Origin of the sequence: Pseudomonas cremoricolorata DSM 17059 = NBRC 16634 (assembly GCF_000425745.1) — a bacterium.
Classification (GTDB): Bacteria; Pseudomonadota; Gammaproteobacteria; order Pseudomonadales; family Pseudomonadaceae; genus Aquipseudomonas; species Aquipseudomonas cremoricolorata.
Genome location: NZ_AUEA01000001.1, coordinates 226,104 through 283,774, shown reverse-complemented (window position 1 = coordinate 283,774; position 57,671 = coordinate 226,104). Strand labels below are relative to the sequence as shown.

44 protein-coding genes (2 of these 44 cut by a window edge) are annotated in these 57,671 nt (G+C 66.2%); 19 read left to right on the top strand and 25 right to left on the bottom strand.

Features of this window, described 5'->3' with window-relative positions; all coding sequences use genetic code 11:
- The 11 genes in view from H618_RS0101270 to tagH are tightly spaced (at most 46 nt apart) and all read right to left on the bottom strand, a layout consistent with a single transcriptional unit that may run on beyond the window.
- Positions 1-1,126: the 5' portion of a formylglycine-generating enzyme family protein gene (locus tag H618_RS0101270; RefSeq protein WP_028693334.1), read on the bottom strand. Its footprint begins 656 nt before the window's first position; the window shows 1,126 of its 1,782 coding nt (coding positions 1-1,126); its start codon is at positions 1,124-1,126; the stop codon falls past the left edge of the window.
- Positions 1,119-2,321 carry an FtsX-like permease family protein gene (locus H618_RS0101265; RefSeq protein ID WP_028693333.1) on the bottom strand — a complete coding sequence of 401 codons (1,203 nt, stop codon included), beginning with the start codon at positions 2,319-2,321 and terminating at the stop codon, positions 1,119-1,121. Before H618_RS0101265 ends, H618_RS0101270 begins: the two co-directional genes overlap by 8 nt.
- A complete protein-coding gene (locus tag H618_RS0101260) occupies positions 2,321-3,037 on the bottom strand; it encodes an ABC transporter ATP-binding protein (protein WP_028693332.1) in 717 nt (238 codons plus the stop codon). Before H618_RS0101260 ends, H618_RS0101265 begins: the two co-directional genes overlap by 1 nt.
- The gene (locus tag H618_RS0101255) at positions 3,034-6,030 is read right to left on the bottom strand and encodes a serine/threonine-protein kinase (RefSeq protein ID WP_028693331.1); all 2,997 of its coding nucleotides are present in this window, start codon (positions 6,028-6,030) and stop codon (positions 3,034-3,036) included. Before H618_RS0101255 ends, H618_RS0101260 begins: the two co-directional genes overlap by 4 nt.
- The gene (locus H618_RS0101250; RefSeq protein ID WP_028693330.1) at positions 6,027-6,755 is read right to left on the bottom strand and encodes a PP2C family protein-serine/threonine phosphatase; all 729 of its coding nucleotides are present in this window, start codon (positions 6,753-6,755) and stop codon (positions 6,027-6,029) included. The genes H618_RS0101255 and H618_RS0101250 overlap by 4 nt, the downstream gene beginning before the upstream one ends.
- Positions 6,752-7,411: a type VI secretion system-associated protein TagF gene (gene tagF, locus H618_RS0101245; RefSeq protein ID WP_028693329.1), complete on the bottom strand. Its 660-nt coding sequence runs from the start codon at positions 7,409-7,411 to the stop codon at positions 6,752-6,754. Before tagF ends, H618_RS0101250 begins: the two co-directional genes overlap by 4 nt.
- Positions 7,408-10,914 (bottom strand): type VI secretion system membrane subunit TssM, encoded by a 3,507-nt coding sequence (tssM, locus tag H618_RS0101240; RefSeq protein WP_028693328.1) that lies wholly within the window; start codon positions 10,912-10,914, stop codon positions 7,408-7,410. The genes tagF and tssM overlap by 4 nt, the downstream gene beginning before the upstream one ends.
- Positions 10,911-12,212 carry a DotU family type VI secretion system protein gene (locus tag H618_RS0101235; RefSeq protein WP_028693327.1) on the bottom strand — a complete coding sequence of 434 codons (1,302 nt, stop codon included), beginning with the start codon at positions 12,210-12,212 and terminating at the stop codon, positions 10,911-10,913. The genes tssM and H618_RS0101235 overlap by 4 nt, the downstream gene beginning before the upstream one ends.
- A gap of 6 nt (positions 12,213-12,218) precedes the next feature.
- On the bottom strand, positions 12,219-13,553 hold the full coding sequence (gene tssK, locus H618_RS0101230) for a type VI secretion system baseplate subunit TssK (RefSeq protein ID WP_028693326.1): 1,335 nt from the start codon (positions 13,551-13,553) through the stop codon (positions 12,219-12,221).
- Positions 13,554-13,568: 15 nt separating this feature from the next.
- Entirely contained in the window at positions 13,569-14,051 is a 483-nt protein-coding gene (gene tssJ / locus H618_RS0101225) for a type VI secretion system lipoprotein TssJ (RefSeq protein WP_028693325.1), read from the bottom strand.
- Between the two features lie 46 nt (positions 14,052-14,097).
- Positions 14,098-15,495 (bottom strand): type VI secretion system-associated FHA domain protein TagH, encoded by a 1,398-nt coding sequence (gene tagH, locus H618_RS0101220; RefSeq protein WP_028693324.1) that lies wholly within the window; start codon positions 15,493-15,495, stop codon positions 14,098-14,100.
- Between the two features lie 383 nt (positions 15,496-15,878).
- Here tagH and tssA point away from each other — a divergent pair, with 383 nt between their 5' ends.
- The 12 genes from tssA (at position 15,879) to H618_RS0101160 (ending at position 33,071) form a co-directional block, all read left to right on the top strand.
- Positions 15,879-16,904 (top strand): type VI secretion system protein TssA, encoded by a 1,026-nt coding sequence (gene tssA, locus H618_RS0101215; protein WP_028693323.1) that lies wholly within the window; start codon positions 15,879-15,881, stop codon positions 16,902-16,904.
- A gap of 69 nt (positions 16,905-16,973) precedes the next feature.
- Positions 16,974-17,489 carry a type VI secretion system contractile sheath small subunit gene (gene tssB / locus H618_RS0101210; RefSeq protein WP_028693322.1) on the top strand — a complete coding sequence of 172 codons (516 nt, stop codon included), beginning with the start codon at positions 16,974-16,976 and terminating at the stop codon, positions 17,487-17,489.
- A gap of 11 nt (positions 17,490-17,500) precedes the next feature.
- Positions 17,501-18,997 carry a type VI secretion system contractile sheath large subunit gene (tssC, locus tag H618_RS0101205; protein WP_028693321.1) on the top strand — a complete coding sequence of 499 codons (1,497 nt, stop codon included), beginning with the start codon at positions 17,501-17,503 and terminating at the stop codon, positions 18,995-18,997.
- A gap of 30 nt (positions 18,998-19,027) precedes the next feature.
- Positions 19,028-19,516, top strand: coding sequence for an Hcp family type VI secretion system effector (locus H618_RS0101200; RefSeq protein ID WP_028693320.1), 489 nt, complete (start codon positions 19,028-19,030; stop codon positions 19,514-19,516).
- Between the two features lie 69 nt (positions 19,517-19,585).
- Positions 19,586-20,101, top strand: coding sequence for a type VI secretion system baseplate subunit TssE (gene tssE / locus H618_RS0101195; protein WP_028693319.1), 516 nt, complete (start codon positions 19,586-19,588; stop codon positions 20,099-20,101).
- Positions 20,098-21,960, top strand: a complete 1,863-nt coding sequence (gene tssF / locus H618_RS0101190; RefSeq protein WP_028693318.1) for a type VI secretion system baseplate subunit TssF — start codon at positions 20,098-20,100, stop codon at positions 21,958-21,960. Before tssE ends, tssF begins: the two co-directional genes overlap by 4 nt.
- Positions 21,924-22,970: a type VI secretion system baseplate subunit TssG gene (gene tssG, locus H618_RS0101185; RefSeq protein ID WP_028693317.1), complete on the top strand. Its 1,047-nt coding sequence runs from the start codon at positions 21,924-21,926 to the stop codon at positions 22,968-22,970. Before tssF ends, tssG begins: the two co-directional genes overlap by 37 nt.
- On the top strand, positions 22,963-25,623 hold the full coding sequence (gene tssH, locus H618_RS0101180; RefSeq protein WP_028693316.1) for a type VI secretion system ATPase TssH: 2,661 nt from the start codon (positions 22,963-22,965) through the stop codon (positions 25,621-25,623). The genes tssG and tssH overlap by 8 nt, the downstream gene beginning before the upstream one ends.
- An 11-nt stretch (positions 25,624-25,634) precedes the next feature.
- The gene (locus H618_RS0101175) at positions 25,635-27,572 is read left to right on the top strand and encodes a type VI secretion system Vgr family protein (RefSeq protein ID WP_028693315.1); all 1,938 of its coding nucleotides are present in this window, start codon (positions 25,635-25,637) and stop codon (positions 27,570-27,572) included.
- Between the two features lie 10 nt (positions 27,573-27,582).
- Positions 27,583-28,017, top strand: a complete 435-nt coding sequence (locus H618_RS0101170) for a DcrB-related protein (protein WP_028693314.1) — start codon at positions 27,583-27,585, stop codon at positions 28,015-28,017.
- Positions 28,018-28,029: 12 nt separating this feature from the next.
- Complete coding sequence (locus H618_RS21075) at positions 28,030-32,403, top strand: RHS repeat-associated core domain-containing protein (RefSeq protein WP_050577176.1); 4,374 nt, start codon at positions 28,030-28,032, stop codon at positions 32,401-32,403.
- Entirely contained in the window at positions 32,394-33,071 is a 678-nt protein-coding gene (locus H618_RS0101160; RefSeq protein WP_245586738.1) for a hypothetical protein, read from the top strand. The genes H618_RS21075 and H618_RS0101160 overlap by 10 nt, the downstream gene beginning before the upstream one ends.
- Positions 33,072-33,143: 72 nt before the next feature.
- On the opposite strand, the gene H618_RS0101155 is transcribed toward H618_RS0101160, so the two are convergent.
- The 3 genes from H618_RS0101155 to H618_RS0101145 form a co-directional block, all read right to left on the bottom strand.
- On the bottom strand, positions 33,144-34,433 hold the full coding sequence (locus H618_RS0101155) for an OprD family porin (protein ID WP_028693312.1): 1,290 nt from the start codon (positions 34,431-34,433) through the stop codon (positions 33,144-33,146).
- Between the two features lie 280 nt (positions 34,434-34,713).
- A complete protein-coding gene (aguA, locus tag H618_RS0101150; protein ID WP_028693311.1) occupies positions 34,714-35,820 on the bottom strand; it encodes an agmatine deiminase in 1,107 nt (368 codons plus the stop codon).
- A gap of 248 nt (positions 35,821-36,068) precedes the next feature.
- The gene (locus H618_RS0101145) at positions 36,069-38,969 is read right to left on the bottom strand and encodes an aminotransferase (RefSeq protein WP_028693310.1); all 2,901 of its coding nucleotides are present in this window, start codon (positions 38,967-38,969) and stop codon (positions 36,069-36,071) included.
- A gap of 109 nt (positions 38,970-39,078) precedes the next feature.
- Between H618_RS0101145 and H618_RS0101140 the strand changes: the two genes are divergently transcribed.
- Both H618_RS0101140 and H618_RS0101135 read left to right on the top strand, forming a co-directional pair.
- Entirely contained in the window at positions 39,079-40,893 is a 1,815-nt protein-coding gene (locus H618_RS0101140; RefSeq protein ID WP_028693309.1) for a sensor histidine kinase, read from the top strand.
- Positions 40,890-42,290, top strand: a complete 1,401-nt coding sequence (locus H618_RS0101135) for a sigma-54-dependent transcriptional regulator (protein WP_028693308.1) — start codon at positions 40,890-40,892, stop codon at positions 42,288-42,290. The genes H618_RS0101140 and H618_RS0101135 overlap by 4 nt, the downstream gene beginning before the upstream one ends.
- 92 nt (positions 42,291-42,382) lie before the next feature.
- Here H618_RS0101135 and cysQ read toward each other — a convergent pair whose 3' ends face one another.
- Together cysQ and nudE are read right to left on the bottom strand one after the other, a co-directional pair.
- Positions 42,383-43,210, bottom strand: a complete 828-nt coding sequence (gene cysQ, locus H618_RS0101130) for a 3'(2'),5'-bisphosphate nucleotidase CysQ (protein WP_028693307.1) — start codon at positions 43,208-43,210, stop codon at positions 42,383-42,385.
- Positions 43,207-43,773 carry an ADP compounds hydrolase NudE gene (nudE, locus tag H618_RS0101125; protein ID WP_028693306.1) on the bottom strand — a complete coding sequence of 189 codons (567 nt, stop codon included), beginning with the start codon at positions 43,771-43,773 and terminating at the stop codon, positions 43,207-43,209. The genes cysQ and nudE overlap by 4 nt, the downstream gene beginning before the upstream one ends.
- A gap of 63 nt (positions 43,774-43,836) precedes the next feature.
- Here nudE and yrfG point away from each other — a divergent pair, with 63 nt between their 5' ends.
- On the top strand, positions 43,837-44,499 hold the full coding sequence (gene yrfG / locus H618_RS0101120) for a GMP/IMP nucleotidase (RefSeq protein ID WP_028693305.1): 663 nt from the start codon (positions 43,837-43,839) through the stop codon (positions 44,497-44,499).
- Between the two features lie 6 nt (positions 44,500-44,505).
- Here the strand turns inward: yrfG and H618_RS0101115 are convergent, their stop codons facing one another.
- Positions 44,506-46,800: a heavy metal translocating P-type ATPase gene (locus H618_RS0101115; RefSeq protein ID WP_028693304.1), complete on the bottom strand. Its 2,295-nt coding sequence runs from the start codon at positions 46,798-46,800 to the stop codon at positions 44,506-44,508.
- 82 nt (positions 46,801-46,882) lie between these two features.
- Here H618_RS0101115 and cadR point away from each other — a divergent pair, with 82 nt between their 5' ends.
- Positions 46,883-47,326 carry a Cd(II)/Pb(II)-responsive transcriptional regulator gene (gene cadR, locus H618_RS0101110; RefSeq protein WP_028693303.1) on the top strand — a complete coding sequence of 148 codons (444 nt, stop codon included), beginning with the start codon at positions 46,883-46,885 and terminating at the stop codon, positions 47,324-47,326.
- Positions 47,327-47,365: 39 nt separating this feature from the next.
- Positions 47,366-47,785, top strand: coding sequence for a VOC family protein (locus H618_RS0101105; protein ID WP_028693302.1), 420 nt, complete (start codon positions 47,366-47,368; stop codon positions 47,783-47,785).
- Between the two features lie 25 nt (positions 47,786-47,810).
- Here H618_RS0101105 and H618_RS0101100 read toward each other — a convergent pair whose 3' ends face one another.
- Positions 47,811-48,782, bottom strand: coding sequence for a thymidylate synthase (locus tag H618_RS0101100; protein WP_028693301.1), 972 nt, complete (start codon positions 48,780-48,782; stop codon positions 47,811-47,813).
- A gap of 47 nt (positions 48,783-48,829) precedes the next feature.
- On the bottom strand, positions 48,830-49,639 hold the full coding sequence (lgt, locus tag H618_RS0101095) for a prolipoprotein diacylglyceryl transferase (protein ID WP_028693300.1): 810 nt from the start codon (positions 49,637-49,639) through the stop codon (positions 48,830-48,832).
- 187 nt (positions 49,640-49,826) lie between these two features.
- On the opposite strand from lgt, the gene H618_RS0101090 reads away from it, so the two are divergent.
- A complete protein-coding gene (locus H618_RS0101090; RefSeq protein ID WP_028693299.1) occupies positions 49,827-50,585 on the top strand; it encodes an NRDE family protein in 759 nt (252 codons plus the stop codon).
- Here the strand turns inward: H618_RS0101090 and ptsP are convergent.
- The 4 genes from ptsP to ilvA form a co-directional block, all read right to left on the bottom strand.
- Positions 50,582-52,861, bottom strand: a complete 2,280-nt coding sequence (gene ptsP, locus H618_RS0101085) for a phosphoenolpyruvate--protein phosphotransferase (protein ID WP_028693298.1) — start codon at positions 52,859-52,861, stop codon at positions 50,582-50,584. The genes H618_RS0101090 and ptsP overlap by 4 nt on opposite strands.
- A gap of 22 nt (positions 52,862-52,883) precedes the next feature.
- A complete protein-coding gene (locus H618_RS0101080; RefSeq protein ID WP_028693297.1) occupies positions 52,884-53,363 on the bottom strand; it encodes an RNA pyrophosphohydrolase in 480 nt (159 codons plus the stop codon).
- Positions 53,364-53,580: 217 nt separating this feature from the next.
- Positions 53,581-54,006: a DUF2269 family protein gene (locus H618_RS0101075; protein WP_028693296.1), complete on the bottom strand. Its 426-nt coding sequence runs from the start codon at positions 54,004-54,006 to the stop codon at positions 53,581-53,583.
- 27 nt (positions 54,007-54,033) lie between these two features.
- Complete coding sequence (gene ilvA / locus H618_RS0101070; RefSeq protein ID WP_028693295.1) at positions 54,034-55,548, bottom strand: threonine ammonia-lyase, biosynthetic; 1,515 nt, start codon at positions 55,546-55,548, stop codon at positions 54,034-54,036.
- 131 nt (positions 55,549-55,679) lie between these two features.
- Here ilvA and rpiA point away from each other — a divergent pair, with 131 nt between their 5' ends.
- The gene (gene rpiA / locus H618_RS0101065) at positions 55,680-56,354 is read left to right on the top strand and encodes a ribose-5-phosphate isomerase RpiA (protein ID WP_028693294.1); all 675 of its coding nucleotides are present in this window, start codon (positions 55,680-55,682) and stop codon (positions 56,352-56,354) included.
- A gap of 6 nt (positions 56,355-56,360) precedes the next feature.
- On the opposite strand, the gene H618_RS0101060 is transcribed toward rpiA, so the two are convergent.
- Positions 56,361-57,269 carry an SdiA-regulated domain-containing protein gene (locus H618_RS0101060; RefSeq protein WP_028693293.1) on the bottom strand — a complete coding sequence of 303 codons (909 nt, stop codon included), beginning with the start codon at positions 57,267-57,269 and terminating at the stop codon, positions 56,361-56,363.
- Between the two features lie 59 nt (positions 57,270-57,328).
- Positions 57,329-57,671, bottom strand: the 3' end of a protein-coding gene (locus tag H618_RS0101055) for an SdiA-regulated domain-containing protein (protein WP_028693292.1). 605 nt of this gene lie beyond the right edge of the window; only the last 343 of its 948 coding nucleotides appear in the window; its start codon lies beyond the right edge, outside the window; it ends in the stop codon at positions 57,329-57,331.

Genomic DNA, 57,671 nt, shown 5'->3' with positions numbered 1-57,671 from the left:
TCTCGTTGTGCTGCTCGCGGCCGTCGGCGGCGAACAACGGATACTCGCGGCGCATGCCGGTGAACAGCGTGCCCTCGCCTTCCAGGTAGTTGCCGCCCTTGACCACGAAGCCGCCGTAGGCGCCTTGGCGGCGTCCGGCATGCACCAGCTGGAACGACTCCTGGACCATTTCCGCAGCGTTGCCGATGACGTCGAACAGCCCCAGCGGATTGGGCTGCTTGGTGCCGATCGGCATCAGCCGCGGTGCCTGCCCGGTGCCACCGGCGACCTGGTTGAACACCGCCCAGTCGGCCAGCGGCCCGTCGCTGTCACTGCCTTCGCGCAGGCGCGGGAACAGTCGGCCTTCGAGGTCCTGACGACTGACCGCCGAGCCGCCACGGGCGGCGAATTCCCACTCCACTTCAGTAGGCAGGCGCACGAAGCCGATACCGCCGTCTTCATCCTGCTTGCCGCGCCCGCTGACCGGCAGCAGCTCGCGGTGATGTTTCATCAGCCAGGCGCTGTACACCGCCGAGAAACGCTCGGCCTCGAAGCGCGACAGGTCGACCTTCGGCAGACGCCCGCTCATGCCGGCGTCGCCTGCGCAGGCCGGCGGCGCCTCGCCAGTGCTCAGCGACTGCGCCTGGGCCATGACCTGGGCGTACTGCCGCGCGGTCACCTCGTACTTGCCGATGAAATACATCATCGGCTTGAGCGGGCTGTCTTTCTCCAGCGTCGGCAAGCTGCCGGCGATGCGCTTTTGCCACTGCGGGGCGAGGTCGGCGAGGCTGAACTGGCCGTTGATGAAGTCGCGCCGGTAGCCAGAGATGAACGACTGTTTGTAGCCCGGTTCGCCTTCACTGAACGGGTAGCCGAGGCTGACTTCGCGGTCGTCGAGGCTGCCCTGGGCCAGCACGTAGACGTGGCGAAACACCATCTGCCCGCCACAGGGCAACGGCAGGGCGATGTCGTCGGGCAGCGGTTTGGGGTTGTCCAGTTGTTCATCAGGCACGCTGGCGGACGCATGCGCGCCCCCTTCTTGAGCGGCCTTGCCGGCAGGCGCCGCCGGCTCATCGCCCGGCGAACAGGCAGCCAGGCTCAACAGGGTCAGCAGCAGGGCCGAAGCCCGCAGGCGGCAGTCAGACATCTCGGATTCCTTGGGAGGGGTCGATACGCACCACGCGCCAGCCGCCGACGGCCGCCGCGCTGGCAGCGGCCAGCAGCGTTGTGCCGAGGGCCACGAGGTAGTGCACGGGCAGCAGACGGCTGGCGTGTTCGCCGGGCGTGTGCACGAACAAACGGTTCAGGGCATATTCGGCGCCCTGGTACAGCAACGCCGCCAGCGACGCTGCGAACAGCGCGCTGTACAGCGCCTGCAAAACGCCGAACAGCAACAGCGCAGCGCTGCCAAACCCCAGCAGGCGCAGCACCGAAAGCTCGCGCTGCTTGCGCTCGACCGCCGCCAGCGTGCCCGCCGCCACCGCCGCAAGCGCCCCGACCACCGCCAACGCCGCCACCAGCCAGAACACCAGATCGAGATTGCGCCGAAGCGACTGCACCTGGGCGATCTGCGCGGCCTGGGTCGACACCAGCAACTGCCGCTCGGCGAACCACTGGCGCAGCGGCTCGACGTCATCCAGCGCCTGGGCATACAAGCGAAATGCCGGGTAGACACGTTTGGCATCGGCCTTGCGCTGCGCGCCGGGCCAGCCCAGCGCCGGTACGGCGAAACCGTCGCGGTAGTCCTCGACCGCTTCGAGCAAGGCCAACGGGGCGAACAGTGCGTCGCGCTCGAACGCGCTGAGCGGCAGCACCGCCTGCACCTGCAAGGCGCTGTGCTGCCAGTGCAACTCGCCGTCGCGCTGGCGGGAGAAGCTGGCCTGCACCTGGTCGCCAGCCTGCACGCCGAGTTTTTCCGCTGCGGTGTGGCTGAGCACCACCTGCCCCGCCGCGGTGGGCGCCGGGATGTCTTGCAGCAGTGGATCGCCAACTGCGGTCGGCAGCATTTCGACGCTGACCCGGCGCTCGCCAGCGGGACGCAGCAGTTCTGCGGTGGCGGCGATCTGCCGAGTACGCGGGAGGGCGAAGGCCACGTCGCTGCGCTGCGCCAGCGCGGCGATGAACGCGGCATCGAAGCGCCCGCCGCCCAACGGAATGATTTCGCGCACCGATGGCTCGCGTTGCAGGCGCTCGGTGAGGCTGCCGATCAGGCCGAACTTGAGCCCGAACAGCACCAGCAACGGCGTGATGACCGCCACAAGGGCCAGTACGCTGCACGCGGACAAACGCCCATCACGGCAGTAATCCTGCCAGGCCAGCCTGGCGATCAGAGGTGCGCGCATCAGTGCCCGGCCTCCAGTACAGAGGTCACCCCGCCGTCGCCATCGCGCCGGCAGCCCATGCGCAGCACTGGCACACCGACCGCGCGCAACAAAGGCTCGTCGTGACTGGCGATGACGCAGGCCGCACCGGCCTGGCGCACCTGGGCCAGCAGCAGACTCATGACCCGCTCGGCGTTGAGCGGATCGAGGGCCGCGGTCGGCTCGTCGGCCAGCAGCAGTTGCGGGGCGTGCACCAGCGCGCGAGCGCAGCCGACCCGCTGGCGCTGGCCCACCGACAGCTCGGCCGGGTAGCGGCGCAGGTGTTCATCCAGTTCCAGTGCCGTGGCCAGGCGCTCGACGCTGCCATCATCCGGCAGATCGAGCAGTTGCCGGGGCAAGGCGATGTTGTCGTGCACATCGAGAAAGCCCAGCAACCCGCCGGTTTGCAGCACGTAGCCAATCTGCCGGCTGCGCAGCGCGGCCAACTGGTCGCGGCGCGCGTTGCGCCACAACTGCGCCAGGTCGTGCTCACCGCCTTCGGCGTGCAGGCTGAAGCGCTCGGCCTGATCCGGGGCCAGGGTGAGCGCCAGCAGGTCGAGCACGGTGCTCTTGCCGCAGCCGCTCGGCCCGACCAACCCCAGCACTTGCCCGGCGCGCAGATGCAGCCGCTCGATCTCCAGGCTGAACCGCTGGCTGGCACTGCCGCGGCGTTTGCTCACTGCCTGCAAGCGCATCATGGCAAGGTCGACAGCGGTACGCGGTACAAGGCATCGCCCGGTTCGGCATTGCCGAAGCGCACCCAGTTACCGAGGTCGTTGTGGAAGGTTTCGTAGAGGCTGATCTTCGACTCCAACTCGTCGATGAAGTCTTCCTGCTCGGCCACCGACAGCGACAGCCACAGGTCCTGGGTCATGCTCAGCGACTTGCTGCGGTACGGCAGCCCGTCGAGGTATTCACCCAGCACACCACTGGCCGCCAGGTTGGCGCCGTCGCGCAGGGCGCCAGGGTCGCGGCTCATGTAGGCGCTGGCGCTGGCGATCTCGTTGAAAAAGTCGGCCGGTGAGCTGCGCGTCTTGCGCGCGGCATCGACGATCAGCTTGAGCGACTGCTGCAGGTCGTTGAGTTGCAACTTGGTGAGCATCACGCACACCTGCAACGCCGGCAGCGCGGGGTTGCTCAGGTCGCGGTCGGCGGTCCAGGCACTGACCAGTTGCGGCGCCTGGCTGGCCTGCTGGCGCCCGAGAAAATCCATGTGCATGGCATAGCCGATGGCCGCCGACTTGGCCGCCAGGCTCGGCGCTGCATCGAGCACCGGGGTCGCTTGCGGCTGGCGCTCGCGCACCTGTTGCGCCAGCTCGGCGAAGGTCGTGCCGATCTCGCGCACGCGCTCACCGAACAGCTTCACGTCACCACCAGGCACCGACACGTAGAGGTCGCCGATCTGCGGGTTGCTGTCGGCAGTCAGCACGCGGTACTGCGCCTCGGCGCTGGCATGGTTGTGCTGCCCGGCCGGGGTGCGCAGGTGCAGGGCGTAGATCTTGATCTGCTTGCTCAGCGCCGCCTGGCGCACTTCGGCTTCGTTCATCTGCGTGCTGCTGGCCGGGTCGCTCTTGCGCAGCGCGCCGGCATCGCTGACCAGCAGCACGATGCGCCCGCCATAGCCCGACCAGTCCATGCCTTCGACCGCCTGCATCACGCCGGCGAAAGCATCTTCGTTGAAGGCATGACTGGACACCGTGGTGGCCTTGACCTCGCGGGCTGCACGCAGGAAGCGCGCCGGGTCGCGGCCCTGCTGCAGATCGACCAAAGTCTTGCTCAGGTACTGCAACCCCGGCGTGCGCTTGACGCTGTTGCGAAAGCCCACCAGGCCAAAGCTGACGTTGTCCAGCTCGCCGCGGGCCTGCAACTGTGCCTGCAACTCGCTGACCACCTGCTGCACTCGGTCTATGTAAGGCTGCATCGACACCGAGGTGTCGACCACCAGCACGATGCCGGTGCGGAAGGCGTTGTCTGCCGCAGGCGTCTGCGGTTTTTTTGCCGCAGGCGGTTCGGCGCGGGTGCCAGGGTCGATGGAGGCGATGTTGAGCAACTGCACCGGCTGGCCGCTGGCATCGAAGCTTTCGCGGTAATCGAAGATCGGCATCAGGTAGAACTGACTGGCGGCCACGGCCTGCCCGGCCGGCTCCAGCGCCATCACCTGGGGCACTTGCTCGGGCGCGGTTTGCGCGCTGTGCAGCACCTTCTGCGCCTGGGCCGGGTCATCCAGCAGCTGCTGCACGTCATCAGGCTGGCGCAGAAACATCAGCGGCGCTCGCCCGGAGCGCTCGGTGAAGGTCAGCACCAGGCTCTGCTTCCAGTCGCTGAGCTGCGCGCCGGCGATCCAGCCTTCGCGCTGACCGTCACTGGCGGCGCCGACTTGCAGCCAGGGTTGCCCGTCGACGTTCTTGCGCTGGTACACGTACAGCACCGAGAACGCCGGCACGGCCTTGCCGTCACCCGCCTCGGGGCTGCTCAGCAGCTGTGCGCCGGGCTTGCTCAGCACGCGCTGGAACAGGGTCTGCTTGCCAGCCATCAGCAGCGGCCGATCACCTTCGGCATTGGCCTCGGCAATCACCGGCGACGTTACATGGTCACTGTCAGGACTCACCTGCCCCGCCAGCGGCGACCCAGGCTGCAGCCACCAGTAGGTACCGCCGGCCAGGCCCAGCACCGTCGCCACGGCCAGTGCCAGCAAGGCCTTGCGCGGGGTGCGGGTGGTGGCTGCGGGGGTTGCCGCCAGCGCAGGCGCGGGCTTGATCGGAGTCGGCGCTGAGGCCGGGCTGACGCTGGCTGGCGTCGGCTCAGCGAGTTCTGCGGCCACCCCGGCCGGGGTCAGTGGCGTCAGCGCTTCACCGCCGAGCAATGGACGAAAAACCGTGGCGTCGTCGTCCTGCAACGGCAGGCGGTCGAGCGCCGCCAGCAAGGCGGCGGCATCGCTGAAGCGTTCATCGGCGGATTTGGCCAGCAGGCCGCTGAGAATGGCCTGGTAGCGACCATGCTCGAGCGGCAGCGCAGGCAGTGGCTCGGTCAGGTGCGCCAGCGCGGTCGACAGGGCGTCGGTGCCGTTGTAGGGCAGCTCGCCGACGAGGATTTCGTACAGCACCACGCCCAGTGCGTAGAGGTCGGCGCGGCCGTCGATCTCCTGCCCGCGCGCCTGCTCGGGGCTCATATAGCTGGGGGTGCCGACGGCAAAACCGGCCTGGGTGAATTGCGTGCGGTCGTCCAGCGACTTGGCGATGCCAAAGTCGGACAGCACCGCCGTACCGTCGGCGCGGAAGAGAATGTTGGCCGGTTTGACGTCGCGGTGCACCAGCCCCTGAGCATGGGCATAGCCCAGCGCCTGGGCGATCTGGCGCACGTACAGCAGGCCCTGTTCGGGGTCGAGTCCGGCGGCGATGCGCTCCTTGAGCGTGCCGTTGGGCAGGTACTCCATGGCCATGTAGTACAGCGCGTCGACGTTGCCGATGTCGTGGATGGTGGCAATGTGGGGGTGCGCCAGCCGAGCCAGGGTGCGGCCCTCACGCAGGAAGCGCTCGCAGAAGGTCGGGTCCTGGGCCAGGCTTGCGGCCATCACCTTCAGCGCCACCTTGCGCTGCAACGAGCGCTGGGTCGCCAGGTAGACGCTGGCCATGGCGCCTTGGCCGATCTCGCCGTCGATGTCGAAGCCTGGAATGTGCATGTCGGCGCTCATCGTGGTTCACCGGCCTTGATCACGATGGCGGTGATGTTGTCCGGTGCACCGCGGGTCAGCCCAAGGTGCACCAGGCTGCGCACTACCTGGTACGGGTCGGGGTGCACCAGCACGTCGGCGATCTCGTGGTCTTCGGCGGTCTTGGTCAGGCCGTCGCTGCACAGCAGATAGGTGTCACCGGGCTGCACGGCGATCTCGACCGCCTGCAAGTCCAACTGCGCCTGCACGCCAATCGCTCGGGTGATGATGTTGCCGCGCGGGTGCTCGCGGGCTTCGGCCTCGTTGAGCAGGCCGCTGTCCTGCAGCTCCTGCACGTAGCTATGATCGTGGGTCAGACGGGTCAGGCGCGCGCCGCGCAAGCGGTACAGGCGGCTGTCGCCAGCCCACAGCGCCAGGGCCTGATCGTCACAGGCGGTCATCACCACCACGGTGCTGCCCATCAGGCTCACGCCGCGACGCAGGGTTTCCTCGCGCACCGCCTGGTTGACCTGAGCGAGCCGACTGCGCAGCGCGGCGCTGCGCTCGGCAAGGCTCTGGCACGCCGGCAGACGGCGCAGGCTGTCGACGGTCAGGCTGCTGACGTAATCACCCGCCGCATGCCCGCCCATGCCGTCGGCCACCGCCCACAGGCCCTCGGCGGTCAGCTCCAGGCAAGCGTCCTCGTTGATCCGGCGCACCATGCCGGTGTGGCTGTAACTGGCCGCGGTGTACTGCATGGCGGTCATCTGCACGGGGCCTCTTTACCCAGAATGAAGGCGGCGAATGCGTCACTGCGCGGCAGTCCCTGGCAGCGCAGCAAGCCCGGAGCGATCTGCGCCGAGCCTTTGCCCCACCACAGGCTCATGCCTGCACAAGCACTGTCGGCCAGAGCCCGAAGACGGTCGTCGGCGTAGTCTTCGGTCAGCCGCTGCAAGCCGCCGAGGCTGGCATGGGCAGGCAGCGCGGCAGGTATTTCGAGCGGCGCCAGGGCGCTGACCGCAGCGTCGAAGTCCTCGAAGCTCGCCTGGGCTTCGAGGCTTGCCAGCAGCAGGCTTTCTGCGGCTTCGAACCAGTCATCTGGCGCGCCGAGCACGGCTGCCAGCGAGGTACCGGCCGGCAATGGCTGAGCCAGGGTCAGGGGGAAATAACGCCCGACCCGGTCGATGCTCGGCATCAGCACGCCGACCATCGCCTGCGGCCCGCACAGGCCCGGCGCCAGGGCGAAACGCCACAGCGGGCTGACCAGATACGCCGGCAACCAGGCCTCGCCCAACTGGCGCTGGCTGGCTTGCACGCCGGCTGCCAGCCACTGGTCCCACGGTTGTACGAAACTGCCCGGCAGACCGCGGCTGACGAAATCCCCGCGGCAGGCCAGCTTGCCGTAGAAGCCCACGCTGTTCATAACCGCTCCGGCAGGCTGAAGCCGTTGAGCACACGGCTGCGGAACGGGTTGAAGGCACTGCTGGCGCGCAGTTCGTACGACACGCTGAGGCCCTCGACACGCAGGCGCAGGTTGAAGCGCTCCGGCGAGTTGCCGGCGACCAGGTCGGCCTGGTCGAGCAGGCGGAACCACGCCCACGGCCCTTCCACGGTCATCCCCGAACGGCCACTGGCCGCCGGCGGGGTGATCGCCAGGCGCACCACGCCAATGCTGTTGTTGTTCGGCCACTGCACCGCCACCGGGCGGCTGGGGCCGTGGTCATAGCTGACCTGCTGGCCATCGAGGTCGAGCAGGAACTGTGTGATCGAGGCGTCCATCGCCACCGGCTTGAGCTCGAAGCGCACCAGCGGCTGAGTGCTGCCAGTGTTGCGGAAGAACGCATCGCGGATGCTCGCGGCGCGCTGGAACGTGCTCAGCACCGAGGCGTTGATACCCAGTTTCTGCGCCGCGCCCGGCTGCCAGCTCCAGGGGTTGGAGCTGGTATTGACGTAGGGTTGCAGGTACTTGCGGAAGTAGTTGTCCATCACCCCGCCGACCCCGAAGAACTGCCCGAAGTCTTCCAGGGTGGCGTCTTGCGCGCTGCCACGGGCCAGCGGGTAACGCCCGCCCAGCGACTGCCGATAGACCGTCACCACCTCGCTTTTCCACGCTGCATTGAGCTGGTTGCGCACCCCGCCCATGACCACCGCGTTGGTCGAGCCGACCAGCGAGCCGAGCATGTCCTGCACCAACTGCGGCTGGCGCGCGGCGCCGAGGGTGACCCGCTGCGCCGCCGCCTGGGCCTGGTTCTTCGCCTCACCGAGCAGGGCATCGCCACTGGCCCCGACCATCGCGCTGACTTGCACGTAGAGGCTGTTGAGGTCACTGAGCAGACCGTCGATGGGCAGCGCTTCGCCCTCACCGCCCTGTACCAGCGCGGCCAGTGGAGCGAAATGTTCGGTGACCGGGTCGCGGGACGCCGCGCGCTCGGCACCAGCCGACACCGGCGTATCGCCGAGCAGGCCGCCGAGGCGCTGGCGCAGTTGATCGACGCCGCTGTCCTCGACCTTGGCCTTGACCGCATCGAGCTCGCTGGGCTGTTGCAGGTCGGTTTCCCGCGCCACGCTCTGCAACAGTTTCTTCAACGGTGACGCGGGGCCTGAGAGCACTCGCAGCACGTCGGCGGCCTGGCCGACACTGGTCACCGGCGCCACATCGAGGTCGGCCAGCAGCGCATCCCAGTGACGAATGTAATCCTGGAAGTACAGGTCGCGTACGTCATCGGCCAGGCGCTTGGCATCGCCTGCATCGCCCATCTCACGGCCCAGTACCCAGCGTTCTTCGGCAAGGGTGGTGGCCTGGGCCAGGCTCGCGGCGAGAAACGCCTTGCGGTAACCCTGCACGGTGAACAGGCCCGGCAATGGCTCGCTCAACGCTTTGCCGCTCTTGCGCCGCAGCACCAGAGCGGCATCGCGCCCGGCCGCTTCGCTGAGGCTGAGGTCACTGACCCCGGCCGGCAGCGGCTGGCGCTTGACCCGGTCGTAGACACGCTGGGCCACCGGCAATTGCTGCAACTGCTGACGCATGTCGTCGATCAGGCGTTGGTCGAGACGGGCATTGGGCGGGCGGCGTTCGAACAACGCGTCCAAGTGCTGTTCCAAGGCCGCGCGCTGTTCCGGGGCGAGGTCGCGGGGCAGCGCGCGCTCCCAGTCAAGCAGTACCCAGGCCTTGATGAAGGCCGGATCGTAATGATCGGTGTCAGCCAGCATCAGGTAGGCCTTGAGGCCTTCGTAGAGGTAATCGGAAGAACCGCCGGCATACAGCTGTTCTTCGATGCGGGTGACCAGGCGCGGGGCGAACACCGCGATCAACAGCTTGCGGTAGACGCTGGACGATTCGCTTTCCAGCATGTCGCCTTGGTACAGCCCCCAGCCCTCTGCCCAGGACGGCGGGTCGTCAGCCAGGTGGCGCACGGCATCGAGCAGCGGCAACACGTCGAGCACGCTGCGCTGCGCCGGGCTCAGGGTCTGCACGCTTTTCCCGGCTGGCTCCAGACGCTGCTCGACCTCGGCGATGTAGGCCTGGTTGGCGCGGTAGCTCAGCGCCCACACGCTGCCCACCAGCAGCACCAGCGCCACGCTCAGGCCCAGTGCAGCGCGGGTCAGCCAGCGCTGGCGGCGTTCGACCTTGGGGTTGCTGCCGGCCAGGCCGCGCTCGGCGAAGGCCACGTCGCTGAACAGTCGCTGGATGAAATAGCTGCGCCCACTGCCGCTCTGGCGCGCCAGCTGCGCGCGATCCAGGCCCATGCTTTGCGCCATGCTGCCGATCAGCCGGTCGATGGGGCTGCCTTCCTGGGTGCCGCTGGTGAAGTACACGCCCCGCAGCAGCGCGCGGGCCTCGAAGGCATTGGGCTTGAACAGCGCCTCGAGGAACTGCTCGAGGTTGCTGCGCAAGGCGGCGAACTGCTGCACGAAGCCGTACACCAGATCGCGCCGCGCCGGGTCGCGCTCGTGTTGCAGGCGCTCGATAAGGCGCTGATTCAGGCGCTGTTCCAGCAGGCTGAATTCACTGCCGAAGCTGCCCAGGGGGCCGGCACCCTGCTCGCCGTCGTCGAGGGCGAAGGTCATGCCCCAGACCTGCGCACGTTCCTCTTTGCCCAGGTTGTCGAAGAACTCCATGAAGCCCGGCACCAGGTCGAGCTTGGTCAGCATCAGGTAGATCGGGAAGCGCACGCCAAGGCGTTCGTACAACTCCTGAATGCGGCTGCGAATGGCTGCGGCGTGGGCCGCGCGTTCGGCCTCGCTGCCCAGCAGCAGGTCGGCCAGGCTGATGGCGATGAAGGCACCGTCGATGGGCCGCCGCGAGCGCTGATTGCGCAGCAGGTCGAGAAAGCCCAGCCAGGCGGCTTTGTCGACCTGGGCGTGGCTGTCCTGGATGGTGTAGCGCCCGGCGGTGTCGAGCAGCACCGCCTGGTCGGTGAACCACCAGTCGCAGTTGCGCGTGCCGCCGACACCGCGCACTGCGCCCTCGCCCAGCTGCGCGGCGAGCGGGAAGTGCAGCCCGGAGTTGACCAGCGCGGTGGTCTTGCCCGACCCCGGTGGACCGATGATCACGTACCACGGCAGTTGGTACAGGTTGCGCCGCTCGTCGCCGCCCAGGCGCGCCTTCTTCAGCAGCGCAACCGCCTCGGCCATGCGCTGGCGCAACGCGCTCAGCTCTTCGGCGGTGGCGACACTGGCAGGGTCCGGCGGGGTATCGGCGGCCAGGCTGTCGAGCACCTTGGCGGCCTGACGGCGCGCCTGCACCACCTGGTAGAGACGCCAGGCCAGCCACAACGCGAACAGCAGGGCAATCAGCACCGCGCGCCGCAGCGGGCTGAGCAGCGCATCGAGCAGCGGGCCGACGAACCAGATGATCAGACTCAGCGCCAGCAGGCCCAGCAACGGCACCAGCCATCGCGTTACCCATCCCAGGAACGACTTCACTCGGCACCCTCCGCCAGAACAGTGATTTCCACCCGACGGTTTTTCGCCCGGCCTTGCGCGGTGGTGTTGGACGCCAGCGGTTCGGTGTCGCTCAGGCCTTGCGCGGTGAAGCGCTGGGCCTGCCCGGTGCGTGCCGCGAGCAGTTCACGCACCTGTTCGGCGCGGGCCTGGGACAACGCCCAGTTGGAGGGGAAGCGCAGTGTGGCGATGGGCTGGTTGTCACTGTGACCGGTGATACGCACCTCGCCCTTGACCTTGCCGATGGCCTCGGCGATACGCGTCATCAGCGGCTGGAAATCGCCCTTAATGCTGGCACTGGCGCTGGCGAACAGCTCATCGCCGCGGATGGTCACCACCGAGCGGTCGACGGCATCTTCCACCGCGACCCGCCCGGCCTTGATGTCTTCGGCGAGGAAACCGGCCAGGCGCGGACGCTCGACCGCCTTGGGCTGCACCACCGGACGGTCCATGGCCTGCACCGGAATCTCGCCCAGGGCATGGATGCCGCGAAACACTGGTTCGGCATCGCTGGCCAGTTTCAGGCGCAGGCCGAACAGCGCCAGCAGCAGCAACGCCAGGGCCACTGCCAGGGCGACCCAGGCCGGCAGCCAACGCCCCAGGCGATCGCCTTTGGCGGTCACCCCCCGCCAGTGCGGCGACAGCTCGCGCTCGGCCTCGCCACGGGCGCTGCGAATAGCCGCCGCGGTGCGCTCACGCAGGGCTTCGAGCTGCGCCCGGCCGCCGTTGATGACGCGGTAGCGCCCCTCGAAACCGAGGCTGGTGCACAGGTACAGCAGCTCCAGCAGGTTGAGCCGCTCGCGCGGGCTTTGCAGGCAGTGTTCGAGCAGTTGGAAGACCTTTTCGCCGCCCCAGGCCTCGTTGTGCACGGTGATCAGCAGGCTCTGCTTGCCCCAGTCACTGGCGCTGCCCCACGGCGTGCTCAGCACGGCTTCATCGAGCGCGGTACACAGCGCGTAGCGCGCCAGCAGCACCTCGTTGCGCGGTACCCCGGTCGCCTCGGCCTGGGCTTCGAACTGGCGCAGGTAAGCCAGCAACTGCGCGCGCAGGCTGGCCGGCGCCGGATGGGCCAGGGTGTTGCGCAGCCGCGTGAGCAGGCTCAGCAACGGCGCGGCTGCCTGCTCCAGCGGGTTCAGGCCTTGGCCCTGACCGGGCGCCAGCGGCTCGCCGGGCATGCTCAGCGGCGCTGCCGGCGCGGCAGCCGGGGCCGGCGCAGGGCGCCCACCGGGGCGCGGCATGAATTGCGTACGGTCGTTGGCCGCAGGATCGTCAGGCTGCATCGGCGGTCATCCTCGAATGGCCCAGAAGGCCAGTTCCAGGCCAGGGAACTCGCCGGCCACGTAGAAGGCGAAGCCGCCCGAGCTTTGCAGCATCTGCCACTGCTCGCTGCCGCGGTCGAGTTCGAAGTAGGTCGAGCCGGCGTGGAACGGAATCTGCCGCGGCGCCACCGGCAATGGCAGCAGGCCAATGCCTGGCAGTTGCAGATTGACCAGGTCGCGGATGCGTTCCACCGAGCCGATCTTGCTCTGCTGGCCGAAGCGGCTGCGCAGGGTTTCGCTGGGCACATCGGCGCGCACCACCAGAATGAAACTGGCGCTGTCGAGCAGACTGCGGTCAGCGAGCATCGCCACATGGATGCCGTAGGCCTTCTCGACGATGGGAATCGCCACCGCCTTGCTGTCGATCAGCATCGACAGCGCCTCACGCAGCGCCGCAGTGACCGGCGCGAAGGTCGCGGCCAGGTCGTCGTGCTGGTACATGGGAAAGCTTTGCGGGCGGCGCGCTTCGCTGCAGAAGGTGGCGAACTCACCGGCAAGGGTCAGCAGCTCGCTGTACAGGCGCTCGGGGTGCAGCGGGCTGAGCTGGTTGAGGTGTTCGATCAGCGGCTGGGCGCGGTTGACCAGTTGCAGGAGCATGAAGTCAGCGATTTCCGAGGCGCCACCGTTGGCCGAGGCCACCACGCGCCCGGCCAGGGCTTCGCCGCGCTGATGCAGCAGGCCCAGCAGTTCACTGCGAAAGCTCGACAGCGCCGGGTTGGCGGCAACGTCCAGCAGCGGCGGGATGTAGCTGTCATCCAGGGATAGGGCACGATCGGCGCGGCGCTCGCGAATCCGCACCACACCGAGGGCTGCGTGATCGCTCAGGCCATCCTCGGCGCGCAACAGGCGCAGGGCACGGCTGCCCAGGGCCAGCGGCGCACGGTTTTCGAAAGCGGCATTGTCGTCGCGCACTTCGCTGACCCTGCTGACATAGCGCGCGCCCTCCTGCGCCTGGCCCTCATCGACGGTGTCGCGGGCACCGGCGCGCTTGAGCGCCAGGCCCAGGTAGATGACGCCGTCGCGCAGGTCTTCGGGAATTTCCAGCGGCGGCGGCGGCAGGTCGTCACGGGGAATGTCGAACGGTGTGCCATCGGGCAGCAGACCACGGGCGGAGAGGATCGCCAGCTTGCCCTGGCTGAGCAGGCCCTGATCGATCAGCAGCTCGGAAAAACCCCAGGCCGCAGCGTGCAGCGGGCGGCTGCGGGCGTCGATGAGGTTTTCCAGATAGCGGTCTTGCTGCTGGAAATGCTGGGTGGTGAGGAACATCCCTTCCGACCAGACGACACGATTGTTCCAGGACATGGGAGCTCCGGTGGCCTAGCGGGCAGGCGCAGGTTGAGGGGTGGCCACGGCGCTGCGCACGGCGCGCACATCGAGGCTGATCTGGTAATCACGCGGCGGCACCGCCAGCACGGCGCGCCATTGCGCGCGGTCGATCTCGCGATAGCCGACCACCAGGCCGATCTGCCGGGTCGATGGGTCCAGTGCACGTTGCACCGGCAGTTGCTGGCCAGGGCGCAGCAGCACTTCGTCCTGATCGATCAGGTCGCTGCCCAGGGTTTGCTGGGCGCGTTCGGCCAGGGCGAAATAATCGGCGCGGGCAAAGGCCGCGGCGTTCTTCAATTCGAAGATGCGCACGCGCACCGGCGCCGCCTCTCCACTGGCGCCGGGGTTGAGCCCGGCTGCCGCGCTGAAATACAACTGCAGCGCATGCTCGGCCGGGGCCTGGGGCGTGGCGTCCTTGCTACAGGCACTGAGCAGGATCAGGGCCGCAGCAGCGACCAGCCTGGTGATTGTCATCCGTGTTCTCGTGATCAAGGGTGCGGTTCCTGGTCGGCGGGGTCGCTCAGTGGCGTGGGCTGCGGGTGCTGTGGGCCTGGTAGGCACGGCTGAATTCGCGGCCGAACAGGTCGTGGAAATCGTCTTCGGCCTCACGGGAGATCTGCCCGAACAACTCGGTGAACTGCTGCCAGCAGTGGGCCTGACGGGAATTGCCGAACAGCTTGGCCAGGCCACTGGCCGGGGCCAGACGGGCTTCCAGCCGGCCCGGCTCGAAGCGCGCCAGCAGGTGCTTGATGGCGGCTTCGACCCCGGCCATCACCGCCATCTGGTGGGCACGCAGATCATCGAAGCTGTCCTGCACGGCTTGGTCAGGCGCCATGAACGCCTGATTGCCGTGGCGCAGCAGCAACAGCAGCGCTTCATCGGCATTGGGGGCGAATTTGAGCGGGTTGTTCTGCAACGGCGCGATGCTGGTCTGCTGCATGCGGAACTCGCCCTTCAAGCTGCTGCGCGCGCGCAGCACGTCGATCAGCCCTTCGACCATCAGCCGGTAGCTGCGCCCGAGCGCCTCCATCTGCGCCTGGGCCTGCTCGGCGTCGACGCGCAGGTGCTCGATGCCGGCGCCACGCAGGAAGGCGTCGAGCAGGTTCTGCTGCTCGGTTCTGCTCGGCGTTTCGACAGGTGCCGGGCTGAGCGCTTCGGCGTCAGGCCGCAGCGCTGCGACCGCGACCGCGACCGGCGCAGGCGGCACGTTCGGCGCCGCAGGCGCCTCGGCGACTGGAGGCACAGGCGCTGCGGGCGCCGGAATCGCCACGGGGGCATCCCAATCGGCCGGAATCAGGCCCGCCGCCGCGCTCGGCAACGGCGGCTCTGGCGCAGGCTCTGGCGGGGCTGGGGCGATGGCCGCGGGTGGACGAAAATCGTGCTGTTGGGCCGGCACATGGTCGGGCTGACTGGGCGGCGGCACGCTGGAGGGTCCGAGGAAATCGAACAGGTCCGGCAGCGTCTGATGGCTTGGAACACCCTGCAGCAGCGCCGCTGACTGCGGCTGCAGCGCCTGCGCAGGTGCCGCTTGCTGGTTGGCCATCAGCGCTTCGAAACTGGCGGGTTCGAGCTGCCCGGCGATACCTTGAGCCAGCGCTGAATCGATTCTTGCGTGAATTTCGTACTCGCCGATACGGATAACTTCGCCGTCCAACAACGGCTCGCTATTGCCGCGTCTTAGTTTTACCCCGGCCTGCACTAGCTCGACTCCGTTGGTACTACTGTCGGTCAAGTAATAGTGCCCATCACGGTACTGAATAATGCAATGTTTCGCTGACACCAGTCGTTCCGGGTCTGGCAATACCCAATCATTATCGGGGTTTCTGCCAATGCTGATGGCACCCTCACCCACCACGAACTCCGGGGCCTGTCCCGGGGTTATCTTGTGGTAACTGGTGATGGTAAGGCAAAGTGCCATCGCGCCTCCTGCGTTGAATTCAAGCCTGTCTGCCTGCGCACCGCAAAGGCCGCAGAACACCTGAAAAGTCCTGGTTCAAGCATCTGATTTCATTGGATAAACCCCTGAACCAAATGCTCTTTGTGCTGTCTCTCGGATCACCGAACGCTGATTTAGTTGCGCGTGCTGGCGTATTAAATGGGCCAACTCCCGATGGCAAACGGCCGCTAGCTTACCTTGACAGCTTTTACGAAATAAACCATAAATGCGCAACTTCGTGACACCACAATGATATCACTGCGATATTGCTTTCGAGCTAATTAAGCAGTTTGTGCACTCGATCACAAAATGCAGTTTCGCTTCATCAAACCTTCATCATGGACAGACAAGGACAGCCTTCTTCGGTGAATAACTCGCAGCTCTTGGCGCCTGTTTCCGACGACTTTCCGTGCGGAACAGACCTCGAATACGACGCGAAATTCCTTCAGCTCGAACGGGATGCCCAAGGCCGTCCGGAACGGGTCATGGGCGATGCCGTGCAGCCGGCAGAAGCGCCGGACTGGCGGGCCCTGGAGCAGGCCAGTGAAGCCTTGCTGCACGACAGCAAAGACCTGCGTATCACCCATTTCCTCAGCCAGGCTCGACTGGCCTTGCACGGCCTGCCTGGCCTTGCCGCGAGCCTCGCGCTGATCGACGCGCTGCTCGCCGAGTACTGGCTGCACCTGCATCCGCAACTCGACGCCGCCGACGACAACGACCCCACCGTTCGCCTCAATGCCCTGGCCGGACTGACCAGCGAGACCACCATCAACCTGCTGCGCGATGCCGTGCTGGCACGCTCGCGCACGTTTGGCCAGGTCAGCCTGCGCGGCGCCTTGCAGGCAGCCGGGCTGGCCTCGGGGCCCGGCACCCTGGGCAGCGAAGAGCTGGCAGCGGCGCTGCGTGACACCGACGCCACACTGCTCGAAGACACCCGCCAGGCCCTGGAACAGGCGCTCGAACACTGCGCGGCCATCGAACGGCGGGTCAATGAGCAGGTCGGCTCGGCCCGCGGTGTCGATCTTGGTGCGCTGAGCCAGCCGCTGCGCCAGGCACGGCAAGTGCTGGCCGAGCATGCGCCGCAACCGAGCGAAGCCACTGCCGCTGCCAGCCTCGATGAGCCCGCAGAAGCTGCGCAGCCTGCCGTCGCCCAAGCCTCGCCAGCGCGTCCGGCGCCCCGCCCCGGTGAGATCAACAGCCGCCAGGAGGTGCGCGCCAGCCTCGAGCGGCTGTTGCAGTACTACGCCCGTCATGAACCATCCAGCCCGCTGCCGGTGCTGCTGCGCCGTGCGCAGAACCTGGTCGAGGCGGACTTTGCCACCATCGTCCGCGACCTGATCCCAGATGGCCTGTCGCAATTCGAGAATCTTCGTGGCCCGGAGAGCGACTGACGCCTCCGGCTGCGCCCCATAACGCCCGCAACGAAACACAGCGCCTCAACGGCGACCAGGAGGAACAACGTGGCGAAAGACAGCTCCCAGAAATTCATCGCGCGCAACCGCGCGCCACGGGTGCAGATCGAATACGACGTCGAGCTGTACGGTGCCGAGAAGAAGGTCCAGCTGCCGTTCGTCATGGGCGTGCTGGCCGACCTCGCCGGCAAGCCCGCCGAGCCGCTGCCGGCGGTGGCCGAGCGCAAGTTCCTCGAAGTCGATGTGGACAACTTCGACTCGCGCCTCAAGGCCATGCAGCCGCGGGTGGCGTTCAACGTGCCCAACGAGCTGACCGGCGAAGGCAACCTGAGCCTGGACCTGACCTTCGAGAGCATGGACGACTTCAGCCCAGCCGCCGTGGCACGCAAGATCGACGCGCTCAACCAGTTGCTCGAAGCGCGCACCCAGTTGGCCAACCTGCTGACCTACATGGACGGCAAGACCGGCGCCGAAGACATCATCCTGAAAGCCATCAAGGACCCTGCCCTGTTGCAGGCCCTGGCCAGCGCGCCAAAGCCCGCTGACAACGAGCCGAGCGCCTGAGGAGCCTGCCCATGACCGATTCACTGCGCGACACCCAGGCCCAGCCGGCCGCCAGCCACGAGCAGACCAGCGAGTTCGCGGCGCTGCTGTTGCAGGAGTTCAAACCCAAGACCGAGCGCGCCAAGGAAGCCGTCGAGAGCGCCGTGCGCACGCTCGCCGAGCAGGCCCTGGCGCAGACCAGCCTGGTCTCCGACGATGCCATCGGCTCGATCGAGCAGATCATCGCCGCCATCGACGCCAAGCTCACCGCCCAGGTCAACCAGGTCATCCACCACCCCGACTTCCAGCAGCTGGAAAGCGCCTGGCGTGGCCTGCATTACCTGGTGACCAACACCGAGAGCGACGAACAACTGAAGATTCGTGTGCTCAACGTGTCGAAGAACGACCTGCACAAGACCCTGAAGAAATTCAAGGGCACCGCCTGGGACCAGAGCCCGGTATTCAAGAAGCTCTACGAAGAGGAATACGGCCAGTTCGGCGGCGAGCCGTACGGCTGCCTGGTCGGCGACTACTACTTCGACCAGTCGCCACCGGACGTCGAGCTGCTTGGCGAGATGGCCAAGGTCTGCGCGTCGATGCACGCGCCGTTCATTGCCGCCGCTTCGCCAACCGTGATGGGCATGGGCTCATGGCAGGAGCTGTCCAACCCGCGTGACCTGAGCAAGATCTTCACCACCCCGGAATACGCCGGCTGGCGTTCGCTGCGCGAATCGGAAGATGCCCGCTACATCGGCCTGACCATGCCGCGCTTCCTGGCCCGCCTGCCGTACGGCGCCAAGACCGACCCGGTCGAGGCCTTCGCCTTCGAGGAAGACACCGACGGCGCCGACAGCAGCAAGTACACCTGGGCCAACGCCGCCTATGCCATGGCGGTGAACATCAACCGCTCGTTCAAGCACTACGGCTGGTGCTCGCGCATTCGCGGCGTGGAATCGGGCGGTGAAGTGCAGGGCCTGCCGGCGCACACCTTCCCTACCGACGACGGTGGCGTGGACATGAAGTGCCCGACCGAAATCGCCATTTCCGATCGCCGCGAGGCGGAGCTGGCGAAGAACGGCTTCATGCCGCTGCTGCACAAGAAGAACACCGACTTCGCTGCCTTCATCGGCGCCCAGTCGCTGCAAAAGCCCGCCGAATACGACGACCCGGACGCCACCGCCAACGCCAACCTGGCCGCGCGCCTGCCGTACCTGTTCGCCACCTGCCGCTTCGCCCACTACCTCAAGTGCATCGTGCGCGACAAGGTCGGCTCGTTCAAAGAGAAGGACGAGATGCAGCGCTGGCTGCAGGACTGGATTCTCAACTACGTCGACGGCGACCCGGCGCACTCCACCGAGACCACCAAGGCCCAGCATCCGCTGGCCGCCGCCGAGGTGGTGGTGGAAGACGTCGAAGGCAGCCCGGGCTATTACAACTCGCGCTTCTACCTGCGCCCGCACTACCAGCTCGAAGGGCTGACCGTGTCGCTGCGCCTGGTATCGAAGCTGCCCTCGGCGAAGAACGCGTAATCCACTCAGACCCGACAATTCGGAGACATCATGGCTGTAGACATCTTCATCAAGATCGGCGACATCAAGGGCGAGTCCATGGACAAGGCCCACAAGGACGAGATCGACGTGCTCAACTGGAGCTGGGGCATGGCGCAGTCCGGCAACATGCACATGGGCGGCGGCGGCGGTGCCGGCAAGGTCAATATCCAGGACATGGCGATCACCAAGTACGTCGACAAGTCCAGCCCCAACCTGATGGCTCACTGCTCCAGCGGCAAGCACATCGACAAGGTCAAGCTGACCGTGCGCAAGGCCGGCGGCGAAAGCCAGGTCGAGTACCTGATCATCAACCTCGAAGAAGTGCTGATCAGCTCGCTGAGCACCGGCGGCTCGGGCCACGATGATCGCCTGACCGAAAACATCTCGCTGAACTTCGCCAAGGTCACCGTCGACTATCAGCCACAGAAGGCCGATGGCAGCAAGGACGGCGGCGCGATCAAGTACGGCTGGAACGTGCGCCAGAACGTCAAGATCTGACGCAGTCCCGCAGCAGCGGCCAGCCGGCCGCTCCTGCAGGTTCCTCTACCGAATTCGAAGGAATGCCCCGTGGTAGCCGACATCGCCGCCCGTGACCGCCTGCAACCCTCGCTGCTCGATCGTCTGACCGACGATGACCCCGGCAACCCGCAGGAAGCTCCGGACAAGCGCGTGCTGTCGCTGCAACAGCTCAAGGCCTCGGTGCTGCGCGACCTCACCTGGCTGCTCAACACCACCGCCCTGCTCGACGCCGACGCCACCCTGCGCACCCCGGCGGGCGTGTCGGTGCTCAACTACGGCCTGCCGGCTCTGGCTGGCAACAGTGCCTCGAACATCGATATCGGCCTGCTGGAGCAGATCATCCACCAGGCCATCGTCAACTTCGAACCGCGCATCCTCGCCCACACCCTGAAGGTGCGCGCACAAAGCGCCCCTGGCGAGATGAACGCCAACGCCCTGAGTTTCGAGATCGAAGGCGACCTGTGGGCGCAGCCCGCCGCCCTGCCGCTGTTGCTGCAGACCGACCTGGACCTGGAATCAGGGCAGGTGCGGGTGGCGCCGCTGCTGCGCCGGAGGCGCCCATGAACCCGCGTCTGCTGGAGCTGTATAACCAAGAGCTGCAACACATCCGCGAGGGCGCTGCGGAGTTCGCCAAGGAATACCCCAAGATCGCCGGGCGCCTGACCCTGTCGGGCATCGACTGCGCCGACCCGTACGTCGAACGCCTGCTCGAAGGCTTCGCCTACTTGACCGCGCGGGTGCAGCTCAAGCTCGATGCCGAGTACCCGACCTTCACCCACAACCTGCTGGAAATCGCCTACCCGCACTACCTGGCACCGACCCCGTCGATGACCGTGGTGCAGCTTCAGACCGACCCCAACGAAGGCTCGCTGAGCGAAGGTTTCTGCCTGCCACGGGGCAGTACCCTGCGCGCCAACCTGGGCCGCGAGTCGCAGACACCGTGCGAGTTTCGCAGCACCCAGGACGTGACCCTGTGGCCGCTGGAAGTGACCCGTGCGCAGTACTTCGGCAACCCCGGCGCCGTGCTCGGACGCCTCGCGGCCAGCGAACCCAAGGCCCGCGCCGGGCTGCGTCTGACCCTGCGCAGCGGCGCGCAAATGCCCTTCTGCCAGTTGCCGCTCAAGCACCTGCCGCTGTACCTCAACGGCAGCGACGAAACCCCGTATCGGCTGTACGAGCAACTGCTGGGCAGTGCCTGCGCGGTGTTCGTGCGCCAGCCGGGGGCCGACTGGGTCGAGCGCATTGCACTGGAGCACGCCCTGCGTCCGTGCGGCTTCGATGACCGCGACGCAGCATTGCCGGTGGTGCCGCAGGCGTTCCAGGGCTATCGGCTGTTGCAGGAATACTTCGCCCTGCCGCAGCGTTATCTGTTCGTCGACTTCGCCGGGCTCGAACGCGCCGTACAGCGCTGCGACGGCCACGAGCTGGAACTGCTGGTGCTGTTCGAGCGGTTCGAGAGCAGCCTGGAAGGCAGCGTCGGCGCCCAGCAGTTCGTGCCTTTCTGCACACCGGCAATCAATCTGTTCCCGCGCCGGGTCGACCGCATCCACCTCAGCGACAAGGTCAACGAACACCATGTGATCGCCGACCGCACGCGCCCGCTGGACTTCGAAATCCATTCGCTGCAACAGGTCAGCGGCCATGGCACCGGCCCCGACCAGCCGTTCCTGCCGTTCTATGCCGTGCGTGATCCATCGCGCTATGGCCGCGACCAGGCCTACTACAGCGTGCGTCGCGAACCCCGCGTGCTGTCCAGCGAACAGCGGCGCAATGGCAATCGCTCAAGCTATATCGGCAGCGAAACCTTCATCAGCCTGGTCGATGGCCAGCAGGCCCCGTACCGTCACGACCTGCGCCAGCTCGGCATCAGCGCGCTGTGCAGCAACCGCGACCTGCCGCTGTTCATGAGCGTGGGCGATGCGCGCAGCGACTTCAGCCTGGCCGACAGCGCGCCGGTCAGTGCCGTGCGCTGCCTGGCCGGGCCAAGCCGGCCACGCCCCAGCCATGCCCACGACAACCGCGCCTGGCGGCTGATCAGCCAGCTGTCGCTGAACTACCTGTCGCTGACTGAACAGGGCCAGGGCGCCGCCGCCCTGCGCGAGCTGCTGCGGCTGTACGGCGACAGCCACGACAGCGCCTTGCAGTTGCAGATCGACGGCCTGCGCGAGGTCAGCTGCACACCGTGCACGCGGCGCCTGCCGATGCCCGGGCCGATCGTCTTCGGCCGCGGTCTGGAGATCACCCTGACCTTCGACGAGAACGCCTTCCGCGGCACTGGCGTGTTTCTGCTGGGCGCGGTGTTCGAGCGCTTCTTGACCCGCTACGTGTCGATCAACAGCTTCACCGAAACCGTGCTGCGCACCACCGAGCGTGGCGAGATCATGCGATGGACAGCCAAACCTGGACGCAGGCCGACCCTGTGAACATCCTCGAGGCGATGCAGGCCGAGCCCTGGCAGTACGACTTCTTCCAGGCCCTGCGCCGGCTCGAAGCCGAACACCCTGAAGTGCCGCGCTTCGGCCATTCGCTGCGCCTGAGCGATGAACCGGTACGCCTCGGCCAGCGCCTGGACAGCGCCTTCGCCCCGGCCACCTTGGCCTCGGTGACGCCGGCCGATGAGCATGCTCCGGCGCGTCTGGAGCAGTTCTTCTTCGGCCTCGGCGGGCCCAACGGGCCGCTGCCGCTGCACCTCACCGAATACGCCCGCGAGCGCCAGCGCAACCACGCCGACACCACCAGCAAGCGCTTCCTCGATGTCTTCCACCATCGCCTGCTGAGCCTGTTCTACCGGGCCTGGGCCGAAGCAAGGCCAACGGTCAGCCACGACCGCCCCGGCGACGATTACTGGGCCGGGCGCCTGGCCGCCCTCAGTGGCCGCGGCCAACCGGCCTTGCAAGGCCAGGGGCCGCTGCCCGACACCGCCAAGCTGCACTACTCCGGCCACCTCGCTGCGCAGACCCGTTACCCCGATGGCCTGTGCGGCATTCTCGCCAGTTATTTCGGCGTGCCGGTGAGCCTGGAGGAATACGTCGGGCAATGGCTCGAGCTGCCCGAACGCAGCCAGCTCGGCGTGCGTGCCAACCGCCTGGGCGTGGATATGTGTCTGGGTCGGCATGTGTGGGATCGCCAGCACAAGTTCCGCCTGCGCCTGGGCCCGCTCAGTCTCGACCAGTACCACGCACTGCTGCCCGGGGGCCAAGCCTTCAGCGAACTGGCCGCCTGGGTCGCCGAGTACCTGGGCCACGAGCTGGACTGGGAGGTGCAACTGATTCTGCGCCGCGAACAGGTGCCGGCCCTGCAACCCGGTACTGGCCGGCGCCTGGGTTTCGACACCTGGCTCGGCAGCCCCGAGCACGATGCCAGCGACCTCAAGCTGGCCCACCACTACGCCACGCTGTCCCGCACAGCTTCCAGGAGCCCGGACCATGGGTGAAATCAGCCGCGCCGCACTGTTCGGCAAACTCAACAGCCTGGCCTATCAGGCCATCGAAGCCGCCACGGTGTTCTGCAAGCTGCGCGGCAATCCCTATGTGGAACTGGCGCACTGGCTGCACCAACTGCTGCAACTGCCCGACAGCGATCTGCAGCGCATCCTGCGCCAGTTCAACGTCGAGCCGGCGCGCCTGGCGGCCGACCTCACTGCCGCGCTGGACCGCCTGCCACGCGGCTCGACCTCGATCACCGACCTGTCTTCGCAGGTCGAGGATGCCGTGGAGCGTGGCTGGGTCTACGGCAGCCTGATGTTCGGCGCCAGTCAGGTGCGCAGCGGTTATCTGCTGGTCGGCATTCTCAAGACCCCGAGCCTGCGCAACGCGCTGCTGGGGCTGTCGGGCGAGTTCGCCAAGCTGCGCATCGAAGCCTTGAGCGAGCGCTTCGACGAGTACGTCGGTGACTCGCCGGAGAACGCCCTCGGCGCCAGCGACGGCTTCAGCGCCGGGGTGCCGGGTCAAGCCAGTGGCGCGGTGGCGCCGGCGGCGCTGGGCAAGCAGGAGGCATTGCAGCGCTTTACCGTCGACCTCACCGAGCAGGCCCGCAGCGGCAAGCTCGACCCCATCGTTGGCCGCGATGAGGAGATTCGCCAACTGGTCGACATCCTCATGCGCCGGCGCCAGAACAACCCGATCCTCACCGGTGAGGCCGGGGTGGGCAAGACTGCCGTGGTCGAAGGTTTCGCCCTGCGCATCGTCGCCGGTGACGTGCCGCCGGCGCTCAAGGACGTCGAACTGCGCAGCCTCGATGTCGGCCTGCTGCAGGCCGGGGCGAGCATGAAAGGCGAGTTCGAACAGCGCCTGCGCCAGGTCATCGAAGACGTCCAGGCCTCACCGCGGCCGATCATTCTGTTCATCGATGAAGCCCACACCCTGGTCGGTGCCGGCGGCGCCGCGGGCACGGGCGACGCCGCCAACCTGCTCAAGCCGGCCCTTGCCCGTGGCAGCCTGCGCACGGTGGCCGCCACCACTTGGGCCGAGTACAAGAAACACATCGAAAAGGACCCGGCCCTGACCCGACGTTTCCAGGTGGTGCAGGTGGCCGAGCCGAGTGAAGCCAAGGCCCTGCTGATGATGCGCGGCGTGGCCTCGACCATGGAGCAGCACCACCAGGTGCAGATTCTCGATGAAGCGCTGGAGGCGGCGGTGAAGCTGTCGCACCGCTACATTCCGGCGCGGCAGTTGCCCGACAAGTCGGTGAGCCTGCTCGACACCGCCTGCGCCCGCGTGGCAATCAGCCTGCATGCGGTGCCGGCAGAGGTTGACGACAGCCGCCGGCGGATCGAAGCGTTGCAGGTCGAGTTGCAGATCATCGCTCGCGAAGCGGCCATTGGCGTGGCCATCGGTCAACGTCAGGTGCAGGCCGAGCAGGCCCTGGCCGCCGAGCAGACGCGCCTGGAAACCCTGGAAGTGCGCTGGGCCGAAGAAAAGGCACTGGTCGACGAACTGCTCGCCACCCGCGCGCAACTGCGTGAAAGCGGCGCCAGCGTCGATCAGGGCGACAATCCACTGCGCGCCATCGTGCTCGACCTGCAAGCGCGCCTGGCCGCAGTGCAGGGTGAGACGCCGTTGATCCTGCCCACGGTCGACTACCAGGCGGTGGCCGCGGTGGTGGCCGACTGGACCGGCATCCCGGTCGGGCGCATGGCACGCAATGAAATCGAGACCGTGCTCAACCTCGACCAGCACCTGGGCAAACGCATCATCGGCCAGGACCACGCCTTGCAGATGATCGCCAAACGCATCCAGACGTCGCGCGCCGGCCTCGACAACCCGAACAAGCCGGTCGGCGTGTTCATGCTCGCCGGCACCTCCGGGGTGGGCAAGACCGAAACCGCCCTGGCCCTGGCCGAGGCGCTGTATGGCGGTGAGCAGAACCTCATCACCATCAACATGAGCGAGTTCCAGGAAGCCCACACCGTGTCGACCCTCAAGGGCGCACCGCCGGGCTATGTCGGCTATGGCGAAGGCGGTGTCCTGACCGAAGCCGTGCGCCGCCGGCCCTACAGCGTGGTGCTGCTCGACGAGGTGGAAAAGGCCCACCCGGACGTACACGAGATCTTCTTCCAGGTGTTCGACAAAGGGGTGATGGAGGACGGCGAAGGGCGCCAGATCGATTTTCGCAACACGCTGATTCTGCTGACCACCAACGCCGGCACCGACCTGCTCGCAGCGTTGTGCCAGAACGCCAGCGCACTGCCGTCACCCGAGGCGGTCGCCACGCAGTTGCGCGGTCCGCTGCTGGAGATTTTCCCCCCAGCGCTGCTCGGACGCCTGGTGACCATCCCCTACTACCCGCTCAGCGACGTCATGCTCAAGGCCATCACGCGCTTGCAGCTCGAACGCATCCGCCGCCGAGTCGAGCACACGCACAAGGTCGGCTTCAGCTATGACGATGCGGTAGTGGACCTGATCGTCTCGCGCTGCACGCAAAGCGAAAGCGGCGGGCGCATGATCGACGCCATTCTCACCAATGGCCTGCTGCCGGACATGAGCCGCGAGTTCCTCACCCGCCTGCTCGAAGGCCGGCCGCTGGCGAGCGTGCACATCAGTCGCCAGCACAACGACCTGCATTACGCCTTCGCCACTGCCGACTGACAGGACCTGCCATGCTGTTCTCGCAACTCACCCGCCTTGCGCAGATCACCAGCCCGCTGCCACCCAATACCCTGCTGCTCAGTGAAATGAGCGGCAGTGACGAGCTGGGTCGGCTGTTCGAATACGAGCTGCAACTGACCAGCCAGGATTCGGCCATCGACCTCAACCAACTGCTGGGCAAGCCGATGTGCCTGAGCCTGCAGATGGGCCTGGGCACGCAACGCCATTTCCACGGCATCGTCGCCCGCTGCAGCCAGTCGGTGGATCGCGGCCAGTTCGCCAGCTACCGGGTAACGCTGCGTCCCTGGCTGTGGCTGCTGACCCGCACCAGCGACTGCCGGATCTTCCAGAACCAGAGCGCCCCGCAGATCGTCAAGCAGGTGTTTCGAGACCTCGGTTTTTCGGACTTCGAGGAACAGCTAAGCCGCAGTTACCGCGAGCGCGAATACTGCGTGCAGTACCGCGAAACCAGCTTCGAATTCATCAGCCGTCTGCTCGAAGAAGAAGGCATCTACTACTACTTCCGCCACGAGCAGGAGCGCCACGTACTGGTGCTGGCCGACGCCTACGGTGCGCACCACAGCGTGGCCGGCTATGAGAGCGTGCCGTTCTACCCACCCGACGGCCAGCATCGCGAGCGCGACCACATCAACGACTGGTACCTGGCGCAAGAGGTGCAGCCCGGCTCGCTGGAACTCAACGATTACGACTTCCAGCGCCCCGGCGCGCGCATCAACGTGCGTTCGGCCATGCCACGCCCGCACCAGGCTGGCGACTACCCGCTGTTCGACTACCCCGGCGAATACCAGCACAGCGAGCACGGCGAGCACTACGCCCGTACCCGCCTGGAAGCGCTGCAAACCCAGCACGAACGGGTCGAGCTCAGTGGCAACGCCCGTGGCCTTGGCAGCGGTCATCTGTTCAGCCTGAGCGGCTTCACCCGCGCCGACCAGAACCGCGAATACCTGATCGTCGCCGCCCGCTATCACGTGGTGCAGGAGCGTCTGGAAAGTGGCGGCGGCAATGCCAGCGCACAGTTTCATGGCAACCTCAGTTGCATCGACGCGCAGCAGAGCTTCCGCCCGCTGGCCAGCACCCAGCGACCCCTGGTCAAGGGGCCGCAGACCGCCGTGGTAGTGGGCCCCGCCGGCGAAGAGATCTGGACCGACCAGTACGGCCGGGTCAAGGTGCACTTCCATTGGGACCGCCACGACCAGTCCAACGAAAACAGCTCGTGCTGGATTCGCGTTTCGCAGGCCTGGGCCGGCAAGAACTGGGGGTCGATGCAGGTGCCGCGCATTGGTCAGGAAGTCATCGTCAGCTTCCTCGAAGGCGACCCGGATCAGCCGATCATCACCGGTCGGGTGTACAACGCCGAGCAGACCGTGCCCTACGACCTGCCCGCCAGCGCCACTCAGAGCGGCATCAAGAGCCGCTCCAGCAAGGGCGGTTCGCCGGCCAACTTCAACGAAATCCGCATGGAAGACAAAAAGGGCGAAGAGCAGCTCTACGTGCACGCCGAGCGCAACCTCGACACCGTGGTCGAGCAGGACGAAACCCTTTCGGTGGGCGCCAACCGCACTCAGTCGGTCGGCCAGATGGAGCAGATCACCATCGGCGCCAGTCGCCTGCGGGCGGTGCGTTTCGACGACGTGGTGATGGTCGGTGCCAGCAAGTCCGACAGCATCGGCGCCAGCTACCTGCTGGAAGTGGGCAACGTGCTGCGCCTGGTATGCGGCAAGAGCGTCATCGAGCTCAACGCCAGCGGGCAGATCAACATCAGCTGCGAGCAGTTCAGCTTCCACGCCAGGCAGGATGCCGAAATCAACACAGGCGGCACCCTCGACCTCAACCTGGGCGGCGGCGCGCAGACCTCAGCCGATGGCCAGGGTATTCAGAAAGACATTCAGGACGCGGTCGAGGGCCTGTTCCCCGACGCGAACACGTGACGAGACCTTCATGACCTACCGCCTCAACGAATTCCGTTTCGCCCTGCCGGATGCGGGCGTCACCGACACCAGCATCAACATCCTGCGCTTCGACGCGCTGGGCACCTCGCTGATCGTCAGCCGCAGCCTGCTGGCCGAAGGCGAAACCCTGCAGAGCAACTTCGACGGCCAATTTCAGCGCTTGCAGCAGCAGGTCAAGGACCTGCATTTCGTGCCGGCCAGCGCAGTCAAGGTCGGTGCCGCGCAGGACATCGACGCCATCGAGCTGAGCAGCCAGTTCAGCAAGGGCCAGGACAAGGTCTATCAGTACCAGCTGGCGTTGCTGCTGCCGGGCACGCGCAAGATGTTCGCGCTCAGCTATGTCAAGCCGCAGCCCCTGGGCGCGGCCGAGGCGGCGCACTGGGCGCAGCTCAAGCAATCGCTCGACTTCGACAACCTCGGCTGAGCGGACGCGGCGATGTCTGACGCATTCTGGGCCGCCCGCGAAGGCGATGCGCTGCTGCACACCTCGATGCTGGCCGACATCGTCGGCGGCGTGCTGGAGGTGGCCGCCACCGTGGCCATCGGCGCGCTGGCCACCGCCGCGGTGGCGGCGGCCTTCGGCATCACCGTGGCCACGGGCGGGCTGGGCTGCTTCGTGCTCGGCGCAGCGGTCGGCCTGGTGGTCGGTGTGGCGATGGCAAAGACCGGCGCCGACACCGGGCTCAGTCGATTATGCGAGGGCATCGGCAATGCCCTCTCGCCGCCCACCGTACAAGCCACCATCGCCAGCGGCTCCAGCGACACCCACATCAACGGCAAGCCCGCCGCCCGCGCCGCCGGTATCGTGCTGGCGCCCCTGTCGCCGCTGGAGGCAGAACAGGTCGCCGCCGACGCGCAGGCCGAGGAACAAACCTTCCTCGACATGGCCAAGGGCTTCTTCTCGCAGATGTGGCGCCCGACCGTCGCCAGTCCCGCGCCGAATACCCAGGAAGCCAACGACGACAAGATCCTCTGCAGCAAGCACCCGGCCATGCCGCCGCAGTACCTGGCCGAAGGCTCGAGCAAGGTCATGATCAACGGCCACCCCGCCGTGCGCAGCGGCGACCGCAGCACCTGCGAAGCGGTGGTGGTCGATGGCGGCGAGGTGTCGAGCGACGTACGTATCGGCGGCGAGCCGATCGTGGTACGCGAGATTCGCAGCGGCAAGACGCCGGGCATCGGTTTGGCGATTTCGGCGTTGATGCTGCTGCGCGGGCGTGGTGGCAAGTTCTACAGCAAGCTGGGCTGCATGCTGCTGGGCGGCGCCACCAGCTACGCCACCAGTGCCGTCAGCGGCGCGCTGATTCGCGCCACCAGCGCCTCACCGAACCCGGTGCATGCCGCTACCGGGGCCAAGGTGCTGTGCGGCGAAGACGACCTCGACTTCAGCGTGCAGGCAATGCTGGCCATCGACTGGCAGCGTTTCTACAGCAGCCGTGACGAGCGCCGGCACACGTTGTTCGGGCCGGGCTGGAGCACGGCTTTCGAGGTCAGTGTAAGCCTCGTTGCAGACGCCGATGGCAGCGAGCGGCTGTGGCTGTACGACGAACAGGCGCGGGCCGTGGACATGGGCTGCATCGCCCTGGGCGAGGCGGTGTTCAGTGTCGGTGAAGGCCTGAGCATTCGTCGCGCAGCCAATGGAGAACTGCTGAGCGAGAGCCGTGAGGGCCAGTACCGGTTGTTCCAGCCCACGCCAGGACGCCCCGAGCACCTGCGCCTGAGCCAGTTGGGCGATCGCAACGACAACCGCATCTACCTGGACTACGACGCCCAAGGCCGCCTCAGCCAATTGCGCGACACCTTCGACAGCGTCTGCCTGCACCTGCACTACAACGAGCACTGGCCGCAGCGCGTCAGCCATATCGAGCAGCGTGATGCCGATGGCCACAACGCAGTGCGCGCGCACTATCACTACGATGCCCGCGGCCTGCTGGTCGAGGTTCGTGACGGCCAGCAGCGCCTGCTGCGCAGCTTTGCCTACGACGCCGCCGAACGCCTGTGCCAGCACCAGACCCGCAGCGGCCTGCGCTGCTTCTACGAGTGGGCCGAGATCGGCGACGCTGCGCGGGTGATACGGCACTGGACCGATGCCGGCGACAGCTACCAGTTCGACTACGACCTCGAAGCCGGCATCACCCGCGTCACCGACAGCCTGCAACGGGTCAACCTGCATGCCTGGAACGCGCAGTTGCAGATCACCCGGCACAGCGATCCGCTGGGCCAGACCTGGCAGTTCGAGTGGGATGACGAACGCCAACTGCTCGGCGCCACCGATCCTGCCGGTGGCCAGTGGCGGTTTCTCTACGATGCCTCGGGCAACCTGGTGGAAACGCTCGACCCGCTGGGCCGACGGGAATCCACCAGTTGGCTCGAACACTGGTCACTACCAACGGCGCAGACCGATGCCGCCGGTCAGCGTTGGCAATACCGCTACGACCCACGCGGCAACTGCATCAGCGAGACCGATCCGCTGGGCGGCATCACCCGCTACCGCTACGACGCCCACGGTTGTCCGTGCGAGATCATCGATGCCGCCGGCACCCGTCGCACCCTGCAATGGAGCCTGCGCGGCTTGCTGCTGCGCCAGACCGATTGCACCGATGCCGTCACCCGGCTGACCTACGACGCCCATGGCCACCTAAGCAGCCTGAGCAACGCCCTGGGCGAAGTCACCGACTACCAGCACGACCTCGATGGCCGTTTGCTGCAAGTGACCCAGCCTGACGGGCGCATCGAGCAGTACCGCTACGACGAGCGCGGCTTGCTGGTGGGCTACCTAGATCCGGCCGGGCATGTCACCGAGCTGGGCTACAACAGTCGCGGTCAGCTGACCACCCGGCGCGATGCCTTTGGCCGCAGCGTCAGCTACCTGCACGACCCCTATGGGCGGCTGACCGGCATGCGCAATGCCAACGGTGAACTGCACAGTTTCACCTGGGACGCCGCCGACCGGCTGGTGGCCGAGTGCAACCTCGATGGCAGCACCCGCCACTATCGCTACGATGCCGGCGATAACCTCTGCGAGGTGCAGTTCGTGCCCACCGCAGGCAGCGACGAAGCGCCGATCGTTCATCAGATGCAGCACGATGCCGTTGGCCGTCTGTTGATTCGCACCACCCGCGATGGGTGCACCCGCTACCGCTACGACGCGGTCGATCAGTTGCTGGACATGACCTTCGATGGGGTCGACGGACGCAGTCAATCGCTGGGCTTTGCCTACGACGCACTCGGCCAGTTGCTCGAAGAACGCAGCGCCAGCGGTAGCCTGCGTCATGAATATGACCCACTCGGCAACCTGACCCGCACTCGTGTGGCCGATGGCCGCTGGATCAATCGCCTGTACTACGGCAGTGGTCACCTGCATCAGGTCAACGTCGACGGCCGGCTGGTCAGCGACTTCCAGCGCGACCGCCTGCACCGCGAAGTGCTGCGCAGCCAGGGGCAGTTGCTGACCCGCAGCGAGTACGACCGTGCCGGGCACCTGCGTGCGCGGTTGAGGCGCTCAGCGAGCCAGGCGCAACAAGTGCCCGCCAGCGATCAACTGCGCTTTGCCTACGACCTGCTCGACAACCTCGCCAGCCGCTATGTGCAGCGCCCCGACCTGCAGGGTTGGCAGACCTTCAACCACGACGCCAGCGGACGTATCGCCGCCGTCGATGCGCCCAGCCAGGGCCTGCATGAACAGTTCCACTACGACCCGGCCGGCAACCTGCTCGATCCACACCCCTCTGGCGCGGGACTGGTCAAGCATGATCGGCTGCTGACCTTCGAAGACAAGCGCTACACCTACGACGGATTTGGGCGGCTCAAGGAAAAGCGCAGCCGTCGCCATGGCACGCAACGCTTCGTGTATGACGCCGAACACCGCCTGATCGAAGTGCACACCCTGCAGCCCGGGCGCGAGCGGGTTCTGCACATGACCTACGACCCGATGGGACGGCGCATTGGCAAACGCGAGACCACCCTCGGCGGTGTGCTGCTGGGGCAGACCGAGTTCACCTGGGATGGCTTGCGCCTGAGCGGCGAGCGTCGCGATGGCCGGCAGACGTTGTACCTGTACCTGGATGACGGCCACGAGCCACTGGCGCGCATCGACGGTGAAGGCGACTACCAGCACCTGCGCCACTACCACAACGACCTCAACGGCCTGCCTGAACAACTCAGCGACGACAACGGTGAGCTGTGCTGGAGTGCGCGCTACTCGACCTGGGGCCAGACCCGCCAGGAATACGCCAGCAGCGACTTCGCTGCACAGCAGAACCTGCGCTTCCAGGGCCAGTACCTGGACCGCGAGAGCGGCCTGCACTACAACCTGTTCCGCTTCTACGACCCGGACATCGGACGCTTCACCCAGCCCGATCCAATCGGTATATCGGGCGGTCTGAATCACTATGCGTATGCGCCGAATCCCTTTACCTGGATCGATCCGTGGGGGTTGTTGAATGAAGGCGAGGTCGCAGGCTACGGCGCCGAGGTGCACAAGAACGATGGCCGCGAGGCCCACGAAGTGGTGCGCAACAAATTCCTCCAGGACAAAGGTATCGCCAGCAATGGCCAGCGCCTGCGTGGCAACCCGTCCATCGCCCTGAGCCCGACCAACCACCGCGCCGTGCACCGCGAGGAAAGGCGACTGCGTAAACAGCTGGGTCTGAAAGGCAATCAGATGCTGCGCAGCGGCCGCCTGGAGATCAAGCTGATGTCCAAGGCAATCTACAACTCCATGGTGGTGAAGGGCGAGATGACCATTCAACAACTGCGAACCGCACGGCGCTATGCCAAGTCGTTCGCCAAGAGCAAGGGATGTTACTGACCATGAGCTCGAACAAGATCGTGTTTTCCGACCAGGACGCAGGGCTCGGCCAGGTCGGCGGCGGGGCTTTCCTGCCCGATATGGAGCTGTGGCCACGGGCCCCGGATTCCGGCGAACTGCTAACCCCACTGCTGACCCTCACCGAGCGTTTCCTGCCGGTGACCTTCATCCCCGAGGGCATGGCGCTGACCGTGTTCATCGCAGTCAAGCAACGCGACGGTGAGTTCAACGAAGCGACCCAACGCCGCTACACCGTCAATCAGCAAAGCGAGCTGGAAACCGTGCGCAACGCAGGTTACGCCCGGGTCCTGCTGCACCGCCTGAGCGACCAGCCCCTGTCGCCGACGCCGGGCACGCTGCTGCTGCCAAGCGCGTTCATCCACTTTCAGGCGATGAGCGACGAAGAGCTCGAGCAGGAGTTGGAAGATGACGACAACGGGCTGGAAGTGAGCAAGCCGGTCGGTCGGCCGTCGTGGCTGCAAGACCCGATCTACGAGCCGAACCGTTATCTGTTTCTGCTGCAATTGAGGGACTACGACATCGCCCAATGGAGCCCCGAGCATGAGGGTCTGCTCGCAGAAGGAATCGGCTACGTCTACGTCGACCGTCAGGCGCGGCGCGGCAAGGAGGGGGATGAAGGGGGATACTTCTTCATTCAGTCCACCTGAACATCGAAGCGGCGTTGAAACGAAACAGCCCCGGCATTCACCGAGGCTGTTGGACTACCGCGCAGCGATCGATCAGAAGATGCTGATCGGGTACTCGACGAATACGCGGACTTCGTTGCCGTCGTCGTTGTAGCCGTTCTGGCGCACGCTTTCGGAGGTGCGCAGGTACGAGCTGCGCAGCTTGACCGAGAGGTCCTTGGCCGGGCCTTCCTGCACGACGTAGCGCACTTGGTTGAAGATCTCGCGCTCTTTGCCTTCGCCGAAGCCGTGGGTGTTGATGTTGTCACCGCGTACGTAGGCGACCTTGTAGGTCAGGCCTGGAACGCCGAAGCCGGCGAAGTCGAGGTCGTAGGCGATCTGCCAGGAACGCTCGTCTTCGGCGTTGAAGTCGGACCAGTAGGAGTTGGCCAGGAAGATGCTCGAGCCGCCATCGCCGACGCCGCCACGGTTCTGGTACCAGCCGTAGTTGTAACCGGTGCTGCCGGTGCTGCGCTGGTGCGCCAGGGTCAGCGCGTGCGGGCCGAAGGCGTAGGTCGCCGCCAGGCTCCAGATGGTGTTGCGATCGCCCGTCAGGTCAGCGGCCTTGACGTACTTGTTGTTGATTTCGGTCTTGTAGCCGTTGAAGTCCAGGGTCAGCGATTGGTCGTCGGCGATGGCATGGACGTAGTTCAGGCCCAGGTAGTGCTTTTGCAGCACGTCTTCGACCTGCGAGGTGTACAGCGAGCCGCTGAAGCTGTCAGTGAAGTGGTAGCTGCCGCCGAGCACGTTGATCGACTTCAGACCGCCGCTGTCGCGGCCTTCGGCGCTCTTGCGCGCTTCCTGGGTGAAGCGGCCGGCGTTCAGTTCCAGGCCCTTGATCTCCTTGGAGGTGATCAGCGTGCCGGTGAAGCTCTCGGGCAGCAGGCGGGCGTCGTCGTGTTGCAGCACGGGCAGCGACGGCATCTGGTCGCCGTACTTGAGCACGGTGTTGGAGATACGGAACTTCACCGCTGCACCGGCGCGGGCGAGGTTGTGCGGGGAGTTGGCTGGCGCGGTATCGCTGGGCTTGAAGAAGTCGATGCCGGCTCCGCCGTTACGGCCCTTGCCGCCATCCAGACGCAGCGCATACAGGCCGAAGGCATCGACGCCGACGCCGACCGTGCCCTGGGTGAAGCCGGAGCTGAACTTGCCGATGAACGCCTGGCCCCACTCGGCCTGGTCGGAATTACCGTGCTTCTTGTCACGGTTGATGTAGGCGTTGCGCAGCAGCACGTTGGCGTGGCTGTCTTCGACGAAGCCTTTGCTTTGGGCCTGCTCATTGGCCTGGGCCTGGCTCGCGGCAATCAATGCCAGTGCGACGAGGCTGATCCTGGTGTTCAACATTGGGGCGTTTTCCTTATCACGACATCAACAAGCGCTGTGAGCGATCCACGGCACCTGGCAGCAGACTGACCCAAGCCGGGCCAGCGAAGAGGGATCGAATCCTAGCTGCGACTTGACGAAAATGTCAAAAAATCGTGAAAAGAATAAGGTTATAACCAGATTTCGCCGCTTCAGCAGCAAATTTGAAGGGTCATTTCGAGCAGAACTGGTGAATTATTCTGTAGGAAGAGTCGCAATGTGTGAGCGCTTTTGCAGCGCCCACACTACAACACGGCACCGATCAGCCGTGCACAGGCGCCGGCTGCTGCTGGGTCAGGCAGTGGATGTTGCCGCCGCCAAGCAGCAGTTCGCGGCCCGGAATCATCACCACTTCGTGGTCCGGGAACAGCGCCGCCAGAATGTCGCGGGCCTGGGCGTCCATCGGGTCATCGAAGCTAGGGGCGATGATGCCGCCGTTGACGATGAGGAAGTTGACATAGGAACCGGCCAGACGCACCGACGGATCACGCGGCTGACTGCCGGCCACCTGATCGACGCCTGCGCATTCCTCTTCGGTGGCGAACAACGGCCCTGGGATCGGCATCTTGTGCACGGTCAGCGCACGGCCCTTGGCGTCACGGCTGCTCTCCAGCACCTGCATCGCCGCCTGGCAGCGTGGGTAGTTGGGGTTTTGCGGATCGTCGGTCCAGGCAAGCAGCACCTCGCCCGGGCGCACGTAGCAGCAGAAGTTATCCACATGGCCGTCGGTTTCATCGTTGAACAGGCCATCCGGCAGCCAGATGACCTTCTCCACCGCCAACTGCTCGGCCAGCACCTGCTCGATCTGCTCACGGCTCAGGTGCGGGTTGCGGTTACGGTTGAGCAGGCATTCTTCGGTGGTGATCAGGGTGCCTTCACCATCGACATGAATCGAGCCGCCTTCGAGCACGAAGCCTTCGGTGTGGTAGCGCTGGCAGCGCTCCATTTCCAACACCTTGGCCGCCAGTTCCGCGTCGCGGTTCCAGGGCGAGTACAGGCCGCCGTCGAAGCCGCCCCAGGCGTTGAAGGCCCAATCGACGCCGCGCACTTCGCCGCTGGCGTTGATCACGAAGGTCGGCCCGGTGTCACGCACCCAGGCGTCGTCGCTGCTGATTTCCACCACGCGGATGTTGGGCAGGTCGAGCTGGCGACGAGCGTTCTCGTACTGGCCGGCCGAGGCGGCCACGGTGACCGGTTCGAAGCGGGCGATGGCTTTGGCCAAGGTAACGTGTGCAGCCTGCGCCGGCTTGCCGCCCAAGCGCCAGTTGTCCGAGCGCTCTGGCCAGACCATCCAGACCTGGGTCTGCGGCGCCCATTCGGCGGGCATGTGGAAACCATCGGCGCGCGGAGTCGAAGTGAGGGTTTTCATGAATGACCTCTGTGGGGGCCAGACGCGCGTGCGCCATGGCGTGGTGGGAATTTTGGATAACTTATAGCCGATAATTATCTGACTTTAAAGCCTGTGCTAGTTGAGAGCTTGGCGGGTGAAGCCGCTCTAACAGGGATCGCAAACCTTGCATGAGCGGCTTCAGCCGCGAACCAAGGTAAGCCTTGGCAACCTTAGTAACGCCTCGAAAAAGCCGATCATTATCGACTTAAATCCGACGAACACCTCCTCTAGAGCCCCTCCCCCAGGATTCGATCCACACAATTCACGAAATAATCCACGCTGGCGCGGGTGGTGACCATCGGCGGTTTGATCTTGAGAATGTTCAGGTAGTCGCCGGTCGGCTGCATGAAAATCCCCAGCTCACGCAGGCGCTCGCACAAGTAGTGGGTTTCGCCGCTGGCCGGTTCCTGGGTGATGCGGTCACGTACCAGTTCCAGCCCCAGGTAGAACCCGGAGCCATGTACGGCACCGGCCAGCGGATGTTTGTCCACAAGGTCTTGCAGTCGCGCCTTGAAGTAGCCGCCCACCTCGCGAGCGTTCTGCACCAGTCGCTCGTCTTCCATCACCTCCAGCACCGCCAGGCCGATGCGGCAACTCACCGGGCTGCCGCCGGCCGAGGAGAAGAAATAGCCCTCGGCTTCCAGCGCCTCGGCGATTTCGCGGCGGGTGATCACCGCGCCCAACGGCTGGCCATTGCCCATGCCTTTGGCCATGGTGATGATGTCCGGCACCACGCCCTGTTCTTCGAAGCCCCAGAAGTGCTCACCCAAACGGCCATAGCCGACCTGCACCTCATCGGCGATGCACACCCCGCCGCGCTCGCGGACTTTGGCATAGGCCTGTTGCAGATAGCCGCGCGGCAGGGCGATACCCCCGGCATTGCCATACACCGGCTCGCAGATGAACCCCGCCAGTTGCCGCCCCTGGGCGTCGAGCGTGGCGAGCTTGGCGTCGACGTCGCGCAGGTACTGCGCCGCGCTGTCGGCGCCGCGATAGCGCCCGCGAAAGGTGTTCGGCGCCTGCACCGCATGCACCCACTCAGGGCGCGTCTGCAAGGCTTGCGGGTTGTCGGCGATGGAGGTGGAAATGGCATCGGTCGCCACCGACCAGCCGTGGTAGGCCTCCAGCACGCTGAGCAGGTCACGCCCGCCGCTGTAGGCCCAGGCCAGGCGAATCGCCAGGTCGTTGGCCTCGGTGCCGCTATTGACCAGAAACACCCGGTCGAAGCCCGGCGGCGCCAGCGCCAGCAGGCGCTCGGAAAACTCGGCGATGGCGGCGTAGTGGAAGCGTGAGTTGGTGTTGAGCAGCGACCACTGCCGGGCCGATTCAGCGGCCATGCGCGGGTGGCCGTGGCCGAGCACCGCGACGTTGTTGAGCATGTCCAGGTACGAACGGCCCTGCATGTCGATCAGGTAGTTGCGCCAGCCGCGCTCGATCTGTGGCGGCTGCTGGTAGTAGTGCTTCTGCGAGCGGGCAAAGCTTGCATCGCGGCGTGCCAGCAGCGCCTGGGCATCGACCAGCGGCGGCGCCTCGCAAGCAAAACCGAGCAGCGCGCCTGGTGAGGGGCACAGCACCAGCCACGCAGACGCCTCGCTGGGCCTGGCGAACAGCGGCGGACGCAGGTCTGCCGTGCGGCACAACTGCACACTGAGCCAACCGCTGCTGCTGCCCAGAGCATCGCCCCGAGCCAGCCGCTGACCCTCGGCCGGCGCCTGCTGCAAGCCACTTATCCACAAGCTGCATGAGGCCATGCGCAGGCAGCCCTGGTCGTCGCCATGGCGCTGCCAGATGCCTTCGAGCGGCGCGACCAGTTCGCTGCCCGGCGTCAGCTTGAGCTGTACGCCGAGAGCACAGGTGGCCGGCTCGTCGGCGCGGTCGATGTGCGTTTGCGACAGGCGGTATTGCCCGTGCAGGGTGCAGGCTGCGCCCGGTTGCGCCTCGAGTACCTTGCGGTCGAAATCGGCCTGCTGCCAGTTGCCGGCCTCGCAGTGCGGGCTGAGTACACCGAGGTCGACACCCATAGGCGGCTGGGAGGCCAGCGCTGGCAGCAGCGGCGCGCAGCCATCGAGCGGCAGAAAGAGCGGCGAACAGCCGCCAGCGTCGAGGAACGCCGCTTCCATCAGCGCGGCAGGCGCCGCCGCCGCGACATCGAAGATGCCCCATTCACAGGCGAGATTGGCGCGGATATACGCGTTGTGCGGGTCGTGCTGCAGATGATGGGCGCTGCTCAGCACCAGCACTGCGGCGCGCAGCACGATCAGCGGCCACAGCGCGCGCAGCTCGGCTTCATGCAGCGGATTGACCGCGTGGTAGGCGCGCACCGCTGCAGCGATGCGCAGCGGGTCGTCGGGCAGTTGATGCAACAGGCCGGCGCAGGTGACCGACAGCTCGGCGATGCGCCAGGTGTGCAGCAGATCGCCGAAATCGATCACCCCTTGCAGCTGCCACTGGCGCTGTTCATCGCGGGCCCAGACAGTGTTGTCGTCGGTGATGTCCAGGTGCACGGCTTGCAGCGGCAGGTGCTCGACCAGCGCTTGCAGGCGCTCGGCGGCAGCGGCGCAAACCTGGCGCACCTGGGCCTGGCGCTCGGCGTTGGGCAGGGCCGGCAGCAGTTGCTCGATCAACGCCACGGCGTGGCGCGGGTCCCATTGCAAGGTGCGTTGCAGGCCGGGGTGATGAAACTCGGCCAGGGCCAGGTCGACCCGTCCGCACAGCGTGCCGAGCTCGGCGATCAGCCGTGTGGGCAGGTGCTGCAGGTCGCCGAGCGGCTGGCCTTCGATGTAGTCGAGCAGACGCGCGCGCAGGGGCTGCCCGTCGGCCTCGATGCCGAGCAGCGTGCTGCCATCGACGGCGGGCTGCACCGCCGGCACCGGCAGGCCGTGCGCGCGCAAATGCGCCAGTGCAGCGTGCTGCGCGTGCAATTCCTGCTCGGCATAGCTGGCGTGGCAGACCTTGAGCACATAGCGCGCCTGGCCAGTGTCCAGGCGCAGGTTGAGGTCCTGCTGGCTGCCCAGCGACTTCAGCGTGCCGTGCAGCCCATAGTGGCGCCGCAGTAAGGCCTCGGCCTGAAGCGGGTCGAGTACGGGATTGGGCAGGCTGGAACGCTGCATCAGGGTGCTCAGGGACATGGCAAGGCCTCGATTTTTTGCCGCCTATATCGCCACTGCGTCCAGCGATATTCAAGGGGCAAGGCGAAGTAGCGCATAATTACCGCCTCTTTGACTGGCGCGACAGGCGATGACCCCGACTCCGACTCCACCCCGACGCCCCCGCTGGCGCAGCCTGGCCCTGCTGGCGCTGTGCCTGGCGCCGCTGTTGTGGCCGCTGCATCACCTGGCCGAGCGCTACTACCAGGATCAACTGGCCTCGCAAAACCGTCAGACCCTCGACCTGTACGTCGCCAACCTGCTCGGCACCCTGCACCGCTACGAAACCCTGCCGCAGATTCTCGGCGAACTGCCAGCGCTGCGCGGTGTGCTGAAAGACCCGTTCCGCCTGGAAGCGGTGACCAACGCCAACCGTCTGCTCAAGGACATTTCCCAGCAGACCGGCGCCGAGGTGATGTACCTGATGGACGTCAGCGGCAACACCCTGGCCGGCTCCAACTGGGACAAGCACGATTCTTTCGTCGGTCGCAACTTCGCCTTCCGCCCATATTTCATCGAAGCCATGCAGGGCAATCTGGGGCGCTTCTTCGGCCAGGGCACCACCTCGGCCAAGCGCGGCTACTTCTTCGCCGCCGCCGTGCGCGATGCCGGCAAGGTGATCGGCGTGCTGGTGGTCAAGGTCGACCTCGACCACACCGAAACGCTGTGGGGACGCACCCCGGAACAACTGCTGCTGACCGACCAGAATGGCGTGGTGGTGCTCACCTCGCGGCCCGACTGGCGCTTCCGCGCGACCCGCCCGCTGAGCGCCGCCGAGCGTCAGGCGATCATCGCCATCCAGCCCTACCCGACCCAGGCGCCACAGCCGCTGACCCTCAACCCCGACGCCTGGATCACCCAGACCCGCGACATCCGCGAAACCGGCTGGCAGGTGAGCATCCTCGCCCCGCGCATCCTCCTCGACCGCTCGGTGCAAACGGTCACCGCCATCGGCGCCGGTGCGCTGCTGGTGCTGATGCTGCTGGCCGGGCTGGTGATGCAGCGCCGGCGCCATTACATCGACCGCATTCGCTTCGAGGCGCGTGGCCGGCAAGACCTGGAAAAACGCGTGATCGAGCGCACCGCTGCACTGGAAGGCCTCAACACCCGCCTCAAGAGCGCGGTGCTGGAGCGGGAAAACGCCCAGCAGGAACTGGTGCGCGCCCAGGACGAACTGGTGCAGGCCGGCAAGCTGTCGGTGCTCGGCACCATGTCGGCGAGCATCAGCCATGAGCTCAACCAGCCGCTGGCGGCGATCCGCAGCTATGCCGAGAACGCCGAGGTGCTGCTCGACCACCAGCGCACCGAAGATGCCCGTGGCAACCTCAAGCAGATCGGCGAGCTGACCGGGCGCATGGCCTCGATCATCGCCCACCTGCGCGCCTTCGCCCGGCGCGACCGCCATGCCCCGGAAAGCGTGGCCCTGCAACCGGCACTGGAAGACGCCCTGGCCTTGCTGGCCAAGCGCCGGCGCGCCATGGCCGTGGAGTTGGTGCGCGACATTCCCGATGCCACCTTGTGGGTGCAGGCCGGTGAAACCCGCCTGCGCCAGGTGCTCGGCAACCTGCTGGCCAACGCCCTCGATGCCCTCACCGAGAAAGCCAATCCGCGCACGCTGTGGCTGAGTGCGGAAAAACGCGACGACCATGTGTATCTGCTGATTCGCGATAATGGCCCAGGCTTCAGCAGCCAGGCCCTGGCCCACGCCCGCGAACCGTTCTTCACCACCAAGACCCGCACCCAGGGGCTGGGCCTGGGCCTGGCCATCTGCGACAGCCTGATGCGCACCCTGGGCGGCGAACTGCTGCTGGGCAACCACCCCGAAGGCGGCGCCTTGCTGACCTTGCGCCTGCGCGTGGCCAGCGGCGGCGCCAACCTGAAACCTTCTGAGGACCCCTCGGCATGACCTTTCTGATCGACAGCCCGACCCAGGTCATCCTGGTCGACGACGACCCGCACCTGCGCCAGGCCCTGAGCCAGACCCTGGATCTGGCCGGGCTCAAGGTCATGGCGCTGAGCGATGCCCAGGGCCTGGCCGAGCGCATCGGCGAAGACTGGCCGGGGGTGGTGGTCAGTGACATCCGCATGCCCGGCATCGACGGTCTGCAACTGCTCGAGCAACTGCATGGCCGCGACCCGGAGCTGCCGGTGCTGTTGATCACCGGCCACGGCGATGTGCCGCTGGCGGTACAGGCGATGCGCGCCGGCGCCTACGATTTTCTGGAAAAGCCGTTCGCCAGCGACGCACTGCTCGACAGCGTGCGCCGCGCCCTCGCCTTGCGCCGCCTGGTGCTGGATAACCGCAGCCTGCGCCTAGCCCTGAGCGACCGCCAGCAACTGGCCACCCGCCTGGTGGGGCAATCGCCGTCGATGCTGCGTCTGCACGAGCAGATCGGCGCCCTAGCCGGCACCCGCGCTGACGTGCTGATCCTGGGCGAGACCGGCGCCGGGAAGGAAGTGGTGGCGCGCGCCCTGCACGACCTGTCGAGCCGCCGCGACGGTCCGTTCGTGGCGATCAACGCCGGGGCGCTGGCCGAATCGGTGGTCGAAAGCGAGCTGTTCGGCCACGAACCGGGGGCCTTCACCGGGGCCCAGAAGCGGCGCATCGGCAAGTTCGAATTCGCCAATGGCGGCACGCTGTTCCTCGATGAAATCGAAAGCATGAGCCTGGATGTGCAGGTCAAGCTGCTGCGCCTGTTGCAGGAGCGGGTGGTGGAACGCCTGGGCGGCAACCAGCTGATTCCGCTGGACATCCGGATCGTCGCCGCTACCAAGGAAGACCTGCGCCAGGCCGCCGACCAGGGCCGCTTCCGCGCCGACTTGTACTACCGGCTGAACGTGGCTTCGCTGCGTATACCGGCGCTGCGCGAGCGCGGCGATGACATTCTGGTGCTGTTTCAGCATTTTGCCGATGCCGCCAGCCAGCGCCATGGCCTGCCCCCGCACAGCCTGCAACCGGCGCAGCGCGCGTTACTGCTGCGCCACGACTGGCCGGGTAACGTGCGTGAACTGCAAAACGCTGCCGAACGCTTCGCCCTGGGCCTGGAACTGGCTCTGGACACCCCACCGCCGGCTACCAGCGCCACCGCCCCGGTGGCGCGCAGCGGCAGCCTCAGCGAACAGGTCGAACAGTTCGAACGCTCGCTGATCGCCGCAGAACTGAGCCAGCCACACAGTTCGATGCGCAGCCTCGCCGAAGCCCTGGGCATGCCGCGCAAGACCCTGCACGACAAACTGCGCAAGCATGGCCTGAGTTTCGAGGGTAGCAGCGGGCATGATGAGCATGAGGACGGGCGGGGGTAGGTGGGGAGGGTCTTGTATGGTTGGTTTTGGGCCGGCTTTGCCGGCCGTTCGCGGCTGAAGCCGCGAATGGCCCAAGATCAACCGCAGCCGCCTCAAACCGCCGAAGCCAACCGCATCAAAGCATCGCGCCAGCTGGCGGTAGCCGGCAGGGCGAGGAAGAACGGGTTGAGCAGCGATTCGCGCGGCGGGTACTGCAATGCCTGGCCATCGAGGCCAAGTACCGCGCCGCCGGCGCCTTCCAGCACGCCTTGCGCAGCGGCGGTGTCCCATTGCGAGGTCGGGGCCAGGCGCGGATAACAATCGGCGCTGCCTTCGGCCAGCAGGCAGAACTTCAGCGAGCTACCGATGTTCGCCAGGGTCAGCTCGCCGACCGCCGCCGACAGCCCTTCGAGCAACAGTTCCTGGGCCGGGCTGGTGTGCCGGCGACTGGCGACCACGGTGAAGCGCTCACCGGCGCCAGGCTGGCTGCGCACCGCGATCGCCTCGGGCGCAGCGCCGGCTTCGGCACGCCAGGCTCCCAATGCACGGCCACCGAAGTAGCAGCGGCCATTGATCGGCATCGACACCACACCGAACACCACTTCACCGCGCTCGATCAGGGCGATGTTGACGGTGAATTCTTCGCTACCAGCGATGAACTCCTTGGTGCCATCCAGCGGATCGACCAGCCACCAGCGCTGCCAGCTCTGACGCTGCTCCAGGGCGATGCCGCAGTCTTCCTCCGAGAGCACCGGAATGTCCGGGGTCAGGGCCTGCAGGCCGGCGACGATGACGTGGTGCGCGGCCAGATCAGCGGCGGTTACCGGCGAATCATCGGCCTTGGCGGTGACCGCCACATCGGCGCGCCAGAACGGCAGAATCGCCTCGCCGGCACGTTGTGCGAGGGTCACCACCTCGGCGAGTAGTCGTTGCTGATTCATGCGCTGAGCAGGCCTCGTTGAGTGAGCAGATCACGCACCAGGTACAGCGCCGCCAGGGCACGGCCTTCGGAGAACTGCGGGTGGGTGGCGAGGGCGGACAGCTCGCGTAGATTGACCGTGTCGACGCGCATCGGCTCGGGCTCATCGCCCTCCAGGCGTTCTTCGTACAGGTCTGTAGCCAGCACCACCTGAATTTTCTGGCTCATGTAGCCAGGCGACAACGACAGCTCGGTCAGGTGTTCCAGCTCGCGGGCACCATAACCGGCTTCCTCCTTGAGCTCACGGTTGGCGGCGGCCAGCACGTCTTCACCCGGCTCGATCAGGCCCTTGGGCAGCGACAGCTCGTAGGCATCGGTGCCGCCGCAATATTCCTCGACCAGCAACGCCCGTTCGCCATCGAGCATCGCCACGATCATCACGGCGCCATGCCCGGTGCCGCGTCCGACCAGACGCTCGTAGGTGCGCTCGGTGCCGTTGCTGAAGCGCAACTGCACCGCTTCGACGCGAAACAGATGACTGCTGGCGACGATCTCGCGGCTCAGGACGGTGGGTTTCTCGCGCATGGCAGGCTCCTAGACGTGAACGGGTTACTATACCGTGGCTTGCTGACTGAACGAGAGTTTCCCATGGCACTTCTTCCCTGGTCCGAGATCGATACCGTCCTGCTCGACATGGACGGCACCCTGCTCGATCTGCACTACGACAACCAGTTCTGGATGCAGCACCTGCCCCAGCGCTACGCTGAACTGCACGGCGTCAGCCGGGCGATGGCCGAGCTGGAGCTGCAACCGTTGTTCGAGCGCAATGCCGGCACGCTGAACTGGTACTGCCTGGATTTCTGGAGCCGCGAACTGCGCCTGCCGATTCGCGAACTCAAACAGGAGCTGGCCGAGCTGATCGCCCTGCGCCCGGATGCCGGGCCGTTTCTGACGGCGATCCGCGACGCCGGCAAGCGCGTGGTACTGATCACCAACGCGCACCGCGACTCGCTGTCGCTGAAGCTTGAGCGGGTGGAGCTGGCGCCGTATTTCGAGCGGCTGATCAGCTCACATGACTACGGCTTCCCCAAGGAAAGCCCGCAGTTCTGGGATGCGCTGCACGCCGACATCGGCTTCGAGCCTTCGCGCAGCCTGTTCATCGACGACACCCTGGCGATTCTGCGCAGCGCCCGGCGCTTCGGTGTCGCTCACCTGCTGGCGGTTCTTCAACCGGACAGCAAGGCGGCGATCAGAGATACCCAGGAGTTCGATGCGGTGGATGACTACCGCACGCTTCTGGATGGACTTTAAGCGGCGCTACTTGCGCAGCAAGCGCAACCCGTTGAACACCACCAGCAAGCTCACGCCCATGTCGGCGAACACCGCCATCCACATGGTGGCCAGGCCGGCGAAGGTGATAGCGAGGAAGATCGCCTTGATGCCCAGGGCCAGCACGATGTTCTGGGTGAGAATCGCCGCTGTCTGCCGTGACAGGCGCACGAACGCCGGAATCTTGCGCAGGTCGTCGTCCATCAGCGCCACGTCGGCGGTCTCGATGGCGGTGTCGGTGCCGGCTGCGGCCATGGCGAAGCCGATCTCGGCACGTGCCAGCGCCGGGGCGTCGTTGATGCCGTCACCGACCATCCCGGCGCGATGGCCTTGTGCGTACAGCGCCTCGATGGCGGCGAGCTTGTCGGCCGGCAGCAGATTGCCCTCGGCGCGGTCGATGCCCACCTGGGCGGCGATGGCCTGCGCAGTGTGCGGGTTGTCGCCGGTGAGCATGAGGGTCTTGATACCCAGCTCGTGCAGCTCGGCAATCGCCTGACGGCTGCTTTCCTTGACCGTATCGGCCACGGCGAACAGCGCCAGTGGGCCGCTGTCATCGAGCAGCAGCACCACGGTCTTGCCCTGACGCTCGAGGCCATCGAGCCGGGCTTCGAGCTCGGGTGAGCACAGCCCCAGCTCTTCCACCAGGCGGTGGTTGCCCAAGTGATAGCGCACGCCGTCGATCTCGCCGCGCACGCCCCGCCCGGCCAGCGCGGCGAAATCCTGCACCTCACTCAGTGGCTGATTCGGCTCGCGGGCGAACTGGGCGATGGCGCGAGATACCGGATGGTCGGAGCGCTCGCCCAGGCTTGCGCCCAGCGCCTGAGCGCGGCCTTCGAAACGCGAGTCGAGCAGGTGGAAGTCGGTCTGTACCGGCCTGCCGTGGGTGATCGTGCCGGTCTTGTCCAGTGCCAGGAAATCGAGCTTGCGCCCGCCTTCCAGGTACACCCCGCCCTTGACCAGAATGCCCTTGCGCGCCGCAGCCGCCAGGCCACTGACGATGGTCACCGGGGTGGAAATCACCAGCGCGCAGGGGCACGCCACCACCAGCAGCACCAGGGCGCGGTAGATCCAGTCGAACCACGCGCCGGCGCCGAACAGCGGTGGCAGCACGGCGATCGCCAGGGCCACGGCGAACACCGCCGGGGTGTAGATGCGTGAGAAGCGGTCGACGAAGCGCTGGGTCGGCGCGCGGCTGCCCTGGGCTTCTTCCACCGCCTTGATGATCCGTGCCAGGGTCGACTGCCCGGCCGCTGCGGTGACGCGATACTCCAGCGCCCCGGCCTGGTTGATGGTGCCGGCGAACAGCTTGTCGCCGACGGTCTTTTCCACCGGCAGGCTTTCGCCGGTGATCGGCGCCTGATCGACACTCGATTGCCCGCTGAGCACCTCGCCGTCCAGGCCAATGCGCTCGCCTGGCTTGACCCGCACCACTGCGCCGACAGCGACTTCACGCACGTCCACTTCGCGCCACTGGCCGTCGGCCTCACGCACGGTGGCAAGGTCGGGGCTTAGCTGCATCAGCCCACCGATGGCGTTACGCGCGCGGTCCAGCGAGCGCGCTTCGATCAGCTCGGCAACGCTGAACAGCACCATGACCATGGCCGCTTCCGGCCACTGGCCGATCAGCACCGCGCCGGTCACGGCGATGCTCATCAGCGCGTTGATGTTGAGGTTGCGGTTCTTCAGGGCGATCCAGCCCTTTTTATAGGTGCCCAGGCCGCAGCCGAGAATCGCCGCCAGCGCCAGGGCGGCCACCAGCCACTCGGGGGCAAGCCCGGTGAAATGCACCACTTCGGCAGCCAGCGCCGCCAGGCCAGACAACGCCAGCGGCCACCAGCGCGTGGGCGCGGCTACCGCAGCGCCGACCTCGGCGTCGCCTTCCAGCGGCTCGGCATGCATGCCCAGGCTGGCGATGGCCTGCTCAATCGGCTCGGTGCCGGCCAAGGTGTGGCGCACGCCAAGCACGCGGTTGATCAGGTTGAATTCCAGCTGCTCGATGCCCGGCTGCTTGCTGAGTTTGTCCTGGATCAGCGTCTGCTCGGTCGGGCAGTCCATGGCCTCGATGCGAAAGCGGCTGAGCCGGGCGTCAGCGCTGCTGTGCGCGATGAGCTGCACCTGCGCAGGCGCGGCGGCGGCGCTGCAGCAACTGCCGGCGGCGTGGGCGTGGGCATGCCCGGTATGCGCCTGCTCGGGCGCATGGGCGTGATCGTGATCGTGATCGTGATCGTGATCGTGATCGTGATCGTGATCGTGTTGGGTCGGCGGGCTGACAGGCTGGTTCATGGACGCGTCCTTAATGTGCACCTGTTGCCAAGTGAACACCCTGTAGCCACTATAGGGTCAAGCCTTCCTGTGGAGATCAGCGATGAAGATTGGCGAACTGGCCAAGGCCACCGACTGCGCCGTCGAGACCATCCGGTACTACGAGCGCGAACGCCTGCTGCCGGAACCGGCGCGCAGCGACGGCAACTACCGGCTCTACACCCAGGCGCATGTCGAGCGGCTGACCTTCATCCGCAACTGCCGCACCCTGGACATGACCCTCGACGAAATCCGCAGCCTGCTCAACCTGCGCGACCGCCCCGAAGGTCAGTGCGGCAGCGTCAACGCGCTGATCGATGAGCATATCGAGCATGTCCAGGCGCGCATCGACGGCCTGGTGGCGCTGCAACGGCAATTGGTCGAGCTGCGTCAGCGCTGCAGCCAGCAAGGCGCCGAATGCGCCATCCTGCAACAGCTGGAGGTCAACGGCGCGGTTACAGCGACCGACACCGAACACTCCCACGTCGGGCGCAGCCACGGGCACTGAGCCCGTACCCACCATCACTTCAGCGACAAGGAGCGAGCGATGTTCAGCCATATCCAACTCGGCGCGAAAGACCTCTCCGGCATGACGGCCTTCTACGATGCCGTGCTGGCACCGCTCGGGCTCGAGCGCATCGAAGAGCCCCACGATGGCGGCCCGACCGGCGCGGGCTGGCATGACAAGGCCGTGGCCTGGCGCAGGTTCTATATCCAGCTGCCGATCAACGGCCTGCCCGCGACCTGGGGCAATGGCACCCAAGTCAGCTTCCTGGCGAGTTCCAGCGAAGCGGTCGATCAGGCGTGGGCCACCGCCCTGGCCCTGGGCGGTATCGACGAAGGCGCGCCCGGGCTCCGGCCGCACTACGCCGAGGACTACTACGGCGCCTACTGCCGCGACCCCGAGGGCAACAAGCTGTGCTTCGTCTGCTACACCGCGCACCCCGAGATCACCGCGCAGGGCTGACGCACCTGCGCGCTAACGCGCGACCTCAGACCGCCATCGGCGCCGTCAGCGGCGGGTGATGCTCGTAACCTTCCAGGGTGAAATCGCTGGGTTCGATCAGCTCCAGCCATTCGGGCTGGTACTGGCCGGTCTTGGCGAATTCGGGCACGCGCTCACTGATCACCAGCTTCGGCGCCGCCATGGGCGTGCGGCTGAACTGCTCGTTGAGCATGTCGAGGTGGTTTTCATAGACGTGCGCATCACCGATGAAATAGGTGAACCAGCGCGGCGTGTAGCCGGTGAGGCGGGCGAACAGCGACAGCAGCGCAGCGCCCTCGGTGAGGTTGAACGGGGTGCCGAGGCCCAGGTCGTTGGAGCGGATGTACAAGGTCAGCGACAGCTCGCGTTTGCTTGCGTCGGCGTGGAACTGGTACAGCAGGTGGCACGGCGGCAGGGCCATTTCGTCGAGCTGCGCGCAATTCCAGCCGTGGAACAGGATGCGGCGGCTGCCGGGGTCGTTGACGATGGTATCCAGGCACTGGCGCACCTGATCGATGGCCTTGTACAGAATGACGAAGCCCTGGCCGTCTTCTTCATCGCGGGCAATGCTGCGATAGCCTTGCTGCTCGGCCATGGCGATGGCGGCCGGGTTGCTCAGCGCGATGCGCTTGTAGCCCGGCCATTTGCGCCACTGCACGCCGTAGATTTCGCCGAGGTCGTCTTCGCCCTGACGGAACGGGTTGGCCAGCCACTGGGCATTTTCGTTGGCGTTCTGGTCCCAGACCTTGCAGCCCAGCTCGCGGAAGCGCGCGGCGTTGTTCACTCCGCGCAGGAAGCCGACCATCTCGCCGATCGCCGACTTGAACGCCAGCCGGCGCGTGGTGATGGCCGGAAAACCTTGCTGCAGGTCGAAGCGCAGCATGGCGCCGGGCCGGCTTATGGTGCGGATGCCGGTGCGGTTTTCCTGAAGCGTGCCGTTGTCGATCACGTCACGGACCAGGTCTAGATACTGTTTCATGGCCTACCTGTAGCGAAGCGGCAGAGGGATCACCCCTGCCGTGTGGATCAATGGGCGGATGTTGCCGTGGGCTTGCGATTATAGGCCCACCAGATCATGGCAAGGCCGGCGACGATCATTGGCACGCAGAGCAACTGACCCATGGTCAGCCAGCCGAACGCCAGATAGCCGAGCTGCGCATCCGGCACCCGGTAGAACTCGACGATGAAGCGGAAGATGCCGTAGAACAGCGCGAACATGCCGGACACTGCCATGGTCGGGCGCGGTTTGCGCGAGTAGAACCACAGCACCAGGAACAGCGCTACGCCTTCGAGGGCGAACTGGTACAGCTGCGAAGGGTGGCGCGGCAACTGCGCCGGATCGCTGAACGGCGGGAAGATCATCGCCCACGGCACGTCGGTCGGCTTGCCCCACAGTTCGGCATTGATGAAGTTGCCGATGCGCCCGGCGCCCAGACCGATCGGCACCATCGGTGCGACGAAGTCCATCAGCTCGAAGAACGACTTGTTGTTGCGTTTGCCGAACCACAGCGCCGCCAGCATCACCCCGATGAACCCGCCGTGGAACGACATGCCGCCCTTCCATACCTCGAAGATCAACGTCGGATTGCTCAGGTAGGCGTGCAGGTCATAGAACAGCACATAGCCCAGGCGCCCGCCGACGATCACCCCCATCGACAGCCAGAACACCAGGTCGGAGAGTTTCTCGCGGCTCCAGGTCGGATCGAAGCGGTTGAGCCGGCGCGAGGCGAGCAGCCAGGCACCGCCAATGCCGACCAGGTACATCAGGCCGTACCAGTGAATTTTCAGCGGCCCGATGGCCAGAGCCACGGGGTCGATCTGCGGGTAAGGCAGCATGGTGATTCCTTATGGTTCACATCACAGAACTGAGGCCGCCTGCGAACGAATGCGTGGGCCGGCATTGAGACGAACGCTAAGCCGTCCCTGGGAAAATCAGTTGGGCATGGTAACGGAAGCAAAGGCTGAGGCTCTAGTGAAGTCTTTGGCCAACGCCGCTACAGTGGCAGTAATCGGAGACCTTCGAATGTGCCTGATCGTTTTTGCCTGGCAGCCGGGCCATGCCCTGCCGCTGATCGTCGCGGCCAACCGTGACGAGTTCTACGCCCGCCCTACCCAGCCCCTGGCGGCCTGGGACGATGCCCCCGGCGTGCATGCCGGGCGCGACCTGCAAGCAGGCGGCAGCTGGCTCGGCGTCGCGGCCGGGGGGCGCTTTGCCGCCCTCACCAACATCCGCGACCCGCACCTCGCCACTGGCCTGCGCTCGCGTGGCGAGCTGGTGGCGGGCTTTCTGCGCGGGCAGCTCAGCGCCGCGCAGTACCTGAACGCGCTAGCGCCGCGGGCCGGCGAGTATGCAGGGTTCAACCTGCTGGTCGGCGATGGCCAGCACCTGGGCTACCTCAATGCGCTCGAGGCACAGCCGCGCCTGCTCGAACCGGGTGTGTATGGCTTGAGCAACGCAGCGCTCGATACGCCGTGGCCGAAATTGCACAAGGCTCGGGAAGGGCTGCGCGCCGAGTTGGCGGCGCCGCACGCCGATCGCCTGCTGGCGCTGCTGAGCGACGACCAACGCCCCGCCGACAGTGCACTGCCTGACACCGGCGTGGGCCGCGAAACCGAGCGCTTGTTGTCGAGCGTGTTCATCGCCAGCCCGCACTACGGCACCCGTGCCAGTACCGTGCTGCTGTGCGATGCCCACGGCAATCGCCAACTGATAGAGCGCAGTTTCGGCCCGCATGGCGGGCACTTGGGTGAGGTGGCGCTGGCCCTGAAACCTGGAAATTAAAGCGACTTGTTGGCGCCGGGGGCGATCATCCGCGCCAGGCCGAGGTTCTTCAACGCCAGTTGCAGCGCACTGTGGATAAGTTGCGGGCTGTCATGGCTCATGGCGTCGGCGAGCAGCTCGTGGGCCTTGCTCATGTTGACCTGGCGCAGCATCCACTTGACCTTGGGCAGGTTGGTGGCGTTCATCGACAGGCTGTCGAAGCCCATGGCCATGAGCAAGATCGCAGCCGCCGGGTCACCGGCCATCTCGCCGCAGATGCTCACCGGCTTGCCTTCGCCGTGGGCATCGCGCACCACCGTCTGCAAGGCTTGCAACACCGCCGGGTGCATATAGTCGTAAAGGTCGGCGACCCGCGGGTTGTTGCGATCGACCGCCAGCAGGTACTGGGTCAGGTCGTTGGAGCCCACCGAGAGGAAATCGACCTGACGCGCCAGTTCGCGGGTCTGGTACACCGCCGCTGGAATTTCCACCATTACCCCCACCGGCGGCATCGGCACGTCGGTGCCTTCGTCGCGCACCTCGCCCCAGGCGCGGTGGATCAGGTGCAGCGCTTCTTCGAGTTCGTGGATGCCGGAAATCATTGGCAGCAGGATGCGCAGGTTGTTCAGGCCCTCGCTGGCCTTGAGCATGGCGCGGGTCTGCACCAGGAAGATTTCCGGGTGATCGAGGGTGACGCGGATGCCGCGCCAGCCGAGGAAGGGGTTTTCTTCCTTGATCGGGAAGTAAGACAGCGCCTTGTCACCGCCGATATCCAGGGTACGCATGGTCACCGGCAGCGGGTGGAAGGCCTGCAACTGTTCGCGGTAGATCGCCAGCTGTTCCTTCTCGCTAGGGAAGCGCTGGTTGATCATGAACGGCACTTCGGTACGGTACAGCCCGACCCCCTCGGCCCCGCGCTGCTGGGCGCGGGCGACATCGGCGAGCAGCCCGGTGTTGACCCACAGCGGCATGCGGTGGCCATCCGGGGTTACGCAGGGCAATTCGCGCAGGGCATCGAGGCCCTGGGCCAGCTGGCGCTCTTCCTCCACCACATCGCCGTACTGCTTGCGCAGCACTTCGCTGGGGTTGGTGAAGACTTCGCCCTTGTAGCCGTCGACGATCAGCTCGATGCCATCGACCTTGGAATACGGCAGATCGACCAGGCCCATGACCGTGGGAATGCCCATGGCACGGGCCAGGATCGCCACATGCGAGTTACCCGACCCCAGCACCGAGACCAGCCCGACCAGCTTGCCCTCGGGCACTTCGCCGAGCATGGCAGGGGTCAGCTCTTCGCTGACCAGAATGGTGTTGTCGGCGTACACCAGCGCCATCGAACGCGCTTCCTGCAAATAGGCGAGCAGGCGGCGGCCGAGGTCCTTGACGTCGGAGGCGCGCTCGCGCAGGTAGTCGTCGTCCATCAGTTCGAAGCGGTTGACGTGCTCGCTGACCACCTGGCGCAAGGCGCCCTGGGCCCACTGGCCGGTCTTGATCACCGCCACCACTTCACCGCCGAGGGCGGCGTCTTCGAGCATCATCAGGTAGACGTCGAACAGCGCGCGCTCTTCGGGGCGCAACTGGGTCGCCAGCTTGGCCGAGAGCTTGCGCATGTCGGCGCGTACGCCTTCCAGGGCCGCGCTGAACAGCAGCAGCTCGGCGTCGATGTCCTCGACGGTCTTGTCGGGCACCACATCGAGATCGGCAGGCGGCAGCATCACCACGGCGCGGCCGACGGCGGCACCGGGCGAGCCCGGCACACCGACGAAGCGCGCTTCCTGAATACCCTTGCCCTGGCGGTTTAGGCCGCGAATCGAGCCGGTGGCCTCGGCATGGGCGATGACCCCGGCGAGTTGCGCGCTCATGGTCACCAGGAAGGCTTCTTCGCCTTCGTCGAACTGGCGGCGTTCTTTCTGCTGGATGACCAGCACGCCGACCACACGGCGGTGGTGGATGATCGGCGCGCCGAGGAAGGAGGCGTAACGTTCTTCACCGGTTTCGGCGAAGTAGCGATAGCGCGGGTGGGCGGCGGCGTCTTCCAGGTTGAGCGGCTCCTCGCGGGTGCCGACCAGACCGACCAGGCCCTCGTTGGGGGCCATGCTGACCTTGCCGATGGAGCGTTTGTTGAGGCCCTCGGACGCCATCAGTACGAAGCGGTTGGTTTCAGGGTCGAGCAGATAGACCGAGCAGACCTGGCTGGCCATGGCCTCTTTGACGCGCAAGACGATGATACCCAGCGCCGTCTTGAGATCTTTGGCGGAGTTCACTTCCTGGACGATCTTGCGCAGCGTATTGAGCATGGCTCGGGGTCGGACTCCGTGGTCAGTCGCGCATCAGCAAGCGCGGGGCAAGCTCTTTGAGCGCGCGGCGATAGACCTCGCGCTTGAATGTCACCACCTGGCCCAACGGATACCAGTAGCTGACCCAGCGCCAGCCATCGAACTCCGGTTTTCCGGTCAGGTCCATACGTACCCGCTGCTCATTGGTGACCAAGCGCAGCAGAAACCATTTTTGCTTCTGGCCGATACACAGCGGCTGGCTGTGGGTGCGGACCAGACGCTGGGGTAGACGATAACGCAACCAGCCGCGCGTGCAGGCAAGAATTTCCACGTCATCGCGCTCCAGCCCCACTTCTTCATTCAGCTCGCGGTACAGGGCATCTTCCGGCGTTTCATCAGGGTTGATTCCGCCCTGGGGAAACTGCCAGGCATCCTGGTTGATCCGCCGAGCCCATAACACCTGTCCGACATCATTCGTAAGAATGATCCCGACATTGGGGCGAAAACCATCCGGGTCGATCACGGCCGCAACCTCGAAAACGCATGTCGCCGCATTGTTCCACAAAGCTTGCGAGCGCAGCAACGCGCCCGCAGCGCTTATCTGCTGCGAGTCTGGCAGGGCGTGAGCGCGCGGTATTGACCGGCGTCGTGGAACGGGTGAACGACGCTTGCCTGATCGAGGGTAAAGGGCCGTGTCAGGTATATACCGCCACGCCATGACCGGGCGATGACGCTGCCGATCAGACCGGCTTGGCACCCATCAGCGCGGCGATCAGCACCAGGCACAACGTGCTGAGCAGCGCCAGGGCCAACGTCAGGCGCGGTCGCTGCACGCCACCGCGGCGTTGACGGTAGAGCCGCAGCAGCAGCCAGCTGGTGCTCGCCGCAGCGATGCCATACAGCGAGCTGGACGCCAGCAGCCAGGTCTGGCCGAGCGGCCAGCCGATCAGGTGCACCAGCCACCAGCCGCTGAACGGCATGCTCAACAGGCTCAACGCCAGCAACAGCCAGACGCCCAGCAGCGGCCCGCGCAGCAGCTCGCCAGCGACGGCCGCGCCGGCCAGGCGCCGCGCCCGCCAGGCCCACAGCGCCAGGCCTAGGGCACTGCCCAAGGCCAGCACGGTGGCGGTGATGTGCACGGTCTTGAGCGTGGTCAGCAGGTCCATGGGTCAGCTCCGCAGAATGAGGCCAGCCTAGCCGAGGAACATCTGGTATGCCGGGTTATCGGTTTCATCCCAGTACGGGTAGCCGATCTTGGCCAGCGCCGCCGGCACCAGGTGACGCTCGTCCTCCGGCACCTGCAGCCCGGCGACCACTCGGCCATCGGCCGCGCCGTGGTTGCGGTAGTGGAACATGGAAATGTTCCAGCGCCCGCCGAGCTTGTCGAGGAAGTTGAACAGCGCGCCCGGACGCTCGGGGAACTCGAAACGCAGCACGATCTCGTCGTGGGCCTTGGCTGAATGGCCGCCGACCATGTGGCGGATATGCAGCTTGGCCAGCTCGTTGTCGGTCAGGTCGATGACCGGGAAGCCCTGGTCAGACAACTGCTGGACCAGCGCCGCGCGCGGGTCGTTGTCAGGGTGGGTCTGCACGCCGACGAAGATGTGCGCCTCGTCCGCGGTGTGCTTGCGGTAGTTGAATTCGGTGATCTGGCGCTTGCCCACCGCTTCGCAGAACGCTTTGAAGCTGCCGGGCCGCTCGGGGATGGTCACGGCGATGATCGCTTCGCGCTTTTCGCCGAGCTCGGCACGTTCGGCCACGTGGCGCAGGCGGTCGAAGTTGACGTTGGCCCCCGAATCGATGGCGACGAAGGTGTGGCCAGTGAGGCCGGTGCGCTCGACGTACTTCTTGATTCCGGCCACGCCCAGTGCACCGGCCGGCTCGGTGATCGAGCGGGTATCGTCGTAGATGTCCTTGATCGCCGCGCAGATTTCATCGGTGCTGACCGTGATCACTTCATCGACATGCAGACGGCAGATGTCGAAGGTGTGCTGGCCGATCTGCGCCACCGCAACGCCGTCGGCGAACAGCCCGACCTGCGGCAACACCACGCGCTCGCCGGCGGCCATGGCCGCTTGCAGGCAGTTGGAGTCGTCCGGTTCGACACCGATGACCTTGATGTCCGGACGCAGGTACTTGACGTAGGCAGCGATGCCGGCGATCAACCCGCCGCCGCCGACCGGCACGAAGATGGCGTCCAGCCGGCCCTGGTGCTGGCGCAGGATTTCCATGGCCACGGTGCCCTGGCCGGCGATGGTGTGCGGGTCATCGTAGGGATGGATGTAGACCAGCCCGCGCTCATCGACCAGCTTCAGTGAGTAGGCCAGCGCTTCGGGGAACGAGTCGCCGTGCAGCACCACTTTGCCACCGCGCGAACGCACGCCTTCGATCTTGATCTCGGGGGTGGTCTTGGGCATGACGATGGTCGCCTTGATACCCATCTCGCGCGCCGCCAGGGCCAGGCCCTGGGCATGGTTGCCGGCCGAGGCGGTGACCACGCCACGGGCCAGTTCCTCGGCGCTCAGCTGCGCCAGCTTGTTGTAGGCCCCGCGAATCTTGAACGAGAACACCGGCTGCAAGTCTTCGCGCTTGAGCAGAATCTGATTGCCCAGGCGCCGGCTCAGTTGCCCGGCACTGTGCAGCGGGGTTTCGACGGCAACGTCGTAGACGCGCGAGGTGAGGATCTTCTTGACGTACTGTTCGAGCATCGGGGAAGCACACTGGGCCGCGGGACAAGGCCTGGAAGTCTACCCCAGCGTCCCGTCGGGCGACCACAGCAATGCCGCGCGAGTCGCTATACTGGCCGCTTTTGAATCCATCGCCCCTTTTTGGAGCCCGCATGACCCAGGACCAACTCAAACAGGCCGTCGCCCAGGCTGCCGTCGACCTCATCCTGCCGAAACTCGACAGGGACAGCGTGGTTGGCGTCGGCACAGGCTCCACGGCCAACTTCTTCATCGATGCCCTGGCTCAGCACAAGACCGCCTTCGACGGCGCCGTCGCCAGCTCCGAAGCCACGGCGGCGCGGCTCAAGGGCCATGGCATCGCCGTGTATGAGCTCAACAGTGTCAACCAGCTGGAGTTCTACGTCGACGGCGCCGACGAGAGCGATGCGCACCTGAACCTGATCAAGGGTGGTGGCGCCGCGCTGACCCGCGAGAAGATCGTCGCGGCCGTGGCGCACACCTTCATCTGCATCGCCGACGCCAGCAAGCTGGTGCCGGTGCTGGGCGCCTTCCCGCTGCCGGTGGAGGTCATCCCGATGGCGCGCAGCTACGTCGCCCGCGAGCTGGTCAAGCTCGGTGGCGACCCGGTCTACCGTGAAGGCGTGGTGACCGACAACGGCAACATCATCCTCGATGTGTACAACCTGCAGATCACCGACCCGCGCCTGCTGGAAAGCCAGATCAACGCCATCGTCGGCGTGGTCACCAACGGCCTGTTCGCCGCGCGCCCGGCCGACATGCTGCTGCTCGGCACCGCTGAAGGCGTGCAGACCCTCAAGGCCAACTGAGCCGCATCAGGGCTGCTGCGGCTTGAACACGTAGAACAGGTTCGGCTCGCTGACCAGGTACAGCGTGCCAGCCTCGTCCATCGCCAGACCCTCCGCCTGCGGCACGGTACGCTGCAGGCCTTGGTAGCCCTTGCGCAGCGACAGGGTACTGAGCGGTTTGCCCTCCACGCTCAGCTCGACGATCAGCCGCGACTCATCGGACAGCGCCAGCAAATGCCCGCTGCGCTCATCGAACTGCAAGCTCGACAGGTCGCGCACGAACAACCGTGAGTCACGCTCGCGGTCCTGCACCACGTGCACAGCGAAGGGTGCGTCTGGCTGTTCGTTGGGGAAGCCGCGCACCTCGTAGATCATCATTGGGTCACGCTCCTTGGCGACGAACAGGCGCTTGCCCTGCGAATCGTAGGCCAGCCCCTCGAAACCCTTGTTGCCGTTCAGGCCGATGCCCAAGGTCAGCTGCTGCGCAGCACTGGCATCCAGGGCGGTGGTGCTGTCATCCAGTTGCACCTTGATCAACCGCTGCTGACGCTCGTCGGTGATGACGTAGCTGCCGGGGCCGACGTACTCGACCGCCTCCGGATCGCCGAAGCCGGTCAGCGCCACGCGGCGCAGGATGCGCCCATCCAGCGACAGTTCGATCAGTTCAGGGCGGGCGTTGGTGACGGTGAACAGGGTCTTGCGGTCCGGATCGTAGGTCAGCGCCGAGACGTCGTCCTCCAGGCCGTCGATCACCTTCGCCTCGATGCTCACCTGGTAATCCTGCAAGGCGATGCCCTGCTGCGCCGGCTGCCACCAGGTCTTGACGTTGAACCAGGCCCGCTCGAACAGGCGAAACTCCTGCGCCGCAACGGCGAGCAACAGCAGACACAGACCCAGCATCGACAGCAACAGCGGCAGGCGGAAAACACGGCGCATGGAAGAACGACTCGGCAATCAAGGGTGGCGCATCTAAGCACGAATAGCTGAAGCGCCGCTTAACGAGCCGGCGCTGTCGATGGTTTTTTCTTGAAGCGGTAGAACAGGTCTGGCTCGCTGACCACGTACAGCGTGCCCTGGTCATCCATGGCCACCCCTTCGGCCCGGGGAATGTGCGCCGAGAGGCCGTTGAAGCCACCGAGCAAGGCCATGAAGCTGACCTGCCGACCCTGTTCATCCAGTTCCAGCAGCAGGTGCGAGTCAGCCGACAGCGCCAGCAGGTGACCGCTGCGCGGGTCGACGGTCAGCGCAGACAAATTGCGCAGGTCGAGCTGGTCGCTGGGCAGGTGGCGCTTGTCGCCGGTGAGCGGGCCGTGGCCGCTGGCGGCCCAGCTGTAGAGT

Excerpts from the sequence above, each read along its gene's own strand:
- H618_RS0101265 (WP_028693333.1), bottom strand. The coding sequence starts at position 2,321 with ATGCGCGCACCTCTGATCGCCAGGCTGGCCTGGCAGGATTACTGCCGT.
- H618_RS0101260 (WP_028693332.1), bottom strand. The coding sequence starts at position 3,037 with ATGATGCGCTTGCAGGCAGTGAGCAAACGCCGCGGCAGTGCCAGCCAG.
- H618_RS0101255 (WP_028693331.1), bottom strand. The coding sequence starts at position 6,030 with ATGAGCGCCGACATGCACATTCCAGGCTTCGACATCGACGGCGAGATC.
- H618_RS0101250 (WP_028693330.1), bottom strand. The coding sequence starts at position 6,755 with ATGACCGCCATGCAGTACACCGCGGCCAGTTACAGCCACACCGGCATG.
- tagF (WP_028693329.1), bottom strand. The coding sequence starts at position 7,411 with ATGAACAGCGTGGGCTTCTACGGCAAGCTGGCCTGCCGCGGGGATTTC.
- H618_RS0101235 (WP_028693327.1), bottom strand. The coding sequence starts at position 12,212 with ATGCAGCCTGACGATCCTGCGGCCAACGACCGTACGCAATTCATGCCG.
- tssK (WP_028693326.1), bottom strand. The coding sequence starts at position 13,553 with ATGTCCTGGAACAATCGTGTCGTCTGGTCGGAAGGGATGTTCCTCACC.
- tssJ (WP_028693325.1), bottom strand. The coding sequence starts at position 14,051 with ATGACAATCACCAGGCTGGTCGCTGCTGCGGCCCTGATCCTGCTCAGT.
- tagH (WP_028693324.1), bottom strand. The coding sequence starts at position 15,495 with ATGGCACTTTGCCTTACCATCACCAGTTACCACAAGATAACCCCGGGA.
- tssC (WP_028693321.1), top strand. The coding sequence starts at position 17,501 with ATGACCGATTCACTGCGCGACACCCAGGCCCAGCCGGCCGCCAGCCAC.
- H618_RS0101200 (WP_028693320.1), top strand. The coding sequence starts at position 19,028 with ATGGCTGTAGACATCTTCATCAAGATCGGCGACATCAAGGGCGAGTCC.
- tssF (WP_028693318.1), top strand. The coding sequence starts at position 20,098 with ATGAACCCGCGTCTGCTGGAGCTGTATAACCAAGAGCTGCAACACATC.
- tssG (WP_028693317.1), top strand. The coding sequence starts at position 21,924 with ATGGACAGCCAAACCTGGACGCAGGCCGACCCTGTGAACATCCTCGAG.
- tssH (WP_028693316.1), top strand. The coding sequence starts at position 22,963 with ATGGGTGAAATCAGCCGCGCCGCACTGTTCGGCAAACTCAACAGCCTG.
- H618_RS0101175 (WP_028693315.1), top strand. The coding sequence starts at position 25,635 with ATGCTGTTCTCGCAACTCACCCGCCTTGCGCAGATCACCAGCCCGCTG.
- H618_RS0101170 (WP_028693314.1), top strand. The coding sequence starts at position 27,583 with ATGACCTACCGCCTCAACGAATTCCGTTTCGCCCTGCCGGATGCGGGC.
- H618_RS21075 (WP_050577176.1), top strand. The coding sequence starts at position 28,030 with ATGTCTGACGCATTCTGGGCCGCCCGCGAAGGCGATGCGCTGCTGCAC.
- H618_RS0101160 (WP_245586738.1), top strand. The coding sequence starts at position 32,394 with ATGTTACTGACCATGAGCTCGAACAAGATCGTGTTTTCCGACCAGGAC.
- H618_RS0101155 (WP_028693312.1), bottom strand. The coding sequence starts at position 34,433 with ATGTTGAACACCAGGATCAGCCTCGTCGCACTGGCATTGATTGCCGCG.
- aguA (WP_028693311.1), bottom strand. The coding sequence starts at position 35,820 with ATGAAAACCCTCACTTCGACTCCGCGCGCCGATGGTTTCCACATGCCC.
- H618_RS0101145 (WP_028693310.1), bottom strand. The coding sequence starts at position 38,969 with ATGTCCCTGAGCACCCTGATGCAGCGTTCCAGCCTGCCCAATCCCGTA.
- H618_RS0101140 (WP_028693309.1), top strand. The coding sequence starts at position 39,079 with ATGACCCCGACTCCGACTCCACCCCGACGCCCCCGCTGGCGCAGCCTG.
- H618_RS0101135 (WP_028693308.1), top strand. The coding sequence starts at position 40,890 with ATGACCTTTCTGATCGACAGCCCGACCCAGGTCATCCTGGTCGACGAC.
- cysQ (WP_028693307.1), bottom strand. The coding sequence starts at position 43,210 with ATGAATCAGCAACGACTACTCGCCGAGGTGGTGACCCTCGCACAACGT.
- nudE (WP_028693306.1), bottom strand. The coding sequence starts at position 43,773 with ATGCGCGAGAAACCCACCGTCCTGAGCCGCGAGATCGTCGCCAGCAGT.
- yrfG (WP_028693305.1), top strand. The coding sequence starts at position 43,837 with ATGGCACTTCTTCCCTGGTCCGAGATCGATACCGTCCTGCTCGACATG.
- H618_RS0101115 (WP_028693304.1), bottom strand. The coding sequence starts at position 46,800 with ATGAACCAGCCTGTCAGCCCGCCGACCCAACACGATCACGATCACGAT.
- cadR (WP_028693303.1), top strand. The coding sequence starts at position 46,883 with ATGAAGATTGGCGAACTGGCCAAGGCCACCGACTGCGCCGTCGAGACC.
- H618_RS0101105 (WP_028693302.1), top strand. The coding sequence starts at position 47,366 with ATGTTCAGCCATATCCAACTCGGCGCGAAAGACCTCTCCGGCATGACG.
- H618_RS0101100 (WP_028693301.1), bottom strand. The coding sequence starts at position 48,782 with ATGAAACAGTATCTAGACCTGGTCCGTGACGTGATCGACAACGGCACG.
- lgt (WP_028693300.1), bottom strand. The coding sequence starts at position 49,639 with ATGCTGCCTTACCCGCAGATCGACCCCGTGGCTCTGGCCATCGGGCCG.
- H618_RS0101090 (WP_028693299.1), top strand. The coding sequence starts at position 49,827 with ATGTGCCTGATCGTTTTTGCCTGGCAGCCGGGCCATGCCCTGCCGCTG.
- ptsP (WP_028693298.1), bottom strand. The coding sequence starts at position 52,861 with ATGCTCAATACGCTGCGCAAGATCGTCCAGGAAGTGAACTCCGCCAAA.
- H618_RS0101075 (WP_028693296.1), bottom strand. The coding sequence starts at position 54,006 with ATGGACCTGCTGACCACGCTCAAGACCGTGCACATCACCGCCACCGTG.
- ilvA (WP_028693295.1), bottom strand. The coding sequence starts at position 55,548 with ATGCTCGAACAGTACGTCAAGAAGATCCTCACCTCGCGCGTCTACGAC.
- rpiA (WP_028693294.1), top strand. The coding sequence starts at position 55,680 with ATGACCCAGGACCAACTCAAACAGGCCGTCGCCCAGGCTGCCGTCGAC.
- H618_RS0101060 (WP_028693293.1), bottom strand. The coding sequence starts at position 57,269 with ATGCGCCGTGTTTTCCGCCTGCCGCTGTTGCTGTCGATGCTGGGTCTG.